Genomic DNA, 57,671 nt, shown 5'->3' with positions numbered 1-57,671 from the left:
ATGTCGATGACATCATCGCGGAGTTCCCGCTCTCGATCATGATCCTGCTGGCCGGGGTCACCTACTTCTTCGCCATTGCGCAGGAGAACGGGACCGTCGACAAGATCATCGACTGGGCGCTGGAGAAGGTCGGGTCCTCTGCCGTCCTCCTCCCCATCGTCTTCTTCATCATCACAGCCGGCATTGCCTCCATGGGGGCGCCTCTTGCCGGTCTCGTGATGATGCCGGTGGGCATGCAGGTGGCCCGCAAGTACGGGGTCGACTATGCGCTGATGGGCTTGGCGATCTGCTTCGCCATCGGTGCCGGCGGGTTCGCTCCGACCAGCCTCTACGGCATCGTCACGTACAGCACCGCCCATGATGCGGGAATCGACCTGTCGCCGTTCCTGCTCTTCGGCATCGCCGTCGTCGTCTATCTCGTCATGCTCGTCGTCGCCTACTTCATGTACGGTCGCACACTCTTCGGACGCAAGTCCGCCATGGCCGCGGCTGGTACCGCGCACTCCGGTTCCTACGTCAGCGAGACGAACGGGTTCGGAACCACCGGCGAAGGTGCCGGTTCCACGATCTCCCGTGGATCGGCCTCGGCGACCAAGGTGGCCTTCGGTGAGGATGAAGAGGACGAAGCGCTCTTCGACTCTTCAAGCACCTCGGCGAGCGCCGAGTCGGGCCCCTTCACATTCGTGCAGATGCTCACCGTGGTCCTCATGGTCGGACTCATCGGCTCGGTCGTCGCTCTGGCAGCATTCGGCAAGGAGCCCGACATCGGCCTGCTGTGCTTTCTGTTCGGTGCGATTCTTTCGCTCGCCGATCCTAAGACCGGCAAGGCCGCGCTGCCCAAGATCGACTGGTCGACCGTCCTGCTCGTGGGCGGCATCATTACTTTCGTCGGAGTGCTGCAGAACATGGGCGCCGTCGATCTCCTGGGTGAGGGCGCCGAGGCGATCGGATCGCCGCTCATCGCTGCCTTCGTTCTCTGCGTGGTCGGCGGACTGGTGTCCGCGTTCGCGTCCACGACCGGCATCCTCGCCGCGCTCGTGCCTCTCGCGCTGCCCCTCATCGCCGCTGGCGGAGTACCCGGCTGGGCACTGATTGCGGCGCTGGGCGTGTGCTCGGCCGTCGTCGACGTCTCGCCGTTCTCGACGCTGGGTGCCACGGTCGTGGCCACGGCTCCACAGGATCATAAGGCGCGACTGACGCGCATTCTCGTGAAGTTCGGCATGTCGATGGTCATCATCGGGCCCATCGTGCTCGTCGGCGGTCTCGTCATCCCTGCCATGTTCTTCTGAGGCATCTGGCGTCCGGACCCATTGGGACGCCCGCCTCCAAGACGCACATGGTGCCCAGCGAAAATCGCTGGGCACCATGTGCGTCTGTGTCACTTCATTCGGTTCGACCCGCTGCCGGAACTCAATCCAGCGGTTTGACCAGTACGACGAACTCGAGGTCATCGACCAGGGGCACACCGAATCGATCGTCGCCGTAGGGGAAGGGCTCGATCTCTCCCGTGCGCTCGTAGCCGCGGCGCTCATAGTAGGCGATGAGTTCGGCGCGCTTGTTGATGACGCTCATTTTCAGCGAGTGAGCGTTCCAGCGTTCGACCGCCCACGCCTCGGCGAGGTTCATCAGTGCCGAGCCCACACCCTGGCCCTGTCCGAGCGGAGAGACCGCCAGCACACCGAGGTAGGCGATCCCGTCGACGGGTTCGCGCAGGTAGACGCTGCCGACAGCATGCCCTTCGGCGGACCGGACCAATATCATCGACGAATCGGTCTCTGCGAGCATCTCGCGGGCCATGTCGGCATCGAGTCGCTGACCGCTGAGCAGATCCGCCTCCGTCGTCCACCCCCGCTTCGAGGGCTCACCCCGGTAGGCGGAAGCGACGAGCTCAACATAGTCGTCGATGTCGTCGAGGCCGAGTTCGCTGACCTCGAAACCTGATTCGTGCAGGATCAGCATGTGAGCATCGACCATGGTGGCGGGTGCGTATGAGGGCATGGGTCGGCTCCTTGAGGATGTCTGACCGTCGACAGGAACGGCCGAAAGAACGGGTTGCTCAACAGGTTAGTCGCTAGGCGGCGAACACAACTATAGTTTCATGTAGCAGAATTGACTCAGCTACGTGTCGGCCTGGAACCGACCGACACCTTCGCCTCTAAGGAGCGTTCATGGACCTCGAGATCTCGGACGAGACCTACACCTTCGCCCAGGACTCAGCGGCTTCTCGCTTCACAGTGAGCCATGACGGCAAGCGCATCGGTCACGTCGACTACGTCGACCGCGAGGCCAGCCCGGACGACACCTCAGAGTCCACCGTGCGCACGTTCACCCACACCGAGGTGTCCCCCGCCTTTGGTGGTCGCGGCCTTGCCGCTCACCTGGTGCGTTTCGCCCTCGAGACCAGCGCCGAGGCGGACCTGAAGTTCCGCACCACGTGTTCTTATGTCATGGAATTCTTCCGCAAGAATCCGGAGTTCGACGAGCTGCGTGCCTGAGTCGGCACGAATTTGAGAACGTAGCCGACCCAGACCGTGGCGGCGATGACGATTGCCGCGACGGCGCCCCACAGCAGAGTCGGATCGACAATCGCCAGCTGCGGTATCTCCCTGCCCGGAATGATCGCGGCGAAGGTGCCCGCCGTCAGCGCGCCGAGCCATGATCCGACCATCATCGCGATGTGCCTGCGGATGTTTCCACGCCGGATTGCAATGACTCCGACGGTTGTGGTGCCGAAGGTGAAGATCGCGAGTGCATGGAAGACCGTGAAGCTACCGCTGAGGGTGTAGATGAACATGCCGCTCACGCACACGAGATACATGAGGATGACCCATGACCGCCCGATCCACCTGTGCCTGCGGTCCTTGGTCCGCCGGATGATCTGAACCGGGGCCAGGAGCACTACACCAGAGGCAGCCAGAGCGTGGATTGCTATGAACATCGTTGTCATAGACCTAAGATAGTTCCACTAACCAATTGCGGCAACGAAGATAGCAGAACAGGAAATGCTATCCAAGTCAGCTGCTATTCACGTTGCCATCCGCACTGCCATCTCAGCCGATTGGAGACCCGAATGAAGCTCAGCGCCTTGGCCCAGGAATCCGGAGTCTCGACCGCCAGCATCAAGTACTACATCCACGTCGGAATCCTGCGCCCTGGCCACAAACGCAATGCGACCACGGCGGATTACTCCCAGGCTCACCTCGACCGCCTCGGGCTCATCACCTGGCTGCGACGAGAACTCGGCTCGCCGATTGACTCCATCGCCACACTGACTCGGGCCATCGATGACGAGTCCCTGGAGAACATCGAGCTGATGGGCATCTGCCAGAGACTTGCACTGGAGGCGAGCAATGTCCCGAAGTCCGCAGCCGGCTCATCCTCGCATTCCGAGCCTGAACCTGCAACGGCAACGGCAGCAGCGGAACCGGCACCGGCACCGGCACCGGCACCGAAAACTATCGAGAACGATATCCGTGACGTTCTGCAGGAACTGGGCTGGCCGGACATCTCACCGACCGCAGTGGCATCGATGGCAGGCGTGCTCGAGGAGTTGAGCACCTCAGGCTATCCCGTCGGACGAGACACAATCATGCGCCACATCCAGGCTCTGACCGAGGCCGCCAGCAGGAACACCACCCCGATCACTGATGACCTGAGCAGGGACCAGATCTGTATCGAGGTGGTTCGGGGCATCACCTTGCACAACCGACTACTCGTCGCGACGAGTGCTCTCGTCCATGCTTGCCTATCGGCAATGCCTCGAAGCTCGCAGTCCAGCTAGCTTCAGACAACGAAATTCGTATTACATGCATCGAATATCGCCACTACACTGTTCACTACTGCTCGCTTTCGTGCCTATCGGCCACCTGCAGTTATGCCTTATCGACAACCAAGGAAGGATCAGTCGTGGACATCACGCCGATCATCGACAAGCTCAACACCGGACTATTCATCAATGGCCAGTGGCGCGATGCCGAGGGTGGAAAGACGGTTGACGTCATGAACCCCGCAACTGGTGACTTCATCACCACGGTCGCCGACGGGTCTGCAGCCGATGCCGAGGAAGCCATCAAGGTCGCCGGTGACACCCAAGAATCATGGGCCGCTACCCCGCCACGCGAACGCGCCGAGATCCTCCGCCGTGCCTTCGAACTTCTCATCGAACGCTCCGATGACATTGCAGCAGTCATGACCGCCGAGATGGGCAAGCCCTTCGCCGAGTCCAAGGGCGAGGTCACCTATGGGGCCGAATTCTTCCGCTGGTTCTCCGAGGAAGCCGTGCGCGTCGGCGGCGAATACACGCAGTCCACCGATGGCAAGACCCGCGTCATGGTCTCCCGTGAGCCGGTCGGGCCCTGCATCCTCATCACCCCGTGGAACTTCCCACTGGCCATGGGCACCCGCAAGATCGGCCCGGCCATCGCCGCCGGCTGCACAATGGTCTTCAAGCCAGCGAAGCTGACCCCGCTGACCTCTCTGATGCTCGTCGACGTGCTCATCGAGGCCGGTCTGCCCGATGGCGTCCTCAACGTCGTCACCTCCGAATCCGCTCGCCGCGTGGTCACCCCGTGGATGGAGTCCGGGATTGCCCGCAAGGTGACCTTCACCGGATCCACCGAGGTTGGCGTGGGCCTGCTCAAGCAGGCCGCCGACAATGTCATGAAGACGTCGATGGAGCTCGGCGGCAATGCTCCATTCGTCGTCTGCGAGGACGCCGACATCGACAAGGCCGTCACCGGCGCGGTCCAGGCGAAGATGCGCAACGGCGGTGAGGCCTGCACCTCGGCGAACCGTCTGTTCGTCCACTCCTCCGTTGCTGAGGAGTTCTCGGCGAAGCTGACCGAGCGCATCGGCTCGATGAAGGTCGGCAACGGTCTAGATGAGGGCACAGAGGTGGGGCCGCTGGTCGATCAGGACTCCCTGGACAAGGTCGCTGCCCTCGTCGATGACGCCGTGTCCAAGGGTGCGAAGGTCCTCACCGGCGGGTCAACGATCGAAGGCAAGGGCTTCTTCTACAATCCGACCGTCATTACCGATGTGCCTCTTGACTCCGAGATCCGGACCACCGAGATCTTCGGACCTGTCGCCCCCATCGTCACCTTCGACACAGACGACGAGGGCATCGCCTTGGCCAATGAGACCGAATTCGGTCTGGCCGGCTACCTGTTCAGCGAGAACGTCGAGCGTGCACTGAACCTGGCCGACAAGATGCAGGTCGGAATGGTCGGCCTCAACACCGGCCTGGTCTCCAACCCCGCAGCACCCTTCGGTGGCGTGAAGAAGTCCGGACTCGGTCGCGAAGGCGGAAGCGTGGGCATCGAAGAGTTCCTCGAGGTCAAGTACGTGGCTCTGCCCCGCGCCTGATTTCGCCCTGAACCTGCTCATCAGGCTCGTCGCCACAGACCAACAGAAGATGCGTATGCCGTGCATGAGTGCATGGCATACGCATCTTCTGCGTGTGGAAGTCTGCTGGGACCGGCGTTGAGAGCTTCGCAGCTACAATCGGGCACCATGAGCATAGATTGCCAGCCAAATGCACGGCTTCGCGTGCAGCCGACTGCGGCAACCGAGCAGCCATGATTCTGCCTGAGGTTCGCGACCCGTCGATGGTGACGATTAGGCACGGTGGAACGCTGCGCGATGACGATCACCGACTGCTGGCGCTATGGGCGGCAGACTGTGCCGAGCACGTCCTGCACCTCTTCGAAGTCCAGGTTCCCGAGGACATGCGAGTACGTGATGCTGTGACTGCCGCACGTGCCTGGGCGGAAGGGACCATGCCGATGATGCAGGCGCGTGCCGCCGGGGGCCATGCCATGGGTGCGGCCCGTCCGTTACGGGGCGCAGCTAGGTTCGCGGCCTATGCGGCCGGGCAGGCTGCCTGCGTCGCTCACGTGGCCGAACACGATCTTGGTGCAGCGGCCTACGCCATCAAAGCCGCCCGCAGTGCACACCCCGAGGTCGCTGCGGCCGCACGCACTGAGCGCGACTGGCAGAGATCCCAGCTGCCCAACCAGGTCCGCCAGCTGGTCCTGTTAGATCAGCGACGACGCGACTCTATCTGCTGGTTCGTCTTCGGCACCGACTGAACCGAATCGCCGGCGACGCAGTCCTGAAGGCTTGACGCCTTGAGGTTTGAAGCTTGAAAGCTTGCAAGCTTGCAAGCTTGAAACGTCAGGCGCGGCGGCGGGCCAGAACGTCGTCGATGGCGCCCATCTCGGGTGCTTTGTTGGTTCGAATCGCATTACGACCGTGTTCCAGGGGGCTGTCGTCACGGGCGGAGTCGCTGAGTTCGGGGCGGTAGCCGAGTTCAGCGGCGAACTGAGCCGCGATGTCCTCACGGCTGCGAGCCTGAGTTTCATAAGACGAGGCATCGGCCGCCTTCGACTCAGAGACCGGGTGCTCGACCTGTGGGGCATCTACATAGCTGGGCACCGGCAGTGGTGTCGGTGACCAGGCACCACGTGCCTGCAGTCGCTGCATGAACGGATCATTGACCTTGACGGTGTCGACAGTCGAGGCGGTCGCCACGACGTCTTCTTCCGGTGCAGCGACATTCTCGGTCTCAGCCTCGGCCTGTGGTGCCGTCTCGACTTCTGCGGCCGAGTCCACACCCGGAGTCGATTCGGCCGCGGTGTCATTCTCCACGCGATCTGTCTCAGCCGAGTCCGTGGCTGCAGCGTGTGATTGCGAGTCCTCGGACGCCGCTTCTTCAACGATGGGGATCGGTCCGGTGAGCAGCACCTGGCGAGTGGTGTGTCCCTCTGCAGCTTCGTTGCGGATGCGCACGAGCGGAATCTCGCCGGTGTCGGCTTCTTCCTTGATGTGCTTTGCGCTCACGTTGCGCTGCATGACGGCACGCGCCCGGGCTGCCTTCGTCGATCCTGCCGAACGTGTCTCGCTTGTCTTCGCAGCCGCAGTCTTCGCACCCGTGGCCGTCGAAGCGGCGGGTGTCGGTGCGGTGCTCGTGGTCTTTGCAGTCGTGGTCTTCGATGCAGTGTTCGCACCCTTCGCAGCCCGAGCGTCGAGATCACGGAGACGAGCCTTGATCTCGCGTTTGCGCAGGTTGAGTGTGCGCACGATGGCCAGGGAGACGATCGCGAGTCCGAGGAACACTCCGGTCAGAGCGATATGGACGACCGAGAACATCGCGAGCACGCCTGTTACAAATACGCCCAAGGCAGAGGCGAGGAATACCAGTGCGAATCCTCGCGTCATCGCACCCAGTGATTTCATCGACTCGCGCAGTGTCGTTGCTTTCTCAGTCATCGAATGGTCCTCATCGGCTCCGAAAGTCGGATTGGGAATCTGTGTACCTCGCCTGTTTGTCTCTGCTGTGTCTGCGGTGATGGCTTCACCGGATCGGCTGTGCCGCGATCGCGGATGAGCCTGTCCCGGCCGGATCGGAATCGTCCCGGAATGCTCGCCGAGGTGGCTGGTGCTTGCCGAACCTCGGCCGTTCGACGAGCCCTGGCCGTTCGAACCGTGGCCGTTCGAGCCTGACTGCGACTGGTTGAACACGGCCTGGACTGCCGGGTGCACCAGCCGAATGTTGTCGGTCCTCGCCGAGGTGGCTGCCTCATGTGCACTGTGACTGAGGCTGTCGAGATAAGTGGAGCGGGATTCACCAACGGCCACGGGAAGGGAGCTGCGCTGGTGCTGCTCATCCGCCTCGGCGATGGTGGAATTCGTGTCCGCGGTCGAACTCGTGTCGGCATGCCCGTCGATGACGGCGAACTCCGGTGTCCGCGCTGAGAGGCTGAGCGTCGGGGCGCTGGCCATCGGGGCGACGTCGGGGCGCGGGACGGTCGGTTCGATGGTGGCTGAGGAGTGGAAGACTCTCGCCCGTTCGGAGTGATCGTGGCCCGGTATCTGAGGGTCAGCGGCGATGACCTGTGCCTCTGCCGGGACTGTGTCGATCTCGACGCGGGAGAGCTCCGTCGCTGATTTGCGGATCATTGTGGGCACAACAACGACGAAGACCACGATGATGGCGATAACGACGATGATGCTGGTGTCCACAACTGCAACCCTAGAGCGCCCGGATCAGCAACGACGTGAAGGGCTGTGGTGTGTCGGTCAAACAGGTGCTAAGTTCACATCTTTCTCAGGCTGTGACGGTAGGCGGCGAGGATTCCCTGCGGAACCTCCTCGGCGACCAGGGCGAAAGTGCGATGGTCACACCATCTGCCGTCGATGTGCATGTACTTCTCGCGCAGCCCCTCATCCCGCAGACCCAGCTTCTCGACCACGCGCAGGCTGGCAGTGTTCTCGGGCCGGATGTTGATCTCGATGCGGTGCAGCCCCAGCGCGAAGAGGCAGTGGTCGGCGGCCATGGCGACAGCGATGGGAGTGATGCCGCGGCCGGCGACTCGCGAATCGATCCAATAGCCGATCTGTCCGCTGAGGATGGACCCCCAGCTGATGCTCGAAACGGTGAGCTGACCTCGGAATTCACCGCCGACCTCGATCGCCAGCGGCACCGACTGCCCCCGCTTTGCCTGCTTGTCATACATGCGGACCATGGCCCGAAAGCCCGGGAGCTGCTGGCCGGGAATCGGCAGCGTCGCGTCCCAGGGGCGGAGCCAATCCTGGTTGTACCGACGCACCTCTCGCCACTGGCTCTCGTCGTGCCGGTGCAGCGGACGCAGCACGATGTCGGACTGCTGATCAGTCAGTATGACTGGCCACAAAGGGCGGCCTCCGCTCTCGAGTGCTCAATCAGGAATGTCATCTGGTGCGGTGATGCCAACGGCTGGGGCATTGCCACGGGCGATCAGGGAAGCGTTGCCACGTATTCCTTGAGCCAGCTGTTGAGGTCAGCGCCCAGATCCTCGCGGGCGCTGGCGATCTGCACGACAGCTTTGAGGTAATCGAGCTTGTCACCCGTGTCATAGCGGGCGCCCTTGAACACGACTCCGTAGACCCCATTGCCGCCATCCTGTTCAGCGAGGACCTGGAGGGCGTCGGTGAGCTGGATTTCGTTGCCCCGGCCCGGTTCGGTGGTCTCCAGGACGTCGAAGATCTCCGGCGCGAGGACATAACGGCCGATGATGGCCAGATTCGATGGGGCTTCACCCTGTTCTGGCTTCTCGACCAGACCGGTGACTTTGACGACCTCGTCATCGGAGGTGGGCTCGACGGCTGCGCAGCCGTAGAGGTGGATCGCCTCGGGCGGGACTTCCATGAGCGCGACGACGCTGCCGCCGGTCTTCTCCGCAACCTCGATCATCTTCGGCAGAATCGGGCTGCGTTCGTCGATGAGGTCATCACCGAGCAGAACCGCGAACGGCTCCTGGCCCACATGCTGGCGGCCCTTGAGCACCGCGTGGCCCAGGCCCTTCGGATCACCTTGGCGCACATAGTGGATGTCGGCAAGCTCGGAGGCGTGACGAACCGCGGCGAGCTTCTTGTCATCGCCTTTCTTCGCCAGTGCGGCTTCAAGCCCGTCGACACGGTCGAAGTGGTCCTCCAGGGGTCGCTTGTTGCGCCCGGTGATCATGAGGAGGTCCTGGAGCCCGGCATCGGCGGCTTCTTCGACGACGTATTGGATGGCCGGTTTGTCAACGACGGGCAGCATCTCCTTGGGAGTTGCCTTGGTGGCGGGGAGGAAGCGGGTGCCCAGACCGGCCACGGGGATCACGGCCTTGCGCACTGTGCGCTGCGTTTCATCACTCATGTCGTTCATCTTAACCACTGGAAGTGATTCCGATTAGGCTTATGGGCGTGGATGCAGAAACTTCAAAGGCGCAATTGCGTGCACGCATACGTTACGAACGCGCCGCTCGGGCCGCGACGGCCCCCGAGTCGCGAGGCGTTGAGGCTGAGCCCTCGGTGGCCGAGTCCGCCTGGGCACTGGTCGAGAGCCTGTGGCCAGATCTGGATCTCAACGGACGTTCGATGCTCGCCTATGCCGCATTGGCCGGCGAACCCGATATGGATCCGGTTGTCGACCGGTTCCTCGCCCATGGCGGAACCGTCTACCTTCCCGTTGTCACCACCGTCGGTCAGCCACTCATGTTCGGTGCTGTCACCGAATCCATGGCAACCCTCGAGCCTCGTGGGAAATGGGGAATTCGTGAACCCTCACCCGCGTTGTCCGCCGTTGACCTCCTCGCCGAGGTGGCCCCCGACATTATGTTCGTCCCCGCCCTCGGGTTCGGCCCCGAGGGCGCACGTTTGGGAAATGGCGGCGGTTTCTATGACCGCACGTTCGGCCCGCAGGGCGAGGTGCCTATGGAGAGGGAAGACCGCATGGGCTGGGTCTTCGGGGTCTGCTTCTCGACCGAGCTCGGTCTGCCCGGACTTGCCGTTGAAGCCTGGGACCTGCAGATCACCAGTGCCGTGACCGATCATGGCGTCCACTCCTTCGACTGAACCGAGACGCAGGTGTGGGGGTCCGCAGACGCTGGAGTGTGGGCCGCAGATGCCCACTTGCGTGTACGAGCCTGTGGACAAGATTCCGGTCGCTTGGGCTCCTCACCCCATGCGTTACTCGCGGGTGAGCGCGGTGGACTATAATCTTCTCGTCGAAGAAAGGTCTCGAATGCCCGTTTACGCCTACGCCTGCAAGAGCTGTGGTCATGCTTTTGATATTCACCAAGACTTCAGCGATGACTCGCTCACGATCTGCCCCGAGTGCCAGGGACGCCTGAAGAAGGTCTTCGGCACGGTGGGGATCAGCTTCAAGGGTTCCGGCTTCTACGCCACTGACTCCCGCGCGAGCAATTCGAGCACAGTCTCCTCTTCCTCGAATTCCGATTCGTCGAGTTCGTCCAGCTCTTCGGACTCATCAGGCTCATCCAGTTCGGCAAAGGAATCGTCGAGCTCATCGGATTCGTCCTCGTCGACGTCCAGCTCACCGGCCAAGAGTGCCCCGGCGGCCAGCAGCGCTTCCGCCAACTGATTCCACCGTCCAGGTCGCCTCCGGTCTCGCCGGAGGTCGTGTGGATTGACCGCCCACTCATGTGCGTTTCGCCTGTGGACACAGATCAGCTGTCCACAGGCCTTGTCTGTTCCCTTGATCCCAGCCTCTGAGCACCAGCACGCTCATAGGCATGGGAATCATGCGCCGCATCAAAGACCGAGTCTCGACGTGGTCGAGGTCCTCACGGATCAAACCACAGCGGGTCGTCGCCGCCGTCTGCTTCGCGTGTGCATGTGCGCTCGTCGTCTGGATCCTCACCCCGGATCAGGGCGGAACCGCCGTCGTCGTCGCCAACAGGAATCTGCCTCCGGGGTCTGAGCTGCGCTCGCAGGACCTGACCGTTGTCGAATTTCCGACGCGGCTCGTCCCTGACAAGGCCTTCACTTCGATCTCGGACGCCGATCACAAGCGCACCTCTGCAGGCTTGTCCAAGGGGTCACCCGTGACTCAGTCGGCGGTCCTCGACCAGCAGGCGTTGCCAGAGGACAGTACCGATCTCCTCATGCCCGTGCGCTTGGCCGATGACTCTTCGGCAGCGCTCCTGGAGCCGGGGCAGCGAATCCGCCTGTTCAGCTCACTCCCCGATGGGGGTTCTGACGTAGTGGTGAAGGAAGTGACAATAGCCCGATTGGTCGACCAGAGTGACGGCATTTCTGCTGAATCAGGGCAGCTTGTCTCGGTGATATTGTCATCGAGCGATGCTGAACGGATCGCAGAATTCGCAGGGATGCCGATCAGCTTCGCAATCCTGCCCCGCTGAATCAGCGCTGGATCACCAACCACGCCGCGCGGCCCTCACGTGGGCTGCATGCTGACTCAGCGGCGGTCTTCACCACGCGACTCAGACCCGGCGAACCGGGATTTCTTCGTGGCAGAAAGATCGCATGTCTACCGCGTGTAGACGAGTTACCCGTGTGTATCATGTCATCGTAATAGAAGTGGTTCACTCCGCATTATTGTTTTCATATACGCCGAAAGGGTGCCTCTAATGCTTAAAGGTTTCAGAGACTTCATTCTCCAGGGGAATGTCGTCGAACTCGCAACCGCAGTCATCATCGGCGGCGCCTTCACAGGGATCGTTACGGCTTTCTCCGATAAGGTCATCAACCCGCTGATCGCCGCCGTCGGTGGCGCAGAAGGGCCGGCACTGGCCTTCAGGGTTAAGGCGGGCGTCGAAGAGACGACAATTGATCTGGGCGCTGTGCTCACGGCCGCGATCAACTTCCTGATCGTCGCCGCCGTCGTCTACTTCATCATCATCGTCCCGATGAACAAGCTCAACGAGCTGCGCAAGCGCGGAGCCCCGGAGGAAGAAGTTCCTCCGACCACCGAGGATCTGCTCGGCGATATCCGCGAAATCCTCCGGACACAGGCGGCCACCACCGCTGGTGGTCCTGCCGAAGGTCCAGCCAGCACGGCCGGTCCATTCGACGACACCGAACCGACGGAGCCCCCACGCCACTGATTAGCGCGAGTGCGGCAAAGGCCCGTTTCCACTTTGGGGAAGCGGGCCTTCGTCGTTCTCAAGCTCAACCGGTATCGCTCGGGTTCAGTCGGTGGGCGTTCGGCCTAGTCGGTAAGCGTTCAGCTCTGTTGGTGAGCGTTCGGTTCAGTCGCTCACTACCTCTACAACTGACGAGTCATTGAGTACCGGTCACCAGTGCGGGGGCTTCTGCGATCTGTAGTAGTCCGCGCTGAAGCCTCCTTTGCCGGTCTCTGCCTCATTGCGCAGCGTGGCCCGGTACTTCCGCAGTGCCGTGTCCAGACGCGCCTTCTTCTGCTGGTCCGTCTCATGCTCTTCAGCAGGCACCTGACCGGCTGCACCTTCAGCGGGTTCTGGGTCATGTGCGTGCTCGCCCTCGGGCGGTTGTTCGCCGAGGCTGTCTTCACTCATCGCTGTGCAGTGGATCCGTGCGGGGCTCGACATCGGCCGCGCTCGGGCGTTTCGTCGCGGCCTCCTGCTCGCTGGCGACTGTCTCCTGCTCACCTGAGGCCGTTTCCTGCTCAGCGGAAACCGTATCCTGCACAACCCTGGTGGGCTCGGACGTTCCGGCCTGGTCCGCCCGTGCCGCGTCAGGTGTCTCCGGTTCATCCGAGCTGGGCACCTGGTCATTGCTCGCGGTCTCGATCAGACCCGCCTGACGCAGCTCGTCAGCCCTGATCTTTCCCGTGTCGAACGTGGGTACGACCTCGTCCTCCATGGGGCTGTGCTGATCTGCTTCGGGAACCAGAACCTCGGCGCCGGTGACGCGTTTGGCCTGTGCATGCCGTTGACGATAACGGTCCACGGCCGCCTGCAGCTGGGAGTCTCCGCGACCGGAGCTGCCCTTCTGGGCCAGTGCCGTGCGGAGCAGATCCTTGATCTCGCCATCCCCGCGCACGACAGCATCGGACTGAACCCAGTCGATCATTGCGTCAAGACCCGAGTCCGAGTATTTGTGCATGGGCAGCCCCGGCACCAGCTTGGGCCGGCTGCCGGTGCGGCCGACGACGACCGAGGCGGCACGAGCCGCGTTGAGGACGGCCTGCGGGCTCATCTTCTCGACCGTGGACTTCCACGCATCGAAGATCTTCTCGGTCTCTGACTGAGGATCGACGAAGGCATCGGTGGACCACATGCGCATGAACTTCCACCCGCGACGAGCCAACTGTTCGGGCACGACGCGGTCACGCTGGCGCAGGCTGCGCACCGAAGCGTATTCGGGTCCGTCTCCGGCGACGGCGATGATCATTCCATGCTCGTCCTCGGTCGAGTTCGCCACGGCCAGATCGATGCCGTTGTAATGTTCGTGAGCGACGACGCCGAGCTGCAGCAGACGATCGGCGATGTCGTTGAAGAGCGGATCGTAGATCTCACCGTGTGGGCCCGGCTGTCGGACACCACCGGTGGCCACTTCGTCGAGCAGGCGTGGGAGCAGGACCGCTCCCCCGGAGAGCTTGTTCGTGTCGAAGTCATCGGATTCGATGCTCGAGACCACGGTGAGTCGTTTGCGCGCCCGTGTCATTGTGGCCGCGAGGATCCGCTCCCCGTCGGGACCGGACAGCGCGCCGAAGTCGTGGATGACTCGACCGTGGACGGTCCGGCCGAAACCGAAGGTGAAGATCACGGCATCGCGGGACATCCCCTGCACACGTTCGGCATCGGTGACCACGAAGGGTTCCTTGCTCGAATCGTTGAAGAATGCTGCAACATAGGGCAGATCCTTCATCGCCCGTCCGATCGCAGTGGCGACGCGCTGAGCGTGATGCGCGGTGAGTGCAACGACGGCCAAGGACTCCCGCGAACGGTTTCGTGCGTGCCTGAGTACGAGTTCGACGACCCGTTTGACCTCAGCGTCAGGACTCTCGACACGACCCGTGCCGATGTCCGTCGGGCCTCTGCCGTCTGCCACGTAGGAGAACTCGAGTCCGGTGCCTTCGCCGGTGTGTGCGGTCGGCATCGTCGTGATCGTCGAATCGTAGAAGTGCCGATTCGCCAGATCGATGAGCCCGACCGGTGACTGGCGGTAGGAGTTCGACAGTTCCATTCGAGGCAGGAACTCGCCGAGGTGCTCCTGGACTGAGCTCGGATGATTCCCATCATCCATTCCCCAACGATCGACGGCGATCGAGAAAGGTCGTGGACCGAGCAGTCGGGAATCTCCAAGCGAGACGACCTGCCTGGCACGGGTGATGGCTGGAACCACGTCAGGGACCGAAAGACGGCCCGCATCGGCGATGACGACAGCGTCGAAGAGCGGCAGAGCCGAGAACAGTTCCGGCACCGTGTACGGACTGGCCATCCAGACCGGGGCAAGGGTCGTCAGCAGCTCGGGAGCACGCGTGGACATGGTCTGCACAGAGGTGTGCGGGGAGAGCAGTTCCTGCTTGATGACTCCGGCGGAGATCGGGTCGTTGTCGATGCCACGCTTCCAAGCCTGCGCATGGTTGTATCGCAGTCGACCTGCGCCGGCAGCGACGAAGGCACGGTCGTTTTCGGCGAAGCCTTCGGCCACTTGGTGCAGTGCGGCACCATCGTGACGGCCCACCTGTGGATCCTCGCTGGCCATCCGCTGCAGGACCGATGCCCAGTAGGCCAGGTCGAACTCCGGTCCTACGAGCGTGGTGTCGACCTTGCGACGACGCAGATCGGTGAGCAGATCAGACAGGCCCTCGTCAGTCAGCTCGCGCTGAATACGAGAGCGCTCGGGTAGTTCGGCGAGGTTCTCCGAGTCACGTCCCATGGCTTCGGTCCGTGCCTGCAGCTCTTCGATGAGCATTGAGCCCAGTTCGCCGCCATCGGGGGTGGTCTCGAGAATAGGTGCGATCTTGGCAATGTCGGCCTCAACCTCTTGCAAGATCTCATCAGCTTCGAGGACACCGCGTGGGATCTGCGGACGACCGTCATGACCGGCGAGGTCCTGGAGCACGATGCGCTGGGACCGGACATCGATCAGCGACGAGTGCAGGTCCGTGACATTGGCGCCGGGACGCAGGAACTCGTTTGCAGACTTCTTCTGGCGCTTGCGCTGAAGCATGCCCATCTCAACGCCGACCTCGGAACGGTATTCTGCGGTTCCCGTCGCGGCAATGAGATCGTCGAGTCGGTGGTCGTAGATGTCAGGGGCGAAGTTGTCGAGGGTCGTGCGCACCCGTAGCAGCACCTTGATCGCACGCGACCAGTCGTTGAGGTTGCGGCGGGGGTTCAGCTTGGCTTTGGACAGGACCGGTTCGACGGCCTTGACCAGATCAGGGATGGTTCGACCAAGACGTTCGGCGACGGTTCGTGCGGCCTCGGCCTCTTCGACGGATTTGAGGTCCGCTCCGAACCAGACGGTGTCCTCTACGTCGAGGGTGAAGGCTCCCAACGAGGCCAGCTCGCTGAGCTTTCCACGCAGTGCCTCGCGACGGTCGTCGCTGGATTCGAGGAGATCTTCACCGAATCGCACAGGTGTCTGCGGAGAATCGTCGCCGGAGGTCAGCTCCGCCAGGTGCTGCATCGTCTCGTAGACGGAAACGTCCCAGGGTTCACGCCGACGGTGCAGTGAGGAGACATGTTCGTTCAGAATCTCGCGCTGTTCGTTGAGTTCGTTGAGCAGCCCGGTCAGGTCGGGCCGTTCAGCCTTTTCAGCCGAACCGATGAGACCGACGAGCTGGTCCCGAATCCCGCCGGTGCCCTGGCGAGTGTCGACTGCGAATTCCGAGAGTCCAACCTCGCCGAGGCGGGAGGAGAAGTCGTCGAGCGCGTCAGCGGTCTGTGCCAGGAAAAGCACGCTCTTGCCTGTGTGGGCCAGGGTTGTGGCCACAGCGACGGCGACCTGGGTGGCACCAGTGCCGGGAGGGGTGTCGACGACGACGGATTGCCCTGACACGGTCGCGTCGACGACGGCCTGCTGGTCACCGTCAACATCGATGACGAGGAACTCTTCCTGAGGTTTGCGATCAGGGAGAGGGGTGACGGGTTCCTTGAGCGCGGCAGGAACGACATCGTCTTCGTCGGAGTCGACAGCTTCCGGGTCTGCGGAGCTGTCCGTGTCCGCTGCGGACTCTGAACTCTGAAATTCTGGGGCCTTGGAGGCAGGAGCGTCAGCCTCTGCCGCTGACGATGTGGTGTCTGACGTTACGGAGTCTGATTCCTTGCCGTCAGCGGCACCCGACGTGGTCTTCTCTTTGCCGATGGTGGCAGCGTCGTCGGTGTTCTGATCCGACTGCGCGCTGCTATCGCTGGCAGCACCGCCTACTGAGGTCTCTTCTGCGGAGTCGTCGGGCAGGGGCTTGGAGTCCCCGGGCAGTGAGCCGTCGGTGATCGGCACCGTCGGCTGAGAGAACTCGTCGCCGTCAACATCGGCGTTCAGCTCAGAGCTGTTCAGTTCGTCGGCAGCCTGCTTATCAGAAACCTGCCCATCGGCACCAGATGCGTCTTCCTGGCGCGCGGGCTGCCGCGGAGCCGGAGAGTAGGAAGGGCCGCCGAGCACACGCCGGACGTCTTCGTCTCCGGCGAGAGCTCTGAGGATCGGGTGCTGTGTGGGCAGGTAGTCAGTGGTGAATGGGCTCGCAATGTTCGCGAACGTTGATACGACGAAGCGATGGTTGATGCGCAATCCGGGCACCGACTGTGCGAGGTCGCGGAGACGGTCGAGAGCTGGCCCCGGATCGAAGCCGTGCGGTCCGCCTGTCGCGTCGACCCATTCGTCGACGGGAACATCGAGGTCATAGACCTCGGACAGGTGCTGGACCAGGGCAGGGTTGATCATGATCCCGTCGCCCAGCACGATCTCGAAGTCCTCGACGCGGGAGCCGCGGGGAACAAGCGTGACATGGCGCATCACGACGGGGGCGTTGAACTTGTACTTGGAGTCTTTTTCCGTCCACGAGGCGAAGCCGATCGCCAAGTGCGCAGCCTGAATTCCGCGTTCATTGTCGAGCTGCTCTGCCTTCGACCGGATCGATTTCGCACGACGGCGTGCGTCGGCGAGGACCTCATGGTCGCGGACCAGGCTGGAGAGCCGGGTGGCCCGACCGGCCAGAAGCTGGGCTAGACCAGACGGGTGAGCTCCGGAAAGATCAATGCTGCCATCACGCGAATCCCGGAAATGGAGCATGGTGTCGCGACCACCCAGGTGGGCAGCCTGCTGTTTCCACTCGACGTAGACATCGTCGAGTTCTGGGAACTGATCGTCAACAACGGAATCTGGCACAATTCGACCCTAACGAGAAACTTCACATAATAGGTGCTGGCACACCGTGAAACATCTAGGTTTCTTCTACGCTACACTGGGTGGTCGTGGCTGAAGAAGACCACACCGCCCCCGTAGCTCAGGGGATAGAGCACCGCTCTCCTAAAGCGGGTGCCGGCAGTTCGAATCTGCCCGGGGGCGCCACAGCAGACATTGACCAGAGCCCATTCAGGCGCAACGGAATCACCCAGCGCAATGGTGAATACCGGCTTGCAACCCCCGCTCGCCAGTTCCTTTTCGACTCCCCCGCCCCCTCACCTTTGAGGTCTGTTCGCACGATTGACCTCACTCTCATCGAGCCTCTTCCCAGGACAACGAGCCGCGCCCGACGGTATTTTCACTGGTAAGACGCCCACAGCTGAACCCTGAAGCATACTCCCTTGCCGCAAAATGAGACAACTATCCTTGTTTTCCCTATACTGACCTGGTGGGAGCGAGAGAGGGCATCTCCTCTGTATCTACGTTCGTGGAGTCGACGGCCGACACCACGGAACGCACCCAGGAAGGAACCACAATATGCGGCACCTCCGCAGACGACTGCCCGTAGTCGGCACAACGATTGCATTGATCGCCGGGAGCACTCTCCTTGCCTCACCAGCAACGGCTGCACCTGAACTCGGTCCCCAGCTCAGCGCGTACGAGGGAGAACCGGATTTCACCGGAGTCACCACCAACCCTGAGACGGACAACCAGGGCGGCATCGACAACGCCACCATGTACGGGGCCTATATCCCCTCGTCCGGCGTTCTCTCCGGCAATCGGGTCTGGTGCATCGATCGAGGCCTGACCCAACCCATGGGCAACGGCTACGACGAGGGTGGCAAATCCTCCGTCGAGGCTCCAGAGCTGGCCTATATCCTCGCCAAATGGGACGAACCCCGCAGCGACCAGGCCAGTCAGATGGCCCATGACATGGCCATCAGCGAGCATGTGCACAGCTCTGAGGAAATCGACCACCGTGATATTCTCGACGACCGCAGTCTCGAAGAAGTCACCGATGGAATCGGGTGGAACGAGGACTCTCAGAATCTCAAGGACATCGGCGCTGAGAAGTTCTCCGATGATGTGCTTCCCGATGCCTACGACCTCTCGGCACTCATGGGTGACGAAGCCGCAAAGTATGCGGGCAACGGCACCTACGAAGCCGAAGTCAGCATCGATGCGGACTCGTCGACGGCAACCGTCTCGCTGGTCAACTCCGAAGGTGTCGAGGTTCCCGGATTTGAGGGTGAGCTCTCTGTCGACGGTGCCGAGGCTGAAACCACGGACATCACCTCCGGGGAAGAACCGGTCGAGGTGCCCCTCGACTTCGCCGACGACGTCCCCGACGCATCTGTGTCCGTGACGTTCTCGGGCCTGCCCACCGGTTCAGTGACCCAGTGGGATCCCAAAGACTTCGACGCCGATGATTATGATCGCACAAGCCTGCAGGGTGTCATTGAGGGTCAGGAGACTACGGCCGAGGCATCCGATTCCTACCAGGGCCTCTACACGCCGGAGGTGTCTTCGCAGGTCTCGGTCAACGAAATCACCGACCTTCCAGCCACGGTCACTGACAAGGTTCGCCTGGACCACTGTGCACCGGGCGAAACCATCGACGATGCCAAGGTCGATGTGTATGCCGAAGACGGCACCATCGCTCAGTCCAAGTCCGTCCCCGAGGACGCTGAACTGCTCGAGACCTTCACTCCCGACGTCACTTGCGGTGAAGACGGCACCGCCGACTTCGAGACCGAGAAGCTCGCACTCGATGCTGACTTCGTGGAACCCGGCAAGGAGAAGTCGGTGACATTCGTGGCCTCGGCTCCTGCCTCCGGTTCAAACGAGGCCTTCTCACATGAGTACGGTGTGCCCTCGGAGACCGTGGCAATCACCATCCCCGAGGCTGAGAAGCCAGACGATCATCCAGTCGTGAAGACGGGGGCCTACGTTGATTCGGCCGACGGTGGTCCCAATTGGAACCTTGTCGGCGGCATCGGACTGTTGACCGCTGCGGGTGCGCTCATCATTGGTGCACTGCGCCGTCGCACGACGAGGGGCTGAAGTTTCAGTCATGATTCGAGGAATCAGTCAAGACTCGAGGATTAGGTCATGACTCGGTGGCGGTCACTGCTGCAGTGGCCGCCACCGGCATATGAAAGGAAAGCATGACGCCACGCATACTGCGCAGCTGGTGGTCCTTCCCGGTCACTGTCGTCATCATCGCACTTATCTGCGCAGGGGCATGGATGCTCGTCCAGGGACTCTCTGATGAACAGAGCACCGTCGAGGACGACGCTCGGATCCAGCTGGAAGAGCCCCCAGACGAGGCCGAGGTAGAGGATATGCAGATCGAAGCCCTCGACGGAGACTTCCAGGTCCCGTCGGTGGGTCTGGATACCGGGCTGGAATCCATGACCGAAGTCAATGGCGCGATCAATCCCCCGGGGCTTCACAACGGCTATGTGGTGCGCAATCACGGCACCCCTGACCACCCCGAACGCGGCACCACCTACGTTGCCATTCACTCCGTGCAAGGTGCCGAGCTGCCAGGGAACACACTCATCGATGTCGATGCAGGCACGGCGGCTGTCGAAACGGGCGAGTCGGTCACTCTCCAAGACCGCGACTACACGGTGACCGACTCCTACACTGTGTCCAAGACGGACATCTCCGGAGATGATCGCGTGTGGGCCGATGAACCTGGCCGCCTCGTCATCCTCACCTGTCTGCAGCGCGCCTCCGGTCGTTCAGCTGACAATGTCGTCATCGAGGCCGTCGCCGACTAGCAGCTCAACGGACGGTCCCGAACCGACCTACGCGACATCCACAGACCGACTTGAGCAAGTATCGCTGATCCGACGCCGCCACCCACGTCACAGCCCTGGTTCGGGAGTATCCCCGTCGTGTCGACGCTTGTTGTGGTCGCGAGTGACACGAACGACCATGGTCGGGCACTGTGAGTACGGGAGCACAGACTGCGAGGTCGAACCGAGAAGCAACCCTGCGAAGCCTCCACGGCCACGAGAACCGATGACAAGCACCTCGGCGGTGTCAGAGGCACGGACGAGCACCTCGGCGGGCTGGCCGTCGAACAGAGTCCAGGTGACATCGAGGTTCGGGAACTCGGCCTGCAGGTGCTGTTTGGCCACGACGAGCTTATCGGCGCCTTCGTTGACAAGCCGCTCGAGGTCGGCGGTGCTTGGCAGCCATTCGGGGCCGATCACGGTCGTCGTGATGACGGCAACGATGTGCAACGGCGACCCTCGGCGCACGGCCAGTCGAGCTGCCTTCCACAATGCCGGAGACTCTGCGCCGAGGGAATCGACACCGACGACGACCTTGCCGTCGAAGCGCAGCCCTTCGATGGCTTCAACATTGGGGTCAGGCTCTTCGACGACGATGCCGTCCTGTCGGATCGGTCGTGAGGATGTGGGGTGCGCGGTCTTCTCCACATCAGACTGCCACGAGGCGGGCACGACGACAGTTGGGCACGCGGAGTGAGCCGGGAGGGCGCTGGACACAGTGCCGAGCAGACGCCCAGCGAATCCGCCTCGACCGCGGGAACCGACAACGGCCAGGCTTCCCGACTTCGATTCGTCGATGAGGACACCGGCGGCGTCGCCGATTTCGATCACGGCTTCGACCGGCACGCCGGCCGCCTTCACCTCGGCGGCGGCTTCTTTGAGGGTATTCGTCACTGCCGCCCGGATCGACGTGTCATCGATCGGAACGTAGGAGACGTCGATCGCGGCTGCAGCCACGCTGGGGATCGTGTAGGCCCCGACCAGACGGATCGGCTTGCTCAGCGACCTCGCTTCCTGGATTGCCCACGCCAGAGCATTGCGGCTGGGTGGCGAACCGTCGATGCCGACGACAACAGCGTCAGGCTCCCCCGCAGGTGCTGCATCGGCGTTCGGGGTTCGGTCTTGCTCGTTCATCGCAAGCTCCTCATCTTGAAGCGAACTACTCTCGTGTCCACCCTAAATCAGAATCAGGGCAAGGCCTCCGCCTATGTCACATCGTTATCGGAAATGGGCCATAGTGCGGACATTGCTCCGGTGGCCTGGAAGGGTGTCGCTTCAGGCAGCCTGGGAGAGTTCCAGAAATGGGCGCCATTGTTCGACCGGTTTCTCAACCCCGCGCATCCAGAACTGCCCGGTCCGCGGCTCCCTGGGCTGGAAGCTGAGCTTCCACCCGATCTCGGCCAGCGTCCTGTTTCCCTTGCGGTTGTTGCACTCACGGCAGCAGGCAACGAGGTTCTCCCAACTGTTGACCCCACCGCGTGAACGCGGAACGACATGATCGACCGTCGTCGCAGGCTTCGCGCAGTACGCGCAACGGTGGTTATCCCGGCGCAGCACGCCCCGCCGAGAGAGCGAGACCCGGCGGTTGTGGGGCGGCCTGACATAGCGGGTGAGCAGAATGACCGATGGCTGGTCGAGGTTCAGGTGCTCAGATCTCACCGGAACATCCTCAGCGGCCAGGACCGTCGCCTTCCCCGTGAGCACTAGGACCACTGCCCTGGTGAACGGAACGATCGACAGTGGTTCATATCCGGCATTCAGCACGAGAGTCTTCATATCCCGCCCCTCATCTTCATGTGAGTGCGGACCCGGTCGATCGACACGGACCCGGGAAACGCAAAAGGCGCCGTGCCGCAGCACAACGCCTTGAAAGAAGGGACAGACACAGATATGTACTCCGCGCCAGTAACTGGAGCGGATATTCGTCCTATGCGACTGTGGCCCATCTGATTTCCCATCACTTACGCCAACTCAATCTTTATAAGACTAACGCCAACCCTCCCCTGTGACCGAATTCATATCGCTCGCGTCACGGATTCTTTCCTCGCCGTTCACCTGAGCGGGCGGTGGACACCGCTTCCTGCCCTCCGGGAAGGAACGTCCACCCAATCTGCGAAGGGGAGCACCGCAAAACAGGAGATGGGAACTTCAGACAAGCAAGAGACGCAAAAACTCCCCGCCTGATTCGAGGACCGTCGAGTCAGGCGGGGAGTTTTGGTGTGAACTAAATCAGAGAACGCGGATGAAGGTGACGTTGCCCATCCAGCTGTAGCTGCGCTTCGAGGTGCCTGAACCTGGGGAACCGGCATCGTACATCTGTCCGCCACCGGCGTAGATGCCGACGTGGCCGGGGTGCCAGATGAGGTCACCGGGCTTGGCTTCAGACTGCGAGACGACCTTGCCGGCAGCCTTCTGTGCACCTGAGCTGCGAGGCAGGTTCACACCGACCTTGCTGTAGACCCAGGCGGTGTAACCGGAGCAGTCCCAGCCGCTCTGCGAGGTTCCACCGTAGACGTATGGGGTTCCGACGCCTTTGGCTGCCCAGCCCATGACCTGCTCGGCCTTGGAGCCGTCGATCGAGCCGGCATCATCGGAGCCGGAGTCTTTGCTCTTGTCACCGGAATCTGAGGAACCGGCTGTTGCGGAATCGGATGAGTCGCCTGAAGTGTCTTCGGCGGCCTCAACGGGTTTTGGCTTAGGCGCTGGTTTCGGAGCAGCCTTGGCGGTGACGGTCTGGACGTCGGCGTTGAAGGAGGAATCCTGCTTCTTGTCCTTGTCCTTGGACTCGTCAGCAGCATTGACGGTGGCCGTCTGGTTCTGGTATTCAACCTGCGTGTGAGCTTCTGACTCGGCGGAGACTGCGACGTTGTCGTCGGCTCCCTGTCCTGCTGCTGGAAGGACTGCTGCGGTGAGCAGGCCACCGCTGGCAGCAACAACGGCTGCACGGCGTCCGAAGACGGCGGAGTTGGCATTCAGGATTTCGGTCAGTTCGGTCAATGGGGTCTTGACCTTGGCTTCAGCGGCGCGGCGGCCATGCTGCTTAATTGCCACGTTTCCCTCTCGTCACCTATTGGAAGAATCCCAACCGCCACTCTCGGTCCTCAGAGATTTTGCATCGAGCGTGGCGTTCGGCTCTCGATGCAAAGTCGTCACTTTCGTGAACGACCTCCACAACTGTAACCAATCGGTCACCGATTGTCACGTTTCTGTCACGAACCACGGAGGTCATCCCTGAGGTTTTCCATAACACTCCAGGTCAGACCCCCTATAGGGATGGAAATATTCGTAACATTTGCTCGTAATACGACACGGCCCAGGGGGTGAAATTCCACTCCCTGGGCCGTGCCCACCAAACGGTTTATAACAAATCGATCCTGTTCGAGACCTTCGGTCGTGACCGGACTGTCTTCGGTGGTGACGGGACTGTCTTCGCAGAGATCATGCAGATGCGACTCGCTCCTCAAAGACGCCCCGCCCGTCAGAGCAGGACTATTCCTTGAAGGCTTACTTCTTTTACTTCTTTTACTTCTTATAGGCGAACACGTGTGAGGCTGTGTCCAATGGCAGATCGAGCACGTCCTGTGCCCCGGGGACCTGAACCGTGATGTACTCGCCGTTGCGTGAGATCTCGACATCACTGTCGGGCAGGACACCAGCGACCTGGAACTGCTGCAGGAGGTGGATGTCGACTTGCAGGGGTTCTGCCAGCCAAGCGATCCGCAGCTCCTTCGCCCCGTCGCGAGCCACAGCGGTCGCCAGATCGACAACCTCGGTGCCTGGCGCCAGCTTTCCGCCGATCACGTCGAGACCGGGGATCGGGTTGCCGTACGGGCCTGAGGCCGTCTCTGGAAGCAGAGCGATGAGTTTGCGTTCGACCTGCTCGCTCATCACATGCTCCCAGCGGCATGCTTCGTCGTGGACGAGTTCCCATTCGAGTCCGACGACATCGGCGAGGAGCCGTTCGGCCAGACGGTGTTTGCGCATCACTTCGGTGGCGATCCGACGACCCTCGGCTGTCAGCTCCAGGTGACGGTCGTTGCTCACATGCAGAAGTCCGTCGCGCTCCATTCTCGCCACGGTCTGTGAAACGGTGGGACCGGAGTGATCCAAACGTTCGGCGATCCGGGCGCGCAGCGGCACGATCGACTGCTCCTCAAGCTCGATGATCGACTTGAGGTACATCTCAGTTGTATCAATGAGGTCGTTCACTTAAGACCAGCCACTCCACTCTTCGTCTTCAGGCCCATTCGACCATTTCAGGCGTTCTCAGCATCAATCCTATCTCGCGTACAGCCGATCTCGTGCCTTCAAGCGACGTCGACGTCTGTTGCCCGTCGGCTCATGCTCGGCGAACTCCCCGGTCGGCCCATCGATCATACCTTTGCCTGTCCCGCTCAACACTGGCAGTGAACCGAATATTTCTCCAAGGTGTACCAGCCCAGGGGCCGTTCAGATCATGGGTAAAGACGAACAGGGTTCCACTCGGTCGCCTGCGACAGATCGGCAGGTTCGTGGCTGCCATCGGCACGTCGGAATGCCCAGCGGTCGTGGAAGCGGTTCTTCTGTCCCTGCCAGAACTCGATCTCGAAGACACGAACTCGGAACCCGCCCCAATGCTCAGGCCGGGGCACATCCTTGTCCGCGTACTCTGCAACGGCAGCATCGTATTCTGCCTGCATCTGTTCGCGGCTGCCGACGATCTGGGACTGCTTCGAGACACTGGCCGCGATCTGGGATCCATGGGGACGGACAGCGAAGTACGCGTCCGAGTCCTCGGTGGCGGCCACCTCGGCGAGGCCCCGGATCCTGACCTGACGTTCCATGTCCTGCCAGGGGAAGTTCACGGCCACTCGGGGATCGGCACGCAGCTGACGCCCCTTGGCGGAGTCGTAGTCGGTGAAGAACATGAACCCGGACTCGTCGATGCCTTTGAGCAGGACGATCCGCGAGGACGGACCCCATTCGTCGAGGGTGGAGACCGTCATCGCGTTCGGTTCGCGGACATGCTCCGCGGCCTCGTCGTACCACTGTCGAAACAGCGCGAGCGGCGAGACCTCCGGATGGTCGAAGGTCGGGGACTCGTAGGACTTCCGGGTCTGCGGCAATCGGTCGACTGGCTCACTCATACCTTCACTCTACGGCGAGCCGGTGCCACTCGTCAGGCCATGAACCCACAAGTCACACCCGCGTGACCGCCCAACACGACTCGATCCGAGCGTGACAAGTCTCAACATGACGATGCCGGTCGTCGATCACACATGGGTGCGCCGTAGAATGTCGAGCGTGACTGCCACGAATATAACGATCCCAGACGAACTCCTGCCCGCCGACGGACGATTCGGAGCCGGTCCGGCCCGCATCCGCAAAGCCCAGATCGAGGCGCTTAACTCCTCCGCCACCGATGTGCTGGGCACCAGCCACCGCCAAGCACCCGTGAAGAAGCTGGTCGGTCGCATCCGCACCGGCCTGGCCGAACTCTTCAACCTGCCCTCCGGCTACGAGGTTGTCCTGGGCAACGGCGGATCCACCGCTTTCTGGGACGTCGCCACCTTCGGACTCGTGCGCGAGCGGGCCGCACACGCCACCTTCGGCGAGTTCGGCCAGAAGTTCGCGAAGGCCACCGATGAGGCCCCTCACCTGCAGGATTCCCTCATCGTCAAGGCCGAACCGGGCACATCGGCCGTCCCCTCCCCCGCGTCCCTCGCCGAGGCGACCGGAAATTCGGATGTCGCGGCCGATGTCTATGCCTGGCCGCACAACGAAACCTCAACCGGCGTCGCCACCACGATCGCCCGCCCCGAAGGCATCGACAATGACGCGCTCGTCGTCATCGACGCCACATCCGGTGCCGGCGGCCTGCCCGTCGAGATCACCGCGACCGACGTCTACTACTTCGCACCGCAGAAGAACATGGGCTCCGACGGCGGCCTATGGGTGGCGATCATGTCGCCCAAGGCCATCGCCCGCGCGCAGGAGATCAAGGACTCCGGCCGCTGGATTCCCGCGTCGTTGGATCTCGTGACCGCGATCGAGAATTCGCGTAAGGACCAGACCTACAACACTCCTGCGGTGGCGACCTTGGTGCTCCTGGCCGAGCAGATCGAATGGATCAACGGCAATGGTGGTCTCGAGTGGGCTACTGCCCGGACCCGTGAGACCTCCGGTTACGTCTACGACTGGGCCCATGCCGCCGAGGTGGCTCATCCCTACGTTGAGAACCCTGAGGATCGCTCGTCGGTCGTGACCACCATCGACTTCGACGATTCGGTCGACGCGGCCCTCGTCGCCTCGGTGCTGCGCAACAACGGCATCGTCGACGTCGAGCCCTACCGCAAGCTGGGCCGCAACCAGCTGCGCATCGCTACGTTCGTCTCTGTCGATCCCGAGGACGTCAAGGCGCTGCTGGCCAGCATCGACTTCGTCATCGACGCCCTGGCCTGAAGTCGCGTCACTGACGCCGGCCGAGGAGTCTTCTCGGCCGGCGAGGCTCTGGGCCAGCGACCTTCTGGGCTAACGACATTGTCGGCTAACGACGTTCTGAGCCAGTACATCGAGCACCCCGCACCGTCAGCACCGAAACGACCTGTTGCCCGGGTTGTCTTCGGCACGGACGGTGCGGGGTGCTCAACTGCCTGTCGGCAAAGCAGCTAACTGGAGGACTTGCGAGCACCGGTGCGTGGCGCGGTGCGGCACGCGTCTGAGTGTCCTCAGCCGAGGAAGTGGATGAGGTTTCCGATTCCGAAGGTGATGGCGGCCAGCAAGGCGAGCACGAACTCGATGGCGGTGCCGATGCCGATCGCCTTGAGTGATCCCCAGCTGGAGGCCCACGCTTCCTTGGCATCGTGAAGCCGGGTGTGTTCGGCGAGGTAGAGCCCGGCGATGAAGCCGATCGGCAGTCCCACGACGGGAATCACGAAGAATCCGATGATGCCGAGGACACCGGCCAACAGCACGGACCGGTTGGGGACGGCCATCTCCTTGAGTTTTCTGCCCGTGAGCACCAGGGAAGCGCTCATCCCGCCGGCGACGAACACTGCGACGACGGCGAAGATGATCCAGGCCATCGGTCCCCCGATGACGATCGCCCACACCAGCACGCCGATGGCGATGAGGATGGATCCCGGCAGGACGGGAAGGATGATGCCGAGGCAGCCGACCAGGATAGCCAACCCGACCAGCACCGAGGTGAGAATGTCCGCGTTCACTGTCTGTCCGATCTGTTGCTGTGCTGCTCAGTTGTTTGTTGCCTAGTTCCCTAGCCGCTCAGTTACATACGAGCGTCCCCGATCTTAGGCGATGCAGATCCGCGAGTGGCTCAGGGAGAGTTCAGAGACCAATACCGCCACCCCGGATCTCAGGGGCGACCGAGGTAGCTGACGTGGAGACGGATCCGAGACTTGGGGTCATAATGCAGTCGCAGGTTCTTCGCCACGATCATCCACACCAGCCCGACGGCGAAGGCGATGATGCCCGAGGCGGCTCCGACACCCATCGCCATCCGAGGCCCGTACAGGTCAGCGACCCAGCCGGCCAGCGGGGCACCGATAGGCGTGCCACCCATGACGACGGCGGCGTAGATGGCCATCACCCGACCGCGATAGTGCGGCGGAGTCGTCGTCTGCACATAGGCGTTGGCTGAGGTCATCATCGTCAGCGATGCGAAGCCGACGAATATCAGCGACGCCGCGAAGACATAGTAGTTGGGTATCAGGGAGGCGGTTCCCACCGCGAGGCCGAAGCCTCCTGCAGCTCCGAAGATGAACCGCAGCCTCGGCTTCTCTCGTTTCGCCGAGGCAAGTGCCCCAGTGACGGATCCGATCGCCATGACGGAGTTGAGCAGGCCGAAGCCGGAGGCGTCCTTGTCGAATTCGATCTTGGCCATGGTGGCCGTATAGATGTTGAAGTTGAATCCGAAGGTCGCGACGATGAAGAGGACGATCAGCACGATCGTCACATCGGGGCGTTGTCTCAGGTACCTGAACCCGCCCAGAATCCCGCCGGTGCCACGGCGCCTCGTGGGATGCAGCCGGGTCTGATCCAAACGGATGAGCACAGTCAGGGTCGCAGCGAACCCGAGCCCGCTGATGAGGAACACCGGTCCGGCACCAATGACTGCTGTGAGGACTCCGGCGACGGCGGGACCGATCATGCGTGCACCGTTGAATGATGCGGAGTTGAGACTCACGGCATTGGGAAGCAGTTTCTCACCGACGAGCTCAGAGACGAAGGCCTGTCGGGAGGGATTGTCGAGGGTGGCCAGGATGCCCAGAGCCAAGGCCGTCATGTAGACGTGCCAGAGCTGAATGGTGTCGGTGATGACGAGGACGAACAGCAGCAGCCCCACAGTGCCCAGCAGGGTCTGGGTGACCATGAGCAACCTGCGTTTGGAGAACCTGTCGGCAATCGCTCCGGCAAAGGGGAACATGATGAGCTGCGGGCCCATCTGCAGCGCCATTGTGATGCCCAGGGCCGAGGCGTTGTTGTGTGTCAGGTAGGTGAGGACGATCCAGTCCTGGGCCGTCCTCTGCATCCACGTTCCGGTGTTCGAGATCAGGGCACCAGCGAACCAATGTCGGTAGTTCGGCTCTGCCAGTGACCGGAACGTGTGCGCCATCGAGTGTCTCAGCCCTCCTGGAACTCGAGTTCGCCGGCGGAGTAGTCATCGACGACGGCTTCGGCAGGCTCGTTGCTCTGCCGACTGACGTCGGTCTCAGAGTGGGCTCCGCAACCGAAGTCGAGCGCGACGACCTTACCGTCGGCCGGTGACCACCCGTTCGCACAGACCCCGAACTTCTGTCTCAGTGATCCCGCGATCGGCAGGAAGTACCCGCAGCTGGAACAGTGCGCCGAGGCTTTTGCAGCGAAATCGGATTCCCCGCCGGTCTCCGACTCGGCCCACCTGGTCGCGGCAGCTGAGATCCCTTCAGGTGAGAGGACCCGGCGGCGGCCGAGTCCGAACTCAAAATTCGGGATCTCGTCCAGATTACCGTCCGAGGTCTCTTCGAGCTGTTCGAAGCCCTGCTGCAGGTTCGGATCGTCCTCCACCTTCGGCAGAGTGTCGCGAGGGGTCAGATCGCCGGGCTCGACCCGCTGGTCCCAGGGGACCCATTCGGGTGCGACGAGGGAATCGGGGCCAGGCAGAAGGGCCGTCTCGCAGACCGTGACCTTCTTGGCCCGAGGAGCACGGGCGAGGACGGCGACCCAGCGCCAACCGCGATAGATCGGATCGGTGCACGCGAAATAGTGGGTGACCAGGCGGGTACCCTCAGCCAGAGTGCCCAGGTGGTCACCGATCACGGAACTACCGGCCACCTCGGCGATGGCGGAACGTGCCGTGTCGATGGCTGCGGCCAGTTGTGTGTCCAGAACGATCTTCTCCGAACTCGCCCGCGGGGCCTTGGCCGGCTTCGCCGGCGCAGCAGCCTCAGCCTGTGCCGGTGCAGCGATCCCTGCCGCCTCAGTCTGGGCCGGAGCAGCGGTCTCAGCAACCGCTGCGGTCTCCGCATTGTTTGGGGTCTTCGCAGCCGACGCCGCCTGAGCGGGCGCAGGGTCGTTCGTCGGCTCGGCACTCCGGCCGGCCATCCAATCACTGAAGAGTGATGACATCAGGACTCCAAATCGTCGGCAATTGCCCGCAACAGTGAGGCTACCTTGTTCCCGTGGGAAGAGTCGGGGTAGCGGCCGTGCTGCAGTCCGTTGTTGAGGTCATCGAGTACTTTGATGACATCTTCAACCATAACTGCCATGTCTTCGGCCGGACGCCTGCGGACCTTCGCAACCTTGGCGGGGCCGGAGAGCAGGCGGGCCTTGAGGACCTGGGCTCCGCGACGGGAATCGACCACATCGTAGTCGAGGCGGGTGCCCTTGGTGACCTCGGCGCCCTCGGGCAGAACTGAGGAGTGGAGGAAGGCCTGAGAGCCGTCCTCGGCGGTGACGAAGCCGAAGCCCTTATCGACGTCGAACCATTTCACGCGTCCGGTTGGCATGATGTCCTTTCCTGGTGATGCTCGTAGTTGGTGTAGCTCGTAATGGGTGGTGCTCGTACGTGGTGAAGCTCAGTGGTGGAAGTGCTCGGCGGTGCCTGGCCTCAGGATCGGCCACGATCGCTTCGGTCACCAGCAGTTTCGTCTGACTGCGACAGCGCGGCCCTGGCTCTGCGCTGTTCCCGAATCCGATCCGGCAGTGTGCTCGCGCATCTTCTCATCAGTCGAACTCAGCGATCGAATATCTGCTGAAGCGCTGCGCTGTCACTCTCGGCTGCCCGGATCGCCCGGATGCGGGCGTGGACTGCGGCCAACCTCGGCTCAAGGCCGTCTGTGGAGGTGGGTGCCCGACGCTGTCTGCGCGATCGTCCCGCGGAGAGGCGATCAACTCAGCCCAAGTGACTGTGTCGCTGACAGCACCAGCGGCCGAGTTTCAGCTCTGGCCCACCTCTGTCTGTCTGCGTCTCAGTGCTGCTCTGACCAGGGTCACCGCGACCAAGGCGAATGCGATCGGGAGGAGGATCATCGGCAGGTATGTCAGCAGGTGCGAGGGCGCGTAGCCCATCCAGGCCTGACCCAGCACACCGATCAGCGCCAGCGCACCGACAAGGGCGGCGGCAACGGCTACGACGACGATGGTGGTGTCGACACGTTTGGCTGACAATGCTCGTCCTTTCCGAGATCCGAGAAGCTCTTCTGCCCATCTATTGTAACCCTCGGGCTAAACTGAACAGCGATGTCAATGACCTTCAGCCAGTGGCTGTCCCACAGTTCCGATACCGACTTCGAGTCCTTCGTCCGGACTCGTCGCGATCTCCTCCAACCCGAGTCCCCGACGATTCCTTCGCTGGCCGCGGCCGCTTCCTCGCGCATCGGCGTCTCCCGGGGCATCGAAGCGCTGACTTCGGCACAGCTCGACGTCTTCATCGACTTGGCCAAGGCCGCACGCACCACGGCCGACATCAACGTGGGTGAGAATCGTCATATCGACGCTGCCCTCGCCGAGGTGGTCCTCCCCCGACTGCGCGACCTGGGCCTGGCCTGGCCCTCGTCCTCCCCCACCGAGGCGGCATCGCCGTCTGAGTCCACCTGGCGGATCCAGTCGGAGGCCATCACACTTCTGCCCACCTCGGCGGCCGAATCCGCCCGGGCACATCCGTGGCAGGCGGACACGTCCGGGATCGACTCGAGCACCGAGACGATCCCGACGGCACTCATCCACAACAGCGAACGAGCCGCCGTGGCGGAGGTCATCTCCTCCCTGCGCGGTCTCGTCGATGAGCTGGCGAGCTCGCCGATCTCGCGCCTGACCAGCGGCGGCATCTCCAAACGAGACGTCACCCGGATCGGGAAGACCATCGATCTGAGCCTCGAGCAGACGATCACACTGCTCCTGGCAGCGAAGTCACTGAACCTCATCGGCGTGCTCGATGACCCACTGGATCCGCAGTGGACGGCCAGCGACGACGCGGCCGATGTCCTCGAAGGCGACAGGGCAGAACTGTGGGCTGCACTCATGACCTCGTGGCTGCGCGAAACCCTCGACGTCACCCAGTTGGCGGCTGGGGCCAGCGCCAACGAACGCCTCACCGTCCTCGCCTCGCCGAAGAAGTCCCTGTTCAAGGGCTTCAGCCAGTCGCAGCCGACGATGCCGCTGCTGCGCTTCACCATCCTGGAGATCCTCGCCGACATCGGTCAGGGGTCCTCACGATCGGCCGAGTGGATCCACGCGCAAGTGCTGGACAGGCGTCCACTCATCCCAGCCCACGAATTCGCGATGACAGAGGCGATCCTGCACACCGCTGGTGCCTTCGGCCTGGCGACGACCCCGCTGCAGAATTCCGAGCATTTCGGGCCCAGCAGGTTCGGTGTTCTCCTCGCAGCGGGCCTTCGGTCTGCGATGAGTAACCAGGCCGCCCAGGATCCCTCGATCGCACCGGTGAACTTCAGCCTCGAGGGCCTCGACGTGCCCAGCGACGTCGTCGACGCGGTCCGCCTCGGGCTCGTCGATGAGGTCGAGACCGTGCTCATCCAGTCAGATCTCACGGCCGTGGCGACCGGGCCCATCGAACCCCGTGTCCACCACATTCTGCGTAAGTTCGCCGTCGTCGAAGCGCGCGGGCAGGGAACCGTGTACCGCATCGATGCCGACACGATCGAAGCGAGCATGCAGACCGGCATCAATGCCGAGGATGCCTTGGCCCAGCTCGCCGAGATCAGCGCCGAGCCCCTGCCCTCGACACTGAACTTCCTCGTCGAGAACACGGCGTCGAAACTGCGCCGCGTCCAGGTTGCCGGAGCCCGTGCCGTCCTCGTCGTCGACGATCCCGTCGACCTCGACGTCATCCTCTCCGACCAGGCCATGCTGCCGGCCGGTCTGGAACGTCTGGCACCGACAGTGGCGGTCGGGCAGCTGGGCCCAGAACGCACCATGCATCTGCTCGAGTCCGCCGAGCACCATGCCATGCTGCACTCGCCGTCCGGGCCGGTGCGCAAACGCAAGGTCATCACCCAGGCCGATCCCGAGGTGCACCTGCGCAAACGTGCACGGGTCGACGATGCCCACCTTGATGATTACATCCGCATCCTCCGCTCCCCCGGAGCTCGCGCGGCACCGGCCACGAGCACGGATGAGCCGCTGGGACACATGGATCGCCTCCGGGAGGCCGCCGCGGCCAGTCAGCAGGTCACGATCACGCTCGCCGACTCGCATGGGAAGGAACGCGTCATCGAAATGCTCCCGGCCACCGTCAACGGTGGACGTGTGCGCGGCAAGGTGAAGACCACCGGCGCCGAGGCGTCTCTGTCGATCGCACGCATCGTCAGCGTCGATGTGGTCGGCGACGAGTCCAGCGACCGGTCTGACGGGTCCGGTAGGTCCGACGGGGTGGAGGAACAATCCTGAGGCCACAGACGTTAGGCCCTCGGAAGTCACCTCGGCGTGGAAAGAAGCAGGAACTTACATGAACGGTCCGTTGATCGTGCAGTCCGACCGGACTGTGCTGCTGGAATCGGGGCACACCCTGGCCGTCGAGGCGGCCGTGGCGATCGCGCCGTTCGCTCAGCTCTCGCGGACGCCGGAGTACATTCACACGTACACGATCACCCCCTTGGGGCTGTGGAACGCCCGCGCCAGCGGACATGATGCGGAGTCCGTCGTCGACGTCCTCCTCGAGTTCGCGAAATACCCGGTGCCCCATGAGCTGCTCGTCGACATCGTCGACATCATGGACCGGTTCGGAGTCCTCACCCTCATCGAGAATCCGATCCATGGACTGACCCTGACCTCAACGGACACCGAGCTGCTCGCCTCTCTCATCGAGCAGCCGGACCTGGTGGGCAAGTTCGGCAAATCCCTCGACGCCGAATCCGTCCTCGTCCATCCTTCGGAACGCGGTGAGCTCAAGCATGCGCTGCTGCAACTGGGCCATCCTGTCTCCGACCATGCCGGTTATGTCGACGGCGAGGCCCACGAGATCGCCTTGTCCGATGACGCCCATGGTGGTCAGTGGCATCTGCGTGACTATCAGAAGGAAGCGATCGACCATTCCCTCAGCGGTGAGTCCGGTGTCGTGGTTCTGCCCTGCGGTGCCGGCAAGACCATCGTCGGCGTGGCCACGATGTCGCGGGTGCAGACGACGACGCTGATCCTTGTGACGAACTCGGTGGCCGCCCGGCAGTGGAAGGACGAGATCCTCGCCCGCACCTCGCTGACCGAGGATGAGGTCGGTGAGTACTCGGGGTCGACGAAGGAGATCCGACCGATCACCATCGCCACCTATCAGGTGCTGACGACCCGCCGCAAAGGCTCCTACCTGCACCTGGAGCTCCTCGACGCCAAGGACTGGGGGCTGGTCATCTATGACGAGGTCCACCTCCTGCCCGCACCGATCTTCCGTCTCACCGCGAGCCTGCAGGCCCGGCGACGCCTCGGTCTCACCGCCACACTGGTGCGCGAGGACGGACGTGAGGATGAGGTGTTCTCCCTCATCGGCCCCAAGCAGTACGAGGTTCCGTGGAAGGAACTCGAACGCATGGGCTACATCGCCACCGCGTCCTGTCATGAGATTCGGGTCCGTCTCGACGGCGGGACACGCACGGCCTATGCACGTGCCGACGGTGAGGATCGGTACCGGCTCGCGGCCACCTCGGATGCGAAGCTGCCGATCGTGCGCGAGCTCGTCGCCGACCATCCCAATGCACAGATCCTCGTCATCGGGCAGTACCTCGATCAGCTCGAGGAGATCGGGGCCGGCCTCGACGCCCCCGTGCTGACCGGGCAGACTCCGGAATCGCAGCGCCAGGAACTCTTCCGCGAATTCCGTTCGGGACAGATCCCTGTGCTCGTGGTGTCGAAGGTCGCGAACTTCTCCGTCGACCTGCCGGCCGCCTCGGTGGCAATCCAGGTCTCCGGTGCCTTCGGCTCCCGGCAGGAGGAAGCTCAGCGACTGGGTCGGATCCTGCGACCGAAGGAAGATTCGGGCTCCGCGACGTTCTATACCGTCGTCGCCGCCGACACAGTCGACGAGCACTTCGCGGCCCAGCGTCGCCGCTTTCTCACCGAGCAGGGCTACAGCTACGACATCGAGGTCCGCTGAGGGGACCACGCCGCTAAACCACTCCGACGTCACTAAACCGCCCCGGCGCCGGGCGCAATTAGTGACGTCAGGGAGGTTTAGCGAAGGCTGCCACACCGCTCAACCATCTTCCGGGCGCTGGTCAATCCCACTAAACGTTGCTCGGCGCCCGGACGGTGGCCGATAGGCAGACGAATCCCCCATTCGCGGAGACAGCATCAGCGGGTGGTGGAACGGATGGTGGCAAGCGGGCGGGAGTCTGCTGATTCTACTGGCCGGGATCATCGTGACTTGTCGCGCTGGAATACTGAAGCCCGAAAGCGAAGTCGCCTAAAGCAACCCCGGGCCGCTCACCCTCATGCGCATACTTGAGCGTGCGTCATCGAGTGCGCCCACAAGTGCGCCTCCTCGCCTACGCCCACTCGTAATGGAGGTCAGCCTCAGACCGCAGCGAGCTCCTCGGCCCGGACGATGACCTCGCGGGAGGCCACTCGGCGGGCCAGGCGCGCCTCGCCCCATTTGATGAAGCCGACGCCGCCGACGATGAACACACCGCCGAAGAGTTGGATGGGCGCTGGCATCTCAAACAGGATCAGCCAAGCCACGATGACGGAGAATGGAACCTCGATGAGGTTGACGAAGGAGCCGACCGTGGCCCCGATGTAGCGCAGTCCCAGGATGCCCGTGATGTAGGCGCCCACTGTGAAGACGACGATCATCGCCATGGGCAGGATCCAGGAAACCGCGTATCCGCCGAAGTCGACGTCGGCGGTGACGATGCCGGCAGGCATAACTCCCGAGAACACGATGATGGACATGGCCAATGCGCCCACGCCCATGCCCAAGCCGGTCAGCGCGACCGGTGGAACATTGATGGAGTCCTTCGCCGAGACCAGGAAGTAACTGGCCAGGCAGACTGCCGCGGCAAGTGCCATGATGACGCCGAAGATGCTGATGTCGGAGTCGCGGAGGTTGAGGACAAGCACCAGCCCGAACATCGAGATCACCACCCCGATGAAGGTCACGGTCGCGGGACGGGCCCGGGTACGTGCCCAGATCCAGAACACGATGAGCATCGGTGCCGTCATCTCCAGCAACAGCGCAACAGCGACGGTGAGGTGCTCGACGGCGACGAAGTAGAAGCCCTGCACACCTGCCATCGACACCAGCCCGTAAGTGAGCACGGTCTTCCAGTGCCGGCGCACCTCATCCCAACGTCCACGCAGAGCGATGAGGCTGGGGATGAGCAGCAGAATGGCCGAGCCCGCGAGGCGAATGAGGACGACGGAGCCAGGAGTCCACCCGATCGCATACATCGTCTTCGCGATCGGGCCTGAGACCGCGAAGAAGAACGCGGAGGCCAGAGTCAGCAGAAACCCCATGACGACGGTGCGATTCATTCTTGACCTCCTGAGATGCGCGCGGACTCGACGTAGGACTCTTTCCCTCGCCGAGGTGGTTGTGATGAGTGGATGTGAACTGCGGACGTACATGTGGTGCAGTGCAGTCACGATGCTGCTCGCGGCCGATATGTGCGATGCGGCGCGTGATGATGCGACAGCGTTGTCCGCCTTGACCAGTATTTCCCACCACCATGAAATGAGTCAAATACACTTTGACCCTTACATGGTGTGGCAGAATGTCATTCACAATGACTTTCGCCTACGACATTCGCTCGAATCTCACCATGCTCGTCGATCTCCTCAACACCTCCGGCACCATCGCCGAGGCGGGAGATGAGCTGACGACGACTGCCGGACTCCACGGATTCGCTGCCCGACACGACTTCTCCGGCCCCTTCCAGGCCACGAAGCCCGACGTCGAGGAGACTCGTGAGCTGCGTGAACGATTTGCCGTCGTGCTCGACTCGAGCATCGATGCCCAGACCGATGCTGAGGTCGAAGCGGGCGAAGAAGGCGTCGTCAATGAGGTGAATATCACGCTCCGCGAGACCGGCGCGCTGCCACAGCTGGTCAAGCATGGAAGCTGGGATTGGCACCTGCACGCAGTGGGGCAGGCGGCGAGTCTTGCCGATCGCGTGGCGGCCGACGTCGCCCTTGTACTCATCGACCTCATCCGCAGCGGGGACCTAGACCGACTGGGACGCTGTGCGGCGGAAGACTGCGGAGCCTATCTGGCCGACTTCAGCCGCAACCGCTCGAAGCGCTTCTGCGACACCGGCAACTGCGCCAACCGCACGCACGTGGCCGCCTTCCGGGCCCGCCAGGCAGGCTCGTGAGGTCGAGCCTGCCTTCTCTGTGTGCAGGCTGTGCGCGAGCGCAAATATTGCTCAATTCGTCACACCATTCCTGAGAGCGCATGCGGCGCTTCGGGGCCCACAGGACTTTCCCGAGAGTTTTTCAGTGACCTGGCTCACAATCGCATTCAGGTAACTGTCAAGCGACTCTCAGAATTGATATTCAGACTGGATGCATGACTACAGCAAACGATACCGACATCGAAGCCACACTCCTCGTTGTCGACGATGAGCCCAATATCCGCGAACTCCTCTCGACCAGTCTGCGCTTCGCCGGCTTCGACGTCGTCTCGGCCGCCAATGGTGCTGAAGCTCTTCGTCTGGCCGAGCAGACCAACCCTGATCTCCTCGTCCTCGACGTGATGCTGCCGGACATGGACGGCTTCACAGTCACCCGTCGCCTGCGCCAGATCGGCATGAATGCTCCTGTCGTGTTCCTCACCGCCCGTGATGACACTTCGGACAAGATCACCGGCCTCACCGTCGGCGGCGACGACTATGTCACGAAGCCCTTCAGCCTCGAAGAGGTCGTCGCCCGCATCCGCGCCGTGCTGCGTCGGACCCGCAGCCTCGAAGACGAAGAGAACGCCGTCATCATGGCCGGCGATCTCGAACTCGATGACGACACTCATGAGGTGCGTCGCTCGGGAATCCTCATCGATCTCTCCCCCACCGAGTTCAAGCTGCTGCGCTACCTCATGCTCAACACCAATCGGGTGCTCTCGAAGTCTCAGATCCTCGACCATGTCTGGGAATACGACTTCGGCGGCGACACCGGAATCGTCGAGTCCTACATCTCCTACCTGCGACGCAAGATCGATGTTACGCCCGAGACAGACGCCGCAGGACACCCTGTGGAGATGGAGTGGACACCGATGATTCAGACCAAGCGCGGTGTGGGCTACATGCTGCGCACACCGGAATCCAAGTAGTCGGACAAGCTCAGGCGCTAGATTAATCACGTGGCAAAAGAATCCCGTCCCACCCGCCCCGGCTTCTGGGAAGAATGGTCGCTGACCACCAAGCTGCTGGCCATCATGATGTTGCTCATGCTGCTCGTTCTCTCCGGAACGAGTGCTTGGGTGCTCGAAAATCTCCGCGACAGCCTCGTCGAGCGCACCGATGAGAGACTCATCAATGCCTCGGAGACCCTTGCGAAGCAGGCCTATCAGGATGTGTTCCAGCCTGCCCAGCTGCAAGCGACACAGTCGAGTAAGCATCAGACACCGGATTCGGGTAAGGACAGCCACGGGTCGGATTCTTCGACCGAGACTCCCACCACGATCGATTCGAGCTCGTGGGATGAGCTCAAGAGCCTGATGCCCGAGGGATTCTACGTTCAGTTCTATGACACGAGCGGCAAACCGATCAGCGACCCTGTGGCTCCGGAGTCGGGCAACCGCCCGATCCTGCCGAGGATCAACGAGTCCCAGGTCTACTCACGCGGCGGTGAACCATTCACCGTCACGGGGACCAACTCGAAGTGGCGAGCGCGAGCGATGAAGGTCCAGAACACCGATGTGCTCGTCTCGATCGCGGTGCCCTTCGATCGCGAAATCGACAACATCAACGAACGTGCCCGCAACACGATGATCGGCATCGGACTGTTGGCTCTGGCCTTGGTCGCAGGCGTCGGATACTGGGCGATCAACAACACGTTCCGGCCGCTGCGTGACATTGAGAAGACTGCTTCACGGATCGCAGCCGGTGACCTGAGTCAGAGGGTGCCGACGTTCCCTCGCAACACCGAGCTCGGCCGCCTCTCGGGTGCGCTGAACACGATGTTGGGCCGCATCGAGGATTCCTTCGACGGACAGACGCGATCGGAGAAGCGCATCCGCCAGTTCGTCTCCGACGCCTCGCACGAGCTGCGCACACCGTTGGTCACCATTCGCGGCTATGCCGAGCTCTATCGGCAGGGTGCGATTACGAAGTCAGATGACATCGGCAACGCCATGGAACGCATGGAGTCCGAAGCCAAGCGGATGGGCGTACTCGTCGACGACCTCGTCGTCCTCGCCCGTCTCGATGAACAGCGACCTGCCGAGATCGGGCCCATCGACCTCCATCGAATCGCCCGCGACGCCGCCGCCGACGCGGCTGCCCAGGCTCCCGACCGCGACATCAGCTTCATCGGACTCGATGGAGAGGACGCGCAGCCTGTGCCGATGATCCGCGGATCGGAGTCGAAGATCCGTCAGGTCATCATCAACCTCGCCGGCAACGCTGTCCGACACACGCCAGAGCACACGGCCATCGAATTCGCCGTCGGCGTTGTCGGAGGCAGCACCGAGGCTGCTGCGGACTCAGCAGAGTCTGCAAATGGCCAAGGTACCGGCACCAAGACCGGTTCGAACAAGGTGGTGGCGAACGCGAACAAGTCAGCGGCGAAGGACAAGTCCCGCGAGCGCGGATTCGTCACCGGCGGTGTACGCATCTTCCGCCGAGGCGACTCCACCGGCAATGATCAGAGCGACGCTCAGACACCGACCGGCATCGTGCCGGACATGACAGCAGCGGGGTCCATCACCGTCGACGAATCGCTGCGCGGTTTCCCCAACGGGCGAGTCAGGATCGAGGTGCGCGACCACGGCGACGGGATCGACCCCGAGGTCGTTCCTCGGATCTTCGAACGGTTCTACCGCCTCGACGTCTCCAGGACTCGCGACACCGGCGGGTCCGGCCTCGGACTCTCCATCGTCAAAGCGATCGTGGAGAACCACCACGGCTCGATCACAGTGCACCAGACACCGGGCGGCGGTGCAACGTTCCGCATCGATCTGCCCATCTCAGAAACTGAAGACAGCGCTCCGGACGCACGAAAGGACGAGCGATGAGCAGCAACGACCCTAACAATCAGGGCTACAACTCCAACAACCGGGGACGGCACGGGGATCAGGACCACCGCACGTTCCCCACAGATGCAGATGGCTCACGCGACTCCTCAGACGTCCCCCGCAACTCGACTGCAGGACCTCAAAGACCCACAGACGGGTCCCGCCGTTCGGCAGAGATCCCACGCACCTTCCCGAACGGGTCGAACAGCGCCAACGGTTCGAACGGCCCGGCCCGCGTCAGCCCACCCGTCGCGCCCTCGGCCCGACCGACCGGCCCGAACAGCCAGAACAGGCAGAACGGTCCGGACAGCCCGGAGCAGGACCAGGGCCAAGGCGGCAATGCTGGTCAAGGCCAGGCTCCATGGCAAGGACAGGACCCCAGGCAGGGCCAGAGGTTCGATCACAACCAGGATCAGAATCCCCCGCAGGGACAGCCGACTCGCGCTCAGCCCCCTGTTGATGGTTCGAGAGGCCAGACCGGCCAGCCCGGACAGCCAGGCCAGGGACCGAGCCAGAACTACGGCAGCAGCCAGCGCTTTGACCGCAGCCCAGACAATGGCACCAGCAGTCACAACGGCTACCCCTATGCCAGAGCCACCACACCCAACGGACCAGCGCAGGCCGGCCCCAACTCCCCCACTGATGCCAATGCCCCATACGGCACTCCGTATTCTCAGGGTGCCGGACAGCCTGCACTTGGTGCAGGAGTCGGAGTCGCTGCGGGAGCGGGTGCAGGCGCCGCTGCCGGCACAGGCGCAAATGCCCACGGTCATTACGGCAATCAGCCGAACCAGGGCGGGTACCCCGCTTCCGGTTCCGCGGGATTCCAGTCCGGGCCAGGGGGTCCGGGTGGGCCCGGCGCGCCAGGAGGCCCAGGAGGACCGGGAGGCCCCGGGCCGTACGGAAGCGAAGCACCACCTCGGCGAGAGAAGCGGGGACCGGGCTGGGGTGCGACCATCGCCATCGCGTTGATCGCCGCCCTGCTGGGCGGAGGTGCTGCCTTCGGCGGGAGCTACGCGGTCAGTGCCCTCGGAGGGGATGAACCGCGCAAGGTCGCCGGTCAGACGATTGAAACCCCGGACTGGACCGAGGTCGCGAAGCAGACGTCCCAGAGTGTCGTGTCGATTCAGGTCGGCACCGATGGCAAGGTCCAGGCTCTGGGTTCGGGCTCGCTCTACGACGACCAGGGGCACGTCATCACGAACAACCACGTGGTGGCCCCGGCAGACACGCCCTCCGGTGAGATCGCGGTGACGATGAAGAGCGGTGAGACGATGAAGGCCAAAATCGTCGGGCGCGATCCGTCGACCGATATCGCGGTCATCAAACTCGACCAGGTTCCCAAGGACGTCGATCCTCTGCCCGTCGGCGACTCGAAGAAGATGAAGGTCGGAGACCCGGTGATGGCATTGGGCAACCCCCTCGGCCTCGCTGACTCGGTCACCACCGGCATCGTCTCAGCCCTCGACCGTCCTGTGTCGACGGAGAACATCGGCGAGGACGCGACTTCGCAGGAGAAGGAGATGACGATCACGAACGCCATCCAGACGGATGCGGCGATCAACCCCGGCAACTCCGGCGGCCCGCTCGTGGACGGCGATGGCAACTTCATCGGCGTCAACTCCGCTGCCGCCTCATTGAGCCAGGCAGGTGAGGACGGCCAGTCGGGATCGATCGGCATCGGGTTCGCCATCCCCTCTTCACAGGCTGTGATGATCGCCGACCAGCTCATCGCCAACGGCAAGGCGCTGCACCCGTTCCTCGGGATCACGCTCACGGACGGACAGATCAACAGCGGCGGCACCACTCGCGGCAGCGCCAAGGTGCAGTCGGTGCAGTCCGGATCACCAGCAGCGAAGGCAGGCTTCAAAGACGGCGACGACATCGTGTCCGTGTCCGGGACAAAAGTCAACAACGCGATTGCGCTGCGTGCGCTCGTCCGCGCACAGCCGACGAACTCTCCCGTCGATTTCACGGTGATCCGCGGCGGACAGGAACAGACGTTGAAGACAACGCTGGTACTGAAGTAGCACCACTTGAGTGCAGATCGCTGTGGATGGCGATCTGACTCATGTGCGTTGAGGGTGTGGACAGCCAAGCGCTATCCACACCCTCTTTCTCTGGGCTTCTTCCAGCGCGAGCGAGCGGTGATGCTGATGAGAGTCCCGGTCCCTCGTACCGAGTTCCGGTGCCCACCGTCAGGAGAAGTCATGAGTTTCGAAGTCGACGCCGAACGCGTCTCATCTGCAGCCGCTTCCACAGCAGGAACCGCGCGCACACTTGTTGCGGAGTCCAACACGATGCTGAGGAATCTTCTCACCTTGCAGGAGTGTTGGAAGGGAAGCGCTGCACAGAACTTCCAGACAGTCATCAATGAGTGGGAGGGCGCACAGAAACAGCTGTTCGAATCGCTGACCTCGATCCACGGGGCGCTCAACACAGCGGCCGCTCAGTACTCTGAGGTCGAAGCCGCGAATTCCCGGCTCTTCGCCCCCTGAGCGCCAAGCCCCCGACAGCATGCCACGGCATGCTGTCGTCGCCGATTCTCGCCTCGATTATCTGTTCGAGTTCTGTGTCCACGTCTGGCAAATTGTCAGCCTTTGTTAGTAGGCTGATAGCGATAGTTCGCGGCGGTGCTGACAGGGTTTCTCCAGGTACGGAGACGATCGGTCTGTAGCGTCGGGTCAAGACCAATGCAGGAGTCGACTACGGATGAGCATCTTCCAAAGGATCGCGGCGATCTTTGGCGCCAAGGCTAACAAGGCACTGGACAAAGCCGAGAACCCCAATGAAACCCTCGATTATTCATATCAGAAGCAGCTTGAGCTGCTGCAGAAGGTACGCCGCGGTGTTGCCGATGTCGCCACCAGCCGCAAGCGCCTCGAACTGCAGATCACTCAGCTCGAACAGCAGCAGTCCAAGCTCAGCGGTCAGGCCCAGAAGGCCATGGAGATGGGCCGCGAGGACCTCGCTCGTGAGGCACTGACCCGGAAGTCCGGTCTTGACCAGCAGATCACCGATCTGCAGGGACAGCACGAGGGCCTCCAGGGCGAAGAGCAGAAGCTGACACTGGCATCACAGCGGCTGCAGGCCAAGGTCGACGCCTTCCGCACGCGGAAGGAAACGATCAAGGCCACATACAACGCGGCGGAGGCACAGTCGAAGATCGGCGAAGCCTTCTCAGGCATCTCCGAAGAGCTTGGTGACGTCGGCCTCGCCGTCCAGCGCGCCGAGGACAAGACGGCTTCGCTCCAGGCACGGGCTGGTGCCGTCGACGAACTGATCGCTTCGGGCGCACTCGAAGATGTCACCGGGTCTTCGAAGGATGACATCAGTTCACAGCTCGATGCGCTCTCCAGCGAAAACGATGTCGAGATGGAACTCAACCGGATGCGTGATTCGCTGCCAGCCTCGTCGAACAAGCAGCAGCAGTCGCTTGAAGGCGAGGAGCAGCAATGATTATCCGCATCATGGGCGAGGGCCAGTACGATGTCGCCGACGTCGACCAGAACCTGATGCAGAAATACGACAACCAGGTCGAAGACGCCGTCAACGTCGGCAATGAAGAAGCCGCCAGGAACGCTCTGCACGCCCTCCACGACTATGTCGTCACAAACGGCAAGGCTGTCGACAACGACTACCTGGGTTCGAGTGAGGCCGTTATACCGTTCGTCGATGCGACCCTGCAGGAGATCACGGAGCTCCTCACCGGTGAAGGCTTCATCCCGGATCCAGCGTGATCCGCACAGCCTGATCCGCACTGCTTGACCAACACATCTTGATATCGAAGGCTCCGGCCCATTGCCTTCACCCAAGGCTGTGGGCCGGAACTGCCAGACCCAGAGAGGAACCACGATGAAGAATCGCTTCGTCAAGGACAACGGGCTCACCATGCGCATGGGGTGGACGATCTTCCTCAACGGACTCATCTATGTGGTCCTCATTCTGGCCATCTGGTGGATCTTCGGACAGAGTATCCCCGGGGTCATCTTCGCTGTGCTCATCAGCGCGGGCGCGTTCTTCTTCCAATGGTACTTCTCCGACAAGATCGCGATGAAGGCCATGGGAGCACGGGAGGTCTCCCCCGAAGAGGCCTCCGAACTGCACACGATGGTCGACCGGCTCTGCCAGCTCGCCGATTCGACCAAGCCTCGCGTCGCGGTCTCGAACTCGGCAATACCCAACGCCTTCGCCACCGGCCGTTCGCCGGAACGATCGGTCGTGTGTGTGACTCGCGGACTGCTTGAAAAACTCGACCGTGATGAGGTCGAGGTCGTGCTGGCGCACGAACTCTCCCACGTCGCCCACCGTGATGTCACTGTCATGACCGTCGCCGGGGTCACCGGAGTCCTGGCCGCACTGATGATGCGCGCCGGCTACTACATGAGCTTCGGACGGTCGAACAACAACAACGGCGGTGTTCCCATCCAGCTGGTGTTCCTCCTCGTCGGGGCCGTCGTCTACGGTCTCTCGTTCCTCCTCATCCGCAGCCTCTCGCGCTACCGCGAGCTTGCCGCAGACAGGGCAGCAGCCATCCTCACCGGCGCGCCCTCGACGCTGGCTTCGGCACTGACGAAGCTCAGCGGGGACATGAGCAAGATCCCGGAGAAGGACCTACGTTCTTCAGCCTCGGCCAACCACCTGGCTCTCATTCCCGCAGTCAGCGGCAAGGCAGCCCTCGGACAGCTCTTCTCCACTCACCCCTCGCTGGACAAGCGGCTGGCACAACTGGCGAGGATCTCCGGGCAGCTTTCACAGCAGCAGTGACGATCACTGAGCTGACCGCAATCGCACCGACCGACATCCACTAGGAGTTTCATGGGTTTCTTCGACGCGCTGTTGGGCCGTTCCAAACCGAAACGGGCCAACCTCGACGACCTCTTCGCACTTCCTCCAGCCGCGCTGACGCTCGAAGCTGCAACAGGCTTCAAGCCCACCGGTGTCGGAGCAGTGGCGTTCCGACAAGTCGAGGGCGCGGCGTTCCAGTCCGCTGAGTCCGAGAGCATTGCCCTCATCAGCTCCGACCCGGCCGCGAACGTGTCACAGCGCAACGATGGCTTCGGATACACCTGGCAGGTCGTCTCCGACACCGACGCCGAGGTGGTCAATCTCGTGACTAATCTGCACGCTGTGAATTCGGCCCTGGTCAGCCAGGGCTTCGATACCATGCTGCTGTGCTCGACCGTCTACTTTGCCAACCCGGATGGGCGCCGCCTGGCACTGGTCTACCAGTACAAACGCGGCACGTTCTATCCGTTCGCACAGTCGGGTGCCAAGCAGCGAGACAATCCTCTTGAGATTCAGGTGCGCGGTGTGCTGGCCAACGAACTGCCGTTCGAGGATGACACTTCACGGTGGTCGGCGCTGTGGGATGCACCGGGGCTCAATGACTCCCCCCAGTCGAACGAAGAACACTGAGCGTTGAGCGTTGAGCGCTGAGCGCTGAGCGCCCAAGAAACCTGATACGAAGAAGGGACGTCCCCGCGGGGACGTCCCTTCTGCAATGTCTGTCTGTATCAGTTCGTATCAGTTCAGCTGTGTTGCCTGCAGCGGTTCAGCGACCGATGCGACGCTGGTTCGTGAGTCCTATTCGGTCGCGACCTCGATGACCTCACCCAGAGCTTCGACAGTGTCTCCGGGCCGAATTGTGGCACCTCGGCGAGTTTCGACCTCACCATTGACCACGACTTCGCCGTCGGCGATCATGTCCTTGGCCATCGCGCCATGTTCGGCGACGCCATGGAGTTTGAGCAGCTGACCAAGTTTGATCGACTCGCCGCGGATCTCAATTGTCTCCATCAGAATATGTCTCCCAGATCGAATCCGTCGCCTCCGAAGAGACCTCCGCCATCGCCGCCATCTCCGCCGAAGAATCCGCCGCCGTCACCACCAGCATCGCCACCTCCGGCGTCACCGCCAGCCATGTCACCGCCGCCGTCGCCATCCCAGCCACCGCCGCCCATACCGCCGAACATCATCGACCCCATCAGCACACCGGGCAGAAGCCCGGAACCTGCGTAGGAGTTGAAGTATCCGCGGTTGTATTCGGCGTAGGCAGGACCTGCTTCCCAGTAGGCGCGGCGAGTGTGTCCGTCAGCGGTCACGACCTTGCGCACCGCAGGATCCGCACCCACCGCGACGCGCTCGGCGTCGGCAGCGCAGACAGGGACGGGTCGCAACTGACCACCGGCTGGCGCCCAGTCGATGTCTTCGGACGAGGGTCCGTGCTGCGGGTTGAAGAAGCATGGAGGACGGCGCACGGGCAGCGGCTTGCCGTCGACACGAGCGCGCACGCACTTGGCGGCATAGCGGCCGTCTTCGAGAGCCTCGGTGACACTGCGGATATCGGAGGGTTCGGCGACATTGTCGAGCGTCTCCTTCGCAACGTCATAGGAGTCAAGTGCCTGTTTGTAATCCTGCGAGCCACCGGTGTCGAGTTCGACTCCAGCGGTGAGGACATCCAGTTCGGCGACTTCTTCGCCAAAGGACGTCACGTCTTCTCCGGCGGTCTTCGTCACCTGCTGGAGCTCGGAGGCTGCGAGTTCCTTCTTACGTTGTTTTTCCTTGCGGTAACTGACGAAGAAAATGGTGCCGAGCACCACGAGTACTATCAGGAATACTGGTCCCACGATCTATGCCTCCCAGCAGAATGAGTCACCATTTAGTATGCCGGACGAATCTGACAAGCGACTGAACCGAACCCTTGTGTCGGCTCAGTTCTCAAGGTCCGACACCACTCTCCGATGAAGAGTTCAGCTCATTCGCGGCAGGATCCGGCAACCACTTCACGATGAGTCAGGACTGCTTTCAGCTCAGGTGGCTCAGCCCCTTGACGAGGGTTGCGGTTCCTCCGCCGAGAGCGAGGATGATCATGGCAATCCGAGCGGTCGAGGCTTCGACCTTCTTCGACAGCCAGTCTCCGCTGACAAGTCCGGCGATGAGGACCGCAGCGATCCCGATCCACACGGGTGCCGCCAGCTGCGGCCATGCACTCTCGTCGAATACGGCTTTGAAGATGACCGCCGAGGTTGTCCCGACGACGAGGAACGGCTGCAGGGTTGCGGCGAATGTCCGCTGATCCCACCTGGTCAGGACGGCATAGGCGCTGACGGCAGGACCGCCCGTTCCCGCAGCCGCCGACATCGTGCCGGAGAGGAGACCGGTGGTGAATTTAGTGCCGAAGTTCGCGGGCATCGTCTTGCCTGTCCGACCGATGACCATGGAGCTGATGAGGGAGGCGATAATGAGCGCGCCGATGAGTATCTGCAGTGGTGGCGCCGGGAGTGCCGCGGCCAGGAGAGCTCCGGGAATCGTGCCGATGACGGTCCCCAGCGTCAGCTTCCAGAAGGCTCCCCAATCGGCCTCTCGCCAGGTGCGGGCGAAGACGGTACCGCTGGCCACGATGCCGCAGATGTTGACGAGCACCACACCGGAGAACGGGTCGAGCAGAAGCACGAGGAATGGGCCGCTGACCAGGCCGAATCCCATTCCGGTCACCCGCTGCGAAACTGCGCCCACGAACACCGCGAACAAGATGAGCACGACGACGGGTTCCATTTGCTCAAGTCTAGTTCAGACCGCTCATCCGGGCGGGGTTACAGTAAGAGTCATGAACAGTTCCCCTCTGTGGTCACGATTCAGCGCGGATCCGCGTGCGCATGGGCAGGTGCGCGCCTCCGATGCCGATCGCGCTGTCGTGACCGATGTGCTGTCCGAGGCGTATGCCTTGGGCCAGATCGATGCAGAGGAGTTCGATGAGCGCAGCGAGGCTGCCAATCACATGAAGACCTTGGGAGAGGTCCCCGATCTCGTGCAGGATCTCATCATCGCCGAGGCTGGCGAGCTCGACCCGGGGGAACTCGACGATTCCGCTCGTGCCCAAGCTCTGGCCCGGTTGAACGCTGATCGTGTCCCGATCACTCCCGAACAGATCGATGCGGCCGCACAGAAATATTACAAGGACCGTGTGCGGGCCGCGCTCCTTGGAATGTTCGCGGGACCTGCAGGCGTGACGCTGGCGATCTGGGCCGCCACCTCATTCGCCCAGGGGAGGCTGATCTTCTTCTGGCCGATCTTCGTCATTCTTCCGATGCTCTTCGGCGCGATCTCGCAGATCTCCAACAAGCAGAGCCTCATCCGCAAACGCAAGCGCGAGCTGACCAAGCGGGCTCGAGCTCACTTGGGTGATGCTGAGGCCAAACGTGAACTTGAGGCGCATAAGACGGGCTTGGAGGACGAGGATGAGGACTTCGGAGACACATTCGGCAACGGATTGCAGCCTCCGCACCCATTGGCTCCCCCATTTTCACCGGGGCATGAGTCGACGCGCGATGAAATGCGCAGGCGTCGGGATGAACGCCGACGTCGACGCAGAAACCCCTGGGACTGACAGAACCGAATCGCTTCGGTCGTAACCATTCGCGAGGAACGAACCGTCAGAGCCGTCAGAGCCGGAAGGTCCGAATCTGAGCGAATTCCTCTGCCTTGTTGTTTCGGAACCAGAACGTATCCGAGAAGTAGCCGATGTCCTCCCCATCACTCGAATACTCCCACTGCCCCCAGGCAGCACCAGCCTTGCCGTGAGTGATGGCCGCCTCCAGATGACCGGCCACTGGGTTCGAGGCGCAGAGACCCAGCAGTGCTGCGACGACCTCGTCACGGCCGGTGCTGGTCTCGACTCCCCCGCTGCCGACGATCTGGAGTACGCAGTCCTCGGCGACCACCTCGGCGAGGGCCGACTCATCGCCTATGAACAGGTTCTCTTCGAACCGGGCCACGAACATGTTCTTGGGACTGTTCGCGCAGGACTCTGTGCCGGTGAATGTCATGGCACTCAGGCTACGGGAAGGACGCTGGACATAAAAGAACCGTGCCGGCACCCTTTCGGGCACCGGCACGGCTCTTCGAGCGAAAAGGGCTGATCAGAAGCCCATGCCGCCCATTCCGTCCATACCGGCAGCAGCTGCGTCAGCACCTGGTGCAGCCTTCTCAGGCTTGTCGGCGACAACCGACTCGGTGGTCAGGAACAGACCGGCGATCGAGGCGGCGTTCTGCAGGGCAGAGCGGGTCACCTTGACCGGGTCGTTGATGCCAGCGGCCAACAGGTCCTCGTACTCACCGGTTGCGGCGTTGAGGCCGAATCCGGCTTCGAGGTTGGCGACCTTATCGGCAACCACACCGGCTTCGAGGCCGGCGTTGGTGGCGATCTGCTTCAGCGGAGCTTCGATGGCAACCTTGACGATGTTGGCACCGGTTGCTTCGTCACCCTCGAGTGAGAGGTTGGCGAAGGCGGTCTTGCCCGCCTGGATGAGCGAGACGCCGCCACCGGCGACGATTCCCTCTTCTACAGCAGCCTTGGCGTTGCGCACTGCATCTTCGATGCGGTGCTTGGTTTCCTTGAGCTCGACCTCGGTCGCAGCACCGGCCTTGATGACTGCAACACCGCCGGCCAGTTTGGCCAGACGTTCCTGCAGCTTCTCACGGTCGTAGTCCGAATCCGAGTTCTCGATCTCGGCACGGATCTGTGCGACCCGGCCTGCAATCTCCTCGGCGTCTCCGGCACCTTCGACGATGGTGGTCTCGTCCTTGGTGATGACGACCTTGCGGGCGGTGCCCAGCAGTTCGGTTGTCACGTTGTCGAGCTTGAGCCCGACTTCCTCGGACACGACCTGACCTCCGGTGAGGATGGCGATGTCGGCCAGCTGAGCCTTGCGGCGGTCTCCGAAGCCAGGAGCCTTGACGGCCACGGACTTGAAGGTGCCACGGATCTTGTTCAGCACGAGAACCGCGAGAGCTTCGCCCTCAACGTCTTCGGCGATGATGAACAGCGGCTTGTTGGACTGCTGAACCTTCTCGAGGACGGGCAGCAGATCCTTCACGTTCGAGATCTTGGAGTTGACGATGAGGATGTAAGGATCCTCAAGGACAGCTTCCTGGCGATCAGTGTCGGTCACGAAGTAACCGGAGATGTAGCCCTTGTCGAAGCGCATACCCTCGGTCAGTTCGAGCTCGAGTCCGAATGTGTTGGACTCCTCGACGGTGACGACGCCTTCCTTGCCGACCTTGTCGATGGCCTCGGCGATCAGTTCACCGATAGCAGGATCTCCAGCGGAGATACCGGCGGTAGCGGCGATCTGTTCCTTGGTCTCGATGTCGATGGCGTTCTCGAGCAGGACACCGGTGACGGCTTCAACAGCCTTCTCGATGCCACGCTTGAGGCTGAGCGGATCAGCACCGGCTGCCACGTTGCGCAGGCCTTCGCGAACGAGAGCCTGAGCCAGAACGGTAGCGGTGGTGGTGCCGTCGCCTGCAACGTCGTCAGTCTTCTTGGCGACTTCCTTGACGAGCTCAGCGCCGATCTTCTCGTAGGGATCCTCGAGTTCGATCTCCTTGGCAATGGAGACACCATCGTTTGTGATGGTGGGTGCGCCCCACTGCTTTTCGAGCACGACATTGCGGCCGCGTGGTCCAAGGGTTACCTTGACCGCGTCAGCAAGCTGGTTGAGACCCGCTTCGAGTCCCCGACGAGCTTCTTCGTCGAATGCAATCATCTTTGCCATAGTGGCTTAGATCCTCCCTGATGGAGTGGAGTGGGAATCCAGCGCAGTCGTCAACGCCCGCGACGGCAGAGAGTATGCCCGCATGTTCCATTCCACATATGGACAACGCTCTCGAGACGACTGATGAGAAACCCATGGTTTTCACCACTACTAGATTTAGCACTCTCCCCATGCGAGTGCAAATATTGAGGGACTCGCCGAGGTGGCTCACCGCCCCCGATCCCTGTACCGGCGCGGTTTCGGCTCAGCGCGAAACCGCCGGGGCGTGTGGTGGGCGTCCGTGAAGTGGTCGTCCGCAGAGGAGCGGTCGTCCGCAGAGGCGCCTTCTGTTTGCGCCTTCGTCCGCTGGCAATTGCACACTCTGAGTCGGATTGAGTTGGTTGCAAACCAACTCAATCCGACTCAGACGGTAGAGACAATGCTCGCCGTTGCCCCGAGCTCTCGGCATCAACCCGGGCGCTGACTCATACGGGCCTCAATCGGCCCCAGACAACTGAAAAGCGCCAAGCAGTTGCCTGCTTGACGCTTTCCCCACTCGGAGGGATTCGGGCCTTGGCCGTGATCCCGCCGAAGCGGATCAAAAGACTTTACGTACGTGAGTCTCAGAGGAGGGTGACGGATTCCGCCTGAGGACCCTTTTGTCCTTCTCCAACTTCGAACTCAACCTGCTGGCCCTCTTCGAGAGCGCGGTAGCCGTCCATCTGGATTGCGCTCCAGTGAACGAACACGTCCTGGTTGTTACCTTCCAGGGTGATGAATCCATAGCCCTTTTCGGCGTTGAACCATTTGACGGTACCTTGTGCCATTACTTCTCCATACAGTGCAGTGTCATTGACATTCCGTCACCCCATTGCGACCGGTCTGGCCGCGCTGCGGACAACGGAAGCTAGTAAAACTCAACCGACCCCGCGATTTCTCTCATTGACCTCTAGAGAATGATCTCGGTGAAGTACGAATAGAACACAAGGGCAGTGCTTGCCTAGCTGATGCAACTCTACCCCAGGGGCGGACAGGTCCCCCGAGCACTCAACACTGTTATCGATTCGTTATACAGCTGCCGTGGAAGAGTTCACTTCCGCGCGAATCCGCGCTTCGACGGCCGGCGCGAAGCCGTGCGAAAAGCGCTCGGCTATCAAGGAGAGCTGATTCCGGCCCCACCACTTCAGCTGTTGCCTGACCGCATCAGTTGTTGTCGGTGACACCGGCTGTGCCGGATTCTTCGCCGTCCTCGTCCGAGCCGCCTTCGCCCGAACCGCTCTTGCTGGGTTCGGGCCCGCGCTCAGCGATGTCCGAGCAGATGACGACGGTGATGTCAGCATCGAAGTCCGTCGACGCTTCCGTGGCCTCGATGCCGAGCGCATCGGCGACCATCTTCGCCTGAGCCTTGTTCGCTTCGTCCGAATAGTAGACCGTGGACACGTTCAAACCGGTCGAGTAGTTGCCGACCTGGCCAATGCCCCACCCCTTCTCCTCCACTGCCTCGGAGAACTTCTTCGCGACTCCGGAGACTCCGGAACCGTTGAGGACATCGACCTTCAATGAGGAATCGGCGACGCTGACTTCGCTCTCGCTTGGCGATGGACTCGCCGAGGCGGTCTTATCGGATCCGGATTCGCCGACGTTTGACTCGGGGTCCTTCATCGACGAAGTGATGATGTTGATGGCCGCAACGACCAGCAGAACGGCAACAAGGGCGAGGATGATGACCAGTGCGATAGCACCGACATTCGACTGCGCTGAGGAGTCCAGTCGATGGGCTCCGCTGCGCCGGCCTGTTTCGATCTCGTCGAATTCGTCAGTCATGTCTACCTCGAGACGCGGGCTTGTGCACGCTCACTCTGGCGCGTGGTGCGGATGCGACGCAAGCGTTTGACCAGCATCGGGTCACTGGCAAGGGCGGCAGGGTTGTCGAGCAGGGAATTGAGGATCTGGAAGTAGCTGGTGGCAGACATGTCGAACCGTTCGCGAATCGCATGGTCCTTGGCTCCACCGTATTTCCACCACCGCCGCTCGAACTCCAAAACGGACACCTCGAGCTCGCTCAGTTCGGGGGTGCCTGGGTTCTGCGGCATAGGGGTTGTGCTCCTTCGAAAAGAATCGTTGCCTCTATATTATCGCCCGGAGGACAGGACTGAAATTCCCGGCGCGCCGTCTTGCCTCTTCCGACAAGGCTCCTCGCTTCTAACAACACGACACAAAGCCACTGCCGGTGTTGTCGATCGTGGCTCCGGCCGACGGCACCGATCCGCGGCCCAACTGGCAACTCCGATCCGTGGCCCAACTGGCAACTCCGACCCCCGACTCCGGCAGGAAACCAGTTGACCCACTCTGCTGAAGGTGGCTCTCCCCCAATGGGTGAGCCACCCATCGCAGAGTGGGTCAGCTGTGCCGACTGGCGGTCCTCAGCGGACCACCTGTCAAATCTGATCTGATCAGCGGATGCGGATGTTGACCTGCTTGATCTGGGTAAAGCCTTCGAGCATGCCCTCGAGCGAGGCCTCACGACCGAAGCCGGAGGTCTTCATCCCACCGTAGGACTGTCCGGCCAGCTGGCCGCCGCCCTGGTTGACCTGGACCCAGCCGGATTCGATCCGGTTGGCCATGGTCAGTGCGGCATCGACGTTCTTCGTGAAGACGAACGCGGCGAGGCCGAATTCGCTGTCGTTGGCCATGTCGATGACCTCGTCGACGTCCTTCCATGGAATGACCGAGAGGACGGGGCCGAAGATCTCTTCCTGGCTGGTCTGCCATTCGTTCTTGGCCTTGGAGAAGATGACGGGTGCGTGGTAGAAACCGGGTTCGCCGACTTCGAGTGAGTCAGTTCCGTCGTAGGCGATCTCAACGCCGTCCATCGACTTGCCCATCTCGATGTAGTCAGACACCTGGTTGAACTGCTTCTCGTTGATGATGCAGCCGATGTCGGAGTCTTCGTTGCGAGGGTCTCCGACCTTCATCTTCGATACAGCATTGACGAGCTTGGACAAGAAGTCGTCGTAGATGTCCTCGTGCAGGAACAGGCGTGAGCCCATCGTGCAGGACTGGCCTTGGCGTGCGAAACGGGTCGAGAGCAGCACCTGTTGGAGGGTATCGTCGTCGTTGGAGTCGGGGAAGACGATGTTCGGGCTCTTGCCGCCGAGTTCCATCGAAGAATGGGCGAGGCGGCCGCCTGCCAGTTCAGCGACGTGACGGCCGACGTTCGTCGAGCCGGTGAACGAGACCTTGTCGACGTCGGGGTGGACGTTGAGGGCCTCGCCGATGACCGAACCCTTGCCGGTGACGACGTTGAGGACGCCCGCTGGAAGGATGTCAGCGAGCAGTTCGGCCATCTTCAGAATCGTCAGCGGTGCATCTTCGGCGCATTTGAGGACGATCGTGTTGCCGGCGGCCAGCGCGGCCGGGGTCTTGAAGGCGGCGATCATCAGCGGTGAGTTCCACGGCAGGATTCCCGCGACGACGCCCAGCGGCACACGCTTCGTGTACTGCAGCTGTCCGTCTCCGGCTGGCAGCGTGTTGCCCTTTACCTCACCGGCGACTCCGCCCATGTAGCGGAACAGGTCGGCCAGGATGACCGTCTCCGGTCGCGCTTGGGTACGGATGGCGTTGCCGGTGTCGATCGCGGTCAGCTGGGCCAGTTCCTCGGAGGCGGCGTCCAGTGCGTCCGCGCAGCGGATGAGCATCTTCTGGCGTTCCTTGAACGGCAGCGCAGCCCATTCGGGGAATGCTTTTCGGGCGGCTTTGACGGCCCGATCGGCATCTTCTTCCTTGCCATTGGCCACAGTGGCGATCACAACGTTGCGATCAATGGGGGTGATGACGTCTTTCCTGTCACCGTCGGCAGCTTCGACCCATTCTCCGCCGATGAACATCTTCCAGTTCGTGGCCTCGGGAAATTGCGACATTGTGATCCTTTCACCTACTCAGTTCTGCGATGAACTCCTTTGATCGAGCATATCGCCTGCCCCCGTCCGAACAGAACGTCGGGACGGTAGGCGATGATGCACACCTCATCTGCGTTATGTGCACATCGGCACCTGACCGACCACTCATCGTGGCAGCCACCAACCATCGATCGTGGCGGCCACTGCCCATCGATCGTGGTAAGCATCGATCGTGGTAAGCACCGCTCGTCGGTAGAATCGCGGCCATGACGTCCACCGCTGAACTGACGAAGATCATGTCCCCCGATTGGGCCGAGGCGCTGTCCGGCCAGGCCGATCGGATCCACGCCATGGGCGATTTCCTACGGGAAGAGGTCGCCGCCGGGCGCAGTTATCTGCCCAGCGGAGACAAGGTGTTCCGTGCCTTTGCTGATCCCCTCGCCGAGGTGAAGGTGCTCATCGTCGGTCAGGATCCGTATCCGACCCCGGGACATGCGATCGGTTTGTCCTTCGCCGTCGATCCCGAGGTGCGTCCGCTCCCCCGGTCTCTGACGAACATCTTCAAAGAACTCAACACCGACTTGGGCATCGCTCCAGCCTCCCATGGCGATCTGCAGGCCTGGTCGAGGCAGGGAGTCATGCTGCTCAACAGGGTGCTCACCGTCGCTCCGGGCGAAGCCGCCTCCCATCGCAAGCGCGGCTGGGAGGCCATCACCGAACAGGCGATTGCCGCACTGGTCGACCGAGATCAGCCGGTCGTTGCGATTCTCTGGGGTCGAGACGCGAGGAGTCTGGCCCCGATGCTGCAAGCAGGTCGCGCCGAGGTCGCGATCATCGAATCCGCACACCCCTCACCGCTGTCAGCCAGCAGAGGCTTCTTCGGATCCCGGCCGTTCTCCCGCACGAACGAACTGCTCGAACAGAAGGGCCTGACGCCCATCGACTGGAGCCTCCCGCCCCAGAACTGATGCCTCAGTCGCGGGGTTCGACCGTGTCCAAGGCAATCGTCGATTCGTTCGAGCGCGCGGATTCGGCTTTCTTCTCTACGGCATCTGCCTTGAGGTTCTTCAGCGGCCGGGCCAGGTAGCTGCCGAGCACAGCGCCGACGGCCAGTGCCGCATTGGCCAGGATCGCAGTGAACAGCACGGACAGTCCCACCGCGAAGGAAGTCGTCGCCGATTCGGCGACGATCTGATAGACGGCGGTGAAGATCGAGAGACCCTGCAGCAGCGTGTAGATCGCGGGAATCATGAGCACGATGGCGGGCGCACCCAAGCGCAGCGACAGCGGCCGCGCCAGGAAGCCTGTCACGGTCGAGGCCAGCAGCCTGGCCAGAACGTTGTCGATGGCGATGATCGTCAGCGCCGTCATCGTGATGTAGGAGGCGAGACCGACGAATGCGGCGGGGAGGATGAACCGCCTCGTCGACTGCATGGCGATGACGCCGGCCATGGCTACGACAGCCGCGGCCACCATCGACACGATCGCTGAGATGACGTGGACATTCGTCTTCGGCACCAGAACTTCGATCGGGTCGAGCCCGATCGCCTCGCCGGTGACAACCCCCAAGGCCAGCCCCGAGACAATGCCGGCCAGGGTCAGGACCACGCCCACCATGCGCCCGGCCGCGGTGAGCGGGAAGTTCGTCAGGGCATCTTGAACCGAGGAATACAGGGATTGTGTGGGCAGGAGCAGGACGATGCCGGCGGCGACCAGAAATTGGGGTGATTGGATGATGCCGAAGTTACCGGCCACCATCGCCACCAGTGTCGCGATCGCCGCCTGCAGTGCGGTGATGAAGAAGCTGGGCAACGCGGTGCGGCCGATGAGTCTGCCGACCTGACTGATCATGATCGACATGATGATTCCGAGGCCCGCGGCGATCGGTCCACCGCCCAACAGCACGACGAGACTGCCGACCATCATTCCCCAGGCGCCGGTGACGACCCATTCCTGATAGGGCCGACGCTGGAACCTGATGGCATCCAGACGGCTCCTGGCCTCGTTGAATCCCAGGTTCCCTGCAACCAGATCGGTGACGAGCTTGTGCACGGAACCCAGTTTCGCGAAGTGGATGGACTCGCCCCGATTGACGCGCATGACGGTCATGAGACGGCCATCGGAGGTCGAATAGTGCACGGTCAGAGTGTTCGAGGTCAGGTCCACCTGGGCGGTCGTGAGCCCGAACGCGGCACAGGCCGCGATGACGGAGACCTCGATATCGGAGGTGCCCGCGCCGGCGCGCATCATGATCGCAGCGATGTCGGCCGCGAGGTCGAGGACCATCCTGGCCTCTTCCTCACCAGGTTCGCTGGCCTGCACCGGCGCCTTGTACGGACTGCCTTTGAGCGCCGTGACGATCGGCACCGGCTGGGTGTTGACCGAGGTGCCCGAGACGAGCCGGCCCACGGTGCGTCTGGCTACGCGCTGAGCAACCCGCTGAGAGGCACCCTTATGGTCGGCCTTCGGCTTCGACTTGGCCGTCGTCGTCTTCGGTGACTTCGGGCCCGCGGGGCTGAGGCCCTCGGACGGCAGCGCCCCTGTCGGTGCTTCACGCAGCTCTTCGAGCCGCTGCTGACGGGAGAGTTCGAGCAGTTCCTGCAGCGCCGCGGATCCGGCTTCTGGCTTGTTCGAGCCATGCTCAGGTCCGGACGACGACTGGGCGTCGACCGGTACCTCGGCGGTGGGTGCTTCTTCTGTGTTGTCGTCCGTCACGGCTCACTGATGAGAGTCGGGCCGAATGGGTCCGCCACATCGGCAGTACCGGCTGCGGCGTCGAATTCAAAGACCTTGCGGCCGGATACGAACACCTGATCGGCGCGGGAGTTCAGGTCCAGTGGGTCACCGGACCAGATGACGAGGTCGGCATCGCGGCCCGGGGCGAGTGAGCCCACACGGTCATCGAGTCCGAAGATCGCGGCCGGGTTGATGGTCAGCGCCTCAAGCGCGATGACAGGGTCGAGGCCTTCCTTGACTGCCAGGGAGGCTTCGTGGATGAGGAAGTTGATCGGGATGACGGGGTGGTCGGTGGTCAGGGCGATGCGCACCCCGGCCTTGGCCAGTGCACCCGCGGTCGCCAGGGTGCGGTCGCGCAGCTCGACCTTCGACCGGCTGGTCATGAGGGGCCCGAGGATGACGTCGATGCCCTTAT

The 57,671-nt window shown here is 62.4% G+C and carries 54 protein-coding genes, 1 tRNA gene and 1 pseudogene (2 of these 56 only partly in view); 26 read left to right on the top strand and 30 right to left on the bottom strand.

Annotation, left to right across the window (positions count from 1 at the left end; genetic code table 11):
• Positions 1–1,289 carry the 3' portion of an SLC13 family permease gene (locus INT29_RS07620; protein WP_193071269.1) on the top strand. Its footprint begins 130 nt before the window's first position, so the window shows 1,289 of its 1,419 coding nt (coding positions 131–1,419); the start codon falls outside the window, past its left edge; it ends in the stop codon at positions 1,287–1,289.
• 121 nt (positions 1,290–1,410) lie between these two features.
• Here INT29_RS07620 and INT29_RS07615 read toward each other — a convergent pair whose 3' ends face one another.
• Positions 1,411–1,998, bottom strand: coding sequence for a GNAT family N-acetyltransferase (locus tag INT29_RS07615; protein ID WP_193071268.1), 588 nt, complete (start codon positions 1,996–1,998; stop codon positions 1,411–1,413).
• A gap of 170 nt (positions 1,999–2,168) precedes the next feature.
• On the opposite strand from INT29_RS07615, the gene INT29_RS07610 reads away from it, so the two are divergent.
• Positions 2,169–2,495: a GNAT family N-acetyltransferase gene (locus tag INT29_RS07610; RefSeq protein WP_101574548.1), complete on the top strand. Its 327-nt coding sequence runs from the start codon at positions 2,169–2,171 to the stop codon at positions 2,493–2,495.
• Here the strand turns inward: INT29_RS07610 and INT29_RS07605 are convergent.
• A complete protein-coding gene (locus INT29_RS07605) occupies positions 2,441–2,947 on the bottom strand; it encodes a DUF2306 domain-containing protein (protein WP_193071267.1) in 507 nt (168 codons plus the stop codon). The genes INT29_RS07610 and INT29_RS07605 overlap by 55 nt on opposite strands.
• A 123-nt stretch (positions 2,948–3,070) precedes the next feature.
• Here INT29_RS07605 and INT29_RS07600 point away from each other — a divergent pair, with 123 nt between their 5' ends.
• The 3 genes from INT29_RS07600 to INT29_RS07590 all read left to right on the top strand — a co-directional run bounded on the left by INT29_RS07600 (position 3,071) and on the right by INT29_RS07590 (position 6,089).
• Positions 3,071–3,781, top strand: a complete 711-nt coding sequence (locus tag INT29_RS07600) for a MerR family transcriptional regulator (protein ID WP_193071266.1) — start codon at positions 3,071–3,073, stop codon at positions 3,779–3,781.
• A gap of 125 nt (positions 3,782–3,906) precedes the next feature.
• Positions 3,907–5,364 carry an NAD-dependent succinate-semialdehyde dehydrogenase gene (locus tag INT29_RS07595; protein ID WP_193071265.1) on the top strand — a complete coding sequence of 486 codons (1,458 nt, stop codon included), beginning with the start codon at positions 3,907–3,909 and terminating at the stop codon, positions 5,362–5,364.
• A gap of 212 nt (positions 5,365–5,576) precedes the next feature.
• Positions 5,577–6,089, top strand: coding sequence for a putative immunity protein (locus tag INT29_RS07590; RefSeq protein ID WP_193071291.1), 513 nt, complete (start codon positions 5,577–5,579; stop codon positions 6,087–6,089).
• A gap of 85 nt (positions 6,090–6,174) precedes the next feature.
• Here the strand turns inward: INT29_RS07590 and INT29_RS07585 are convergent, their stop codons facing one another.
• From INT29_RS07585 to galU, 3 genes are all read right to left on the bottom strand, one after another.
• On the bottom strand, positions 6,175–8,022 hold the full coding sequence (locus tag INT29_RS07585) for a hypothetical protein (protein WP_193071264.1): 1,848 nt from the start codon (positions 8,020–8,022) through the stop codon (positions 6,175–6,177).
• A gap of 74 nt (positions 8,023–8,096) precedes the next feature.
• On the bottom strand, positions 8,097–8,693 hold the full coding sequence (locus tag INT29_RS07580; protein ID WP_101574557.1) for a GNAT family N-acetyltransferase: 597 nt from the start codon (positions 8,691–8,693) through the stop codon (positions 8,097–8,099).
• Between the two features lie 83 nt (positions 8,694–8,776).
• Positions 8,777–9,679, bottom strand: a complete 903-nt coding sequence (gene galU, locus INT29_RS07575; RefSeq protein WP_193071263.1) for a UTP--glucose-1-phosphate uridylyltransferase GalU — start codon at positions 9,677–9,679, stop codon at positions 8,777–8,779.
• A gap of 41 nt (positions 9,680–9,720) precedes the next feature.
• Between galU and INT29_RS07570 the strand changes: the two genes are divergently transcribed.
• Both INT29_RS07570 and INT29_RS20745 read left to right on the top strand, forming a co-directional pair.
• Complete coding sequence (locus INT29_RS07570; RefSeq protein WP_193071262.1) at positions 9,721–10,377, top strand: 5-formyltetrahydrofolate cyclo-ligase; 657 nt, start codon at positions 9,721–9,723, stop codon at positions 10,375–10,377.
• Positions 10,355–10,687: pseudogene (locus INT29_RS20745) on the top strand (FmdB family zinc ribbon protein); the annotation flags it as partial. The gene INT29_RS07570 and the pseudogene INT29_RS20745, both read left to right, overlap by 23 nt.
• Before the next feature lie 14 nt (positions 10,688–10,701).
• On the opposite strand, the gene INT29_RS20740 reads toward INT29_RS20745, so the two are convergent.
• Positions 10,702–10,902: a hypothetical protein gene (locus tag INT29_RS20740; RefSeq protein ID WP_413463158.1), complete on the bottom strand. Its 201-nt coding sequence runs from the start codon at positions 10,900–10,902 to the stop codon at positions 10,702–10,704.
• Positions 10,903–11,057: 155 nt separating this feature from the next.
• Here INT29_RS20740 and INT29_RS07560 point away from each other — a divergent pair, with 155 nt between their 5' ends.
• Together INT29_RS07560 and mscL are read left to right on the top strand one after the other, a co-directional pair.
• Positions 11,058–11,687, top strand: a complete 630-nt coding sequence (locus tag INT29_RS07560) for an SAF domain-containing protein (RefSeq protein ID WP_193071260.1) — start codon at positions 11,058–11,060, stop codon at positions 11,685–11,687.
• Between the two features lie 228 nt (positions 11,688–11,915).
• On the top strand, positions 11,916–12,392 hold the full coding sequence (mscL, locus tag INT29_RS07555; RefSeq protein ID WP_193071259.1) for a large conductance mechanosensitive channel protein MscL: 477 nt from the start codon (positions 11,916–11,918) through the stop codon (positions 12,390–12,392).
• A gap of 189 nt (positions 12,393–12,581) precedes the next feature.
• Here mscL and INT29_RS07550 read toward each other — a convergent pair whose 3' ends face one another.
• Positions 12,582–12,821 carry a hypothetical protein gene (locus tag INT29_RS07550; protein WP_101574563.1) on the bottom strand — a complete coding sequence of 80 codons (240 nt, stop codon included), beginning with the start codon at positions 12,819–12,821 and terminating at the stop codon, positions 12,582–12,584.
• Positions 12,814–17,604 carry a DUF4011 domain-containing protein gene (locus INT29_RS07545; RefSeq protein WP_193071258.1) on the bottom strand — a complete coding sequence of 1,597 codons (4,791 nt, stop codon included), beginning with the start codon at positions 17,602–17,604 and terminating at the stop codon, positions 12,814–12,816. Before INT29_RS07545 ends, INT29_RS07550 begins: the two co-directional genes overlap by 8 nt.
• Before the next feature lie 107 nt (positions 17,605–17,711).
• On the opposite strand from INT29_RS07545, the gene INT29_RS07540 reads away from it, so the two are divergent.
• The 3 genes from INT29_RS07540 (at position 17,712) to INT29_RS07530 (ending at position 20,411) form a co-directional block, all read left to right on the top strand.
• Positions 17,712–17,787, top strand: a tRNA-Arg gene (locus INT29_RS07540).
• Between the two features lie 372 nt (positions 17,788–18,159).
• Entirely contained in the window at positions 18,160–19,686 is a 1,527-nt protein-coding gene (locus INT29_RS07535; protein WP_193071257.1) for a hypothetical protein, read from the top strand.
• A 104-nt stretch (positions 19,687–19,790) separates the two neighbouring features.
• A complete protein-coding gene (locus INT29_RS07530; protein ID WP_193071256.1) occupies positions 19,791–20,411 on the top strand; it encodes a class F sortase in 621 nt (206 codons plus the stop codon).
• An 87-nt stretch (positions 20,412–20,498) separates the two neighbouring features.
• On the opposite strand, the gene INT29_RS07525 is transcribed toward INT29_RS07530, so the two are convergent.
• The 5 genes from INT29_RS07525 to pdxH all read right to left on the bottom strand — a co-directional run bounded on the left by INT29_RS07525 (position 20,499) and on the right by pdxH (position 25,555).
• Positions 20,499–21,563, bottom strand: a complete 1,065-nt coding sequence (locus INT29_RS07525) for a universal stress protein (protein ID WP_101574567.1) — start codon at positions 21,561–21,563, stop codon at positions 20,499–20,501.
• A gap of 141 nt (positions 21,564–21,704) precedes the next feature.
• Positions 21,705–22,205 carry an HNH endonuclease gene (locus INT29_RS07520; protein ID WP_101574568.1) on the bottom strand — a complete coding sequence of 167 codons (501 nt, stop codon included), beginning with the start codon at positions 22,203–22,205 and terminating at the stop codon, positions 21,705–21,707.
• Positions 22,206–22,658: 453 nt separating this feature from the next.
• Positions 22,659–23,480, bottom strand: coding sequence for a C40 family peptidase (locus INT29_RS07515; protein ID WP_101574569.1), 822 nt, complete (start codon positions 23,478–23,480; stop codon positions 22,659–22,661).
• Between the two features lie 471 nt (positions 23,481–23,951).
• Positions 23,952–24,638, bottom strand: coding sequence for a metal-dependent transcriptional regulator (locus tag INT29_RS07510; protein ID WP_101574570.1), 687 nt, complete (start codon positions 24,636–24,638; stop codon positions 23,952–23,954).
• Between the two features lie 245 nt (positions 24,639–24,883).
• The gene (gene pdxH / locus INT29_RS07505; RefSeq protein WP_193071255.1) at positions 24,884–25,555 is read right to left on the bottom strand and encodes a pyridoxamine 5'-phosphate oxidase; all 672 of its coding nucleotides are present in this window, start codon (positions 25,553–25,555) and stop codon (positions 24,884–24,886) included.
• A gap of 157 nt (positions 25,556–25,712) precedes the next feature.
• Here pdxH and serC point away from each other — a divergent pair, with 157 nt between their 5' ends.
• Positions 25,713–26,870, top strand: a complete 1,158-nt coding sequence (gene serC, locus INT29_RS07500; protein WP_193071254.1) for a phosphoserine transaminase — start codon at positions 25,713–25,715, stop codon at positions 26,868–26,870.
• A gap of 266 nt (positions 26,871–27,136) precedes the next feature.
• Here serC and INT29_RS07495 read toward each other — a convergent pair whose 3' ends face one another.
• The 5 genes from INT29_RS07495 to INT29_RS07475 form a co-directional block, all read right to left on the bottom strand.
• Positions 27,137–27,634 carry a DUF456 domain-containing protein gene (locus tag INT29_RS07495; protein WP_101574572.1) on the bottom strand — a complete coding sequence of 166 codons (498 nt, stop codon included), beginning with the start codon at positions 27,632–27,634 and terminating at the stop codon, positions 27,137–27,139.
• Between the two features lie 149 nt (positions 27,635–27,783).
• Positions 27,784–29,043: an MFS transporter gene (locus INT29_RS07490; RefSeq protein ID WP_193071253.1), complete on the bottom strand. Its 1,260-nt coding sequence runs from the start codon at positions 29,041–29,043 to the stop codon at positions 27,784–27,786.
• Positions 29,044–29,051: 8 nt separating this feature from the next.
• A complete protein-coding gene (locus INT29_RS07485; RefSeq protein WP_193071252.1) occupies positions 29,052–30,035 on the bottom strand; it encodes a DUF3027 domain-containing protein in 984 nt (327 codons plus the stop codon).
• Positions 30,035–30,415: a cold-shock protein gene (locus INT29_RS07480; RefSeq protein WP_101574575.1), complete on the bottom strand. Its 381-nt coding sequence runs from the start codon at positions 30,413–30,415 to the stop codon at positions 30,035–30,037. The genes INT29_RS07485 and INT29_RS07480 overlap by 1 nt, the downstream gene beginning before the upstream one ends.
• A 430-nt stretch (positions 30,416–30,845) precedes the next feature.
• Positions 30,846–31,076, bottom strand: coding sequence for a hypothetical protein (locus INT29_RS07475; RefSeq protein ID WP_101574576.1), 231 nt, complete (start codon positions 31,074–31,076; stop codon positions 30,846–30,848).
• Between the two features lie 72 nt (positions 31,077–31,148).
• Between INT29_RS07475 and INT29_RS07470 the strand changes: the two genes are divergently transcribed.
• Together INT29_RS07470 and INT29_RS07465 are read left to right on the top strand one after the other, a co-directional pair.
• Positions 31,149–33,317: a helicase-associated domain-containing protein gene (locus tag INT29_RS07470; RefSeq protein ID WP_226831165.1), complete on the top strand. Its 2,169-nt coding sequence runs from the start codon at positions 31,149–31,151 to the stop codon at positions 33,315–33,317.
• 58 nt (positions 33,318–33,375) lie between these two features.
• A complete protein-coding gene (locus INT29_RS07465) occupies positions 33,376–35,010 on the top strand; it encodes a DNA repair helicase XPB (protein ID WP_101574577.1) in 1,635 nt (544 codons plus the stop codon).
• A gap of 419 nt (positions 35,011–35,429) precedes the next feature.
• Here the strand turns inward: INT29_RS07465 and INT29_RS07460 are convergent, their stop codons facing one another.
• The gene (locus INT29_RS07460; RefSeq protein WP_226831163.1) at positions 35,430–36,389 is read right to left on the bottom strand and encodes an EamA family transporter; all 960 of its coding nucleotides are present in this window, start codon (positions 36,387–36,389) and stop codon (positions 35,430–35,432) included.
• Between the two features lie 239 nt (positions 36,390–36,628).
• On the opposite strand from INT29_RS07460, the gene INT29_RS07455 reads away from it, so the two are divergent.
• From INT29_RS07455 to pspAB, 9 genes are all read left to right on the top strand, one after another.
• Positions 36,629–37,228 carry a CGNR zinc finger domain-containing protein gene (locus INT29_RS07455; RefSeq protein WP_226831161.1) on the top strand — a complete coding sequence of 200 codons (600 nt, stop codon included), beginning with the start codon at positions 36,629–36,631 and terminating at the stop codon, positions 37,226–37,228.
• A 194-nt stretch (positions 37,229–37,422) separates the two neighbouring features.
• Positions 37,423–38,178: a response regulator transcription factor gene (locus INT29_RS07450; RefSeq protein WP_009881891.1), complete on the top strand. Its 756-nt coding sequence runs from the start codon at positions 37,423–37,425 to the stop codon at positions 38,176–38,178.
• 30 nt (positions 38,179–38,208) lie between these two features.
• On the top strand, positions 38,209–40,083 hold the full coding sequence (locus tag INT29_RS07445) for a sensor histidine kinase (protein WP_193071251.1): 1,875 nt from the start codon (positions 38,209–38,211) through the stop codon (positions 40,081–40,083).
• Positions 40,080–42,113 carry a trypsin-like peptidase domain-containing protein gene (locus tag INT29_RS07440; RefSeq protein WP_193071250.1) on the top strand — a complete coding sequence of 678 codons (2,034 nt, stop codon included), beginning with the start codon at positions 40,080–40,082 and terminating at the stop codon, positions 42,111–42,113. The genes INT29_RS07445 and INT29_RS07440 overlap by 4 nt, the downstream gene beginning before the upstream one ends.
• Positions 42,114–42,293: 180 nt before the next feature.
• A complete protein-coding gene (locus INT29_RS07435; RefSeq protein WP_101574580.1) occupies positions 42,294–42,581 on the top strand; it encodes a WXG100 family type VII secretion target in 288 nt (95 codons plus the stop codon).
• A gap of 214 nt (positions 42,582–42,795) precedes the next feature.
• A complete protein-coding gene (locus tag INT29_RS07430) occupies positions 42,796–43,542 on the top strand; it encodes a PspA/IM30 family protein (RefSeq protein WP_101574581.1) in 747 nt (248 codons plus the stop codon).
• The gene (gene pspAA, locus INT29_RS07425; RefSeq protein WP_193071249.1) at positions 43,539–43,823 is read left to right on the top strand and encodes a PspA-associated protein PspAA; all 285 of its coding nucleotides are present in this window, start codon (positions 43,539–43,541) and stop codon (positions 43,821–43,823) included. Before INT29_RS07430 ends, pspAA begins: the two co-directional genes overlap by 4 nt.
• Before the next feature lie 115 nt (positions 43,824–43,938).
• On the top strand, positions 43,939–44,850 hold the full coding sequence (gene htpX / locus INT29_RS07420) for a zinc metalloprotease HtpX (RefSeq protein WP_101574583.1): 912 nt from the start codon (positions 43,939–43,941) through the stop codon (positions 44,848–44,850).
• A gap of 51 nt (positions 44,851–44,901) precedes the next feature.
• Positions 44,902–45,501, top strand: a complete 600-nt coding sequence (gene pspAB / locus INT29_RS07415; RefSeq protein WP_101574584.1) for a PspA-associated protein PspAB — start codon at positions 44,902–44,904, stop codon at positions 45,499–45,501.
• 168 nt (positions 45,502–45,669) lie between these two features.
• Here the strand turns inward: pspAB and INT29_RS07410 are convergent, their stop codons facing one another.
• The 3 genes from INT29_RS07410 to INT29_RS07400 form a co-directional block, all read right to left on the bottom strand.
• On the bottom strand, positions 45,670–45,882 hold the full coding sequence (locus INT29_RS07410) for an RNA-binding S4 domain-containing protein (protein WP_101574585.1): 213 nt from the start codon (positions 45,880–45,882) through the stop codon (positions 45,670–45,672).
• On the bottom strand, positions 45,882–46,682 hold the full coding sequence (locus INT29_RS07405) for a hypothetical protein (RefSeq protein ID WP_319020859.1): 801 nt from the start codon (positions 46,680–46,682) through the stop codon (positions 45,882–45,884). Before INT29_RS07405 ends, INT29_RS07410 begins: the two co-directional genes overlap by 1 nt.
• Positions 46,683–46,890: 208 nt before the next feature.
• Positions 46,891–47,640, bottom strand: a complete 750-nt coding sequence (locus INT29_RS07400; RefSeq protein WP_101574587.1) for a sulfite exporter TauE/SafE family protein — start codon at positions 47,638–47,640, stop codon at positions 46,891–46,893.
• A gap of 52 nt (positions 47,641–47,692) precedes the next feature.
• Between INT29_RS07400 and INT29_RS07395 the strand changes: the two genes are divergently transcribed.
• Positions 47,693–48,472 (top strand): DUF1707 domain-containing protein, encoded by a 780-nt coding sequence (locus INT29_RS07395; protein WP_101574588.1) that lies wholly within the window; start codon positions 47,693–47,695, stop codon positions 48,470–48,472.
• A 55-nt stretch (positions 48,473–48,527) separates the two neighbouring features.
• On the opposite strand, the gene INT29_RS07390 is transcribed toward INT29_RS07395, so the two are convergent.
• The 6 genes from INT29_RS07390 to INT29_RS07365 form a co-directional block, all read right to left on the bottom strand.
• The gene (locus INT29_RS07390; protein ID WP_193071247.1) at positions 48,528–48,911 is read right to left on the bottom strand and encodes a hypothetical protein; all 384 of its coding nucleotides are present in this window, start codon (positions 48,909–48,911) and stop codon (positions 48,528–48,530) included.
• Positions 48,912–49,004: 93 nt separating this feature from the next.
• The gene (gene groL, locus INT29_RS07385; protein ID WP_193071246.1) at positions 49,005–50,642 is read right to left on the bottom strand and encodes a chaperonin GroEL; all 1,638 of its coding nucleotides are present in this window, start codon (positions 50,640–50,642) and stop codon (positions 49,005–49,007) included.
• 602 nt (positions 50,643–51,244) lie between these two features.
• Positions 51,245–51,448, bottom strand: a complete 204-nt coding sequence (locus tag INT29_RS07380) for a cold-shock protein (protein WP_009881874.1) — start codon at positions 51,446–51,448, stop codon at positions 51,245–51,247.
• Between the two features lie 376 nt (positions 51,449–51,824).
• Positions 51,825–52,445 (bottom strand): LytR C-terminal domain-containing protein, encoded by a 621-nt coding sequence (locus tag INT29_RS07375; protein ID WP_101574289.1) that lies wholly within the window; start codon positions 52,443–52,445, stop codon positions 51,825–51,827.
• 2 nt (positions 52,446–52,447) lie between these two features.
• The gene (locus INT29_RS07370; RefSeq protein ID WP_101574290.1) at positions 52,448–52,714 is read right to left on the bottom strand and encodes a DUF3263 domain-containing protein; all 267 of its coding nucleotides are present in this window, start codon (positions 52,712–52,714) and stop codon (positions 52,448–52,450) included.
• A gap of 360 nt (positions 52,715–53,074) precedes the next feature.
• Complete coding sequence (locus INT29_RS07365) at positions 53,075–54,541, bottom strand: aldehyde dehydrogenase family protein (protein WP_101574291.1); 1,467 nt, start codon at positions 54,539–54,541, stop codon at positions 53,075–53,077.
• A gap of 245 nt (positions 54,542–54,786) precedes the next feature.
• Here INT29_RS07365 and INT29_RS07360 point away from each other — a divergent pair, with 245 nt between their 5' ends.
• Entirely contained in the window at positions 54,787–55,488 is a 702-nt protein-coding gene (locus INT29_RS07360) for a uracil-DNA glycosylase (protein ID WP_193071245.1), read from the top strand.
• A 4-nt stretch (positions 55,489–55,492) separates the two neighbouring features.
• Here INT29_RS07360 and INT29_RS07355 read toward each other — a convergent pair whose 3' ends face one another.
• Together INT29_RS07355 and INT29_RS07350 are read right to left on the bottom strand one after the other, a co-directional pair.
• The gene (locus tag INT29_RS07355; protein WP_193071244.1) at positions 55,493–57,235 is read right to left on the bottom strand and encodes a threonine/serine ThrE exporter family protein; all 1,743 of its coding nucleotides are present in this window, start codon (positions 57,233–57,235) and stop codon (positions 55,493–55,495) included.
• Positions 57,232–57,671, bottom strand: the 3' portion of a protein-coding gene (locus INT29_RS07350; RefSeq protein ID WP_101574294.1) for an amidohydrolase. 841 nt of this gene lie beyond the right edge of the window; 440 of the gene's 1,281 nt are visible here — the last part of the coding sequence; its start codon lies off the right edge, out of view — the gene reads right to left on this strand; the stop codon is at positions 57,232–57,234. The genes INT29_RS07355 and INT29_RS07350 overlap by 4 nt, the downstream gene beginning before the upstream one ends.

Origin of the sequence: Brevibacterium sp. FME37 (genome assembly GCF_014897485.1) — a bacterium.
Lineage (GTDB): Bacteria > Actinomycetota > Actinomycetes > Actinomycetales > Brevibacteriaceae > Brevibacterium.
The sequence above is the reverse complement of the archived record's forward strand: the minus strand, read 5'-3'. Positions and strand labels throughout refer to the sequence as shown.

Coding starts and splice junctions, on each gene's coding strand:
- INT29_RS07610 (WP_101574548.1), top strand. CDS start 2,169: ATGGACCTCGAGATCTCGGACGAGACCTACACCTTCGCCCAGGACTCA.
- INT29_RS07590 (WP_193071291.1), top strand. CDS start 5,577: ATGATTCTGCCTGAGGTTCGCGACCCGTCGATGGTGACGATTAGGCAC.
- mscL (WP_193071259.1), top strand. CDS start 11,916: ATGCTTAAAGGTTTCAGAGACTTCATTCTCCAGGGGAATGTCGTCGAA.
- INT29_RS07410 (WP_101574585.1), bottom strand. CDS start 45,882: ATGGAGACAATTGAGATCCGCGGCGAGTCGATCAAACTTGGTCAGCTG.
- INT29_RS07525 (WP_101574567.1), bottom strand. CDS start 21,563: ATGAACGAGCAAGACCGAACCCCGAACGCCGATGCAGCACCTGCGGGG.
- INT29_RS07605 (WP_193071267.1), bottom strand. CDS start 2,947: ATGACAACGATGTTCATAGCAATCCACGCTCTGGCTGCCTCTGGTGTA.
- INT29_RS07560 (WP_193071260.1), top strand. CDS start 11,058: ATGGGAATCATGCGCCGCATCAAAGACCGAGTCTCGACGTGGTCGAGG.
- INT29_RS07600 (WP_193071266.1), top strand. CDS start 3,071: ATGAAGCTCAGCGCCTTGGCCCAGGAATCCGGAGTCTCGACCGCCAGC.
- INT29_RS07615 (WP_193071268.1), bottom strand. CDS start 1,998: ATGCCCTCATACGCACCCGCCACCATGGTCGATGCTCACATGCTGATC.
- INT29_RS07400 (WP_101574587.1), bottom strand. CDS start 47,640: ATGGAACCCGTCGTCGTGCTCATCTTGTTCGCGGTGTTCGTGGGCGCA.
- pdxH (WP_193071255.1), bottom strand. CDS start 25,555: ATGAGTGAGCCAGTCGACCGATTGCCGCAGACCCGGAAGTCCTACGAG.
- galU (WP_193071263.1), bottom strand. CDS start 9,679: ATGAGTGATGAAACGCAGCGCACAGTGCGCAAGGCCGTGATCCCCGTG.
- INT29_RS07535 (WP_193071257.1), top strand. CDS start 18,160: ATGCGGCACCTCCGCAGACGACTGCCCGTAGTCGGCACAACGATTGCA.
- INT29_RS07395 (WP_101574588.1), top strand. CDS start 47,693: ATGAACAGTTCCCCTCTGTGGTCACGATTCAGCGCGGATCCGCGTGCG.
- INT29_RS07550 (WP_101574563.1), bottom strand. CDS start 12,821: ATGAGTGAAGACAGCCTCGGCGAACAACCGCCCGAGGGCGAGCACGCA.
- INT29_RS07465 (WP_101574577.1), top strand. CDS start 33,376: ATGAACGGTCCGTTGATCGTGCAGTCCGACCGGACTGTGCTGCTGGAA.
- pspAB (WP_101574584.1), top strand. CDS start 44,902: ATGGGTTTCTTCGACGCGCTGTTGGGCCGTTCCAAACCGAAACGGGCC.
- INT29_RS07390 (WP_193071247.1), bottom strand. CDS start 48,911: ATGACATTCACCGGCACAGAGTCCTGCGCGAACAGTCCCAAGAACATG.
- INT29_RS07380 (WP_009881874.1), bottom strand. CDS start 51,448: ATGGCACAAGGTACCGTCAAATGGTTCAACGCCGAAAAGGGCTATGGA.
- htpX (WP_101574583.1), top strand. CDS start 43,939: ATGAAGAATCGCTTCGTCAAGGACAACGGGCTCACCATGCGCATGGGG.
- INT29_RS07375 (WP_101574289.1), bottom strand. CDS start 52,445: ATGACTGACGAATTCGACGAGATCGAAACAGGCCGGCGCAGCGGAGCC.
- INT29_RS07440 (WP_193071250.1), top strand. CDS start 40,080: ATGAGCAGCAACGACCCTAACAATCAGGGCTACAACTCCAACAACCGG.
- INT29_RS07530 (WP_193071256.1), top strand. CDS start 19,791: ATGACGCCACGCATACTGCGCAGCTGGTGGTCCTTCCCGGTCACTGTC.
- INT29_RS07455 (WP_226831161.1), top strand. CDS start 36,629: ATGTCATTCACAATGACTTTCGCCTACGACATTCGCTCGAATCTCACC.
- INT29_RS07480 (WP_101574575.1), bottom strand. CDS start 30,415: ATGCCAACCGGACGCGTGAAATGGTTCGACGTCGATAAGGGCTTCGGC.
- pspAA (WP_193071249.1), top strand. CDS start 43,539: ATGATTATCCGCATCATGGGCGAGGGCCAGTACGATGTCGCCGACGTC.
- INT29_RS07570 (WP_193071262.1), top strand. CDS start 9,721: ATGGGCGTGGATGCAGAAACTTCAAAGGCGCAATTGCGTGCACGCATA.
- INT29_RS07360 (WP_193071245.1), top strand. CDS start 54,787: ATGACGTCCACCGCTGAACTGACGAAGATCATGTCCCCCGATTGGGCC.
- INT29_RS07520 (WP_101574568.1), bottom strand. CDS start 22,205: ATGAAGACTCTCGTGCTGAATGCCGGATATGAACCACTGTCGATCGTT.
- INT29_RS07365 (WP_101574291.1), bottom strand. CDS start 54,541: ATGTCGCAATTTCCCGAGGCCACGAACTGGAAGATGTTCATCGGCGGA.
- INT29_RS07470 (WP_226831165.1), top strand. CDS start 31,149: ATGTCAATGACCTTCAGCCAGTGGCTGTCCCACAGTTCCGATACCGAC.
- groL (WP_193071246.1), bottom strand. CDS start 50,642: ATGGCAAAGATGATTGCATTCGACGAAGAAGCTCGTCGGGGACTCGAA.
- INT29_RS07450 (WP_009881891.1), top strand. CDS start 37,423: ATGACTACAGCAAACGATACCGACATCGAAGCCACACTCCTCGTTGTC.
- INT29_RS07435 (WP_101574580.1), top strand. CDS start 42,294: ATGAGTTTCGAAGTCGACGCCGAACGCGTCTCATCTGCAGCCGCTTCC.
- INT29_RS07485 (WP_193071252.1), bottom strand. CDS start 30,035: ATGTCATCACTCTTCAGTGATTGGATGGCCGGCCGGAGTGCCGAGCCG.
- INT29_RS07370 (WP_101574290.1), bottom strand. CDS start 52,714: ATGCCGCAGAACCCAGGCACCCCCGAACTGAGCGAGCTCGAGGTGTCC.
- INT29_RS07490 (WP_193071253.1), bottom strand. CDS start 29,043: ATGGCGCACACGTTCCGGTCACTGGCAGAGCCGAACTACCGACATTGG.
- INT29_RS07460 (WP_226831163.1), bottom strand. CDS start 36,389: ATGAATCGCACCGTCGTCATGGGGTTTCTGCTGACTCTGGCCTCCGCG.
- INT29_RS07430 (WP_101574581.1), top strand. CDS start 42,796: ATGAGCATCTTCCAAAGGATCGCGGCGATCTTTGGCGCCAAGGCTAAC.